The sequence below is a fragment of the Streptomyces lothianensis genome (assembly GCF_047779955.1).
Taxonomy (GTDB): Bacteria; Actinomycetota; Actinomycetes; order Streptomycetales; family Streptomycetaceae; genus Streptomyces.
Map to the genome: position 1 here is coordinate 1 of NZ_JBLMKT010000022.1, position 57,671 is coordinate 57,671.

43 protein-coding genes (1 of these 43 running past the window's edge) are annotated in these 57,671 nt (G+C 72.1%); 18 read left to right on the forward strand and 25 right to left on the reverse strand.

All coding sequences use genetic code 11. From position 1 onward, the window contains the following. Nucleotides 1-367: 367 nt before the first annotated feature. Both ACLF6P_RS05175 and ptsP read left to right on the forward strand, forming a co-directional pair. A complete protein-coding gene (locus ACLF6P_RS05175; RefSeq protein WP_415948425.1) occupies nt 368-817 on the forward strand; it encodes a PTS sugar transporter subunit IIA in 450 nt (149 codons plus the stop codon). A 77-nt stretch (nt 818-894) separates the two neighbouring features. After that, nucleotides 895-2,565 carry a phosphoenolpyruvate--protein phosphotransferase gene (ptsP, locus tag ACLF6P_RS05180; RefSeq protein ID WP_415948427.1) on the forward strand — a complete coding sequence of 557 codons (1,671 nt, stop codon included), beginning with the start codon at nt 895-897 and terminating at the stop codon, nt 2,563-2,565. Nucleotides 2,566-2,648: 83 nt separating this feature from the next. On the opposite strand, the gene ACLF6P_RS05185 is transcribed toward ptsP, so the two are convergent. Together ACLF6P_RS05185 and ACLF6P_RS05190 are read right to left on the reverse strand one after the other, a co-directional pair. Further along, a complete protein-coding gene (locus ACLF6P_RS05185) occupies nt 2,649-3,509 on the reverse strand; it encodes a hypothetical protein (protein WP_415948625.1) in 861 nt (286 codons plus the stop codon). Nucleotides 3,510-3,678: 169 nt separating this feature from the next. Further along, a complete protein-coding gene (locus ACLF6P_RS05190; RefSeq protein ID WP_415948429.1) occupies nt 3,679-5,646 on the reverse strand; it encodes an acetoacetate--CoA ligase in 1,968 nt (655 codons plus the stop codon). A gap of 286 nt (nt 5,647-5,932) precedes the next feature. Here ACLF6P_RS05190 and ACLF6P_RS05195 point away from each other — a divergent pair, with 286 nt between their 5' ends. Further along, nucleotides 5,933-8,290 carry a glycoside hydrolase family 31 protein gene (locus ACLF6P_RS05195; RefSeq protein ID WP_415948430.1) on the forward strand — a complete coding sequence of 786 codons (2,358 nt, stop codon included), beginning with the start codon at nt 5,933-5,935 and terminating at the stop codon, nt 8,288-8,290. A 27-nt stretch (nt 8,291-8,317) separates the two neighbouring features. On the opposite strand, the gene ACLF6P_RS05200 is transcribed toward ACLF6P_RS05195, so the two are convergent. Continuing rightward, the gene (locus ACLF6P_RS05200; RefSeq protein WP_415948432.1) at nt 8,318-8,851 is read right to left on the reverse strand and encodes an NUDIX domain-containing protein; all 534 of its coding nucleotides are present in this window, start codon (nt 8,849-8,851) and stop codon (nt 8,318-8,320) included. A gap of 107 nt (nt 8,852-8,958) precedes the next feature. Between ACLF6P_RS05200 and ACLF6P_RS05205 the strand changes: the two genes are divergently transcribed. From ACLF6P_RS05205 to glpK, 5 genes are all read left to right on the forward strand, one after another. Further along, nucleotides 8,959-9,861 (forward strand): M15 family metallopeptidase, encoded by a 903-nt coding sequence (locus tag ACLF6P_RS05205; RefSeq protein WP_415948434.1) that lies wholly within the window; start codon nt 8,959-8,961, stop codon nt 9,859-9,861. A 184-nt stretch (nt 9,862-10,045) separates the two neighbouring features. Continuing rightward, nucleotides 10,046-10,468: a Zn-ribbon domain-containing OB-fold protein gene (locus tag ACLF6P_RS05210; RefSeq protein ID WP_415948626.1), complete on the forward strand. Its 423-nt coding sequence runs from the start codon at nt 10,046-10,048 to the stop codon at nt 10,466-10,468. Further along, nucleotides 10,465-11,655, forward strand: a complete 1,191-nt coding sequence (locus ACLF6P_RS05215; RefSeq protein WP_415948436.1) for a lipid-transfer protein — start codon at nt 10,465-10,467, stop codon at nt 11,653-11,655. The genes ACLF6P_RS05210 and ACLF6P_RS05215 overlap by 4 nt, the downstream gene beginning before the upstream one ends. Nucleotides 11,656-12,050: 395 nt before the next feature. Further along, the gene (locus ACLF6P_RS05220) at nt 12,051-12,815 is read left to right on the forward strand and encodes an MIP/aquaporin family protein (RefSeq protein WP_415948437.1); all 765 of its coding nucleotides are present in this window, start codon (nt 12,051-12,053) and stop codon (nt 12,813-12,815) included. Nucleotides 12,816-12,908: 93 nt separating this feature from the next. After that, nucleotides 12,909-14,423, forward strand: coding sequence for a glycerol kinase GlpK (gene glpK, locus ACLF6P_RS05225; protein WP_415948438.1), 1,515 nt, complete (start codon nt 12,909-12,911; stop codon nt 14,421-14,423). A 159-nt stretch (nt 14,424-14,582) separates the two neighbouring features. On the opposite strand, the gene ACLF6P_RS05230 is transcribed toward glpK, so the two are convergent. From ACLF6P_RS05230 to ACLF6P_RS05250, 5 genes are all read right to left on the reverse strand, one after another. Continuing rightward, on the reverse strand, nt 14,583-15,188 hold the full coding sequence (locus ACLF6P_RS05230) for a GTP-binding protein (RefSeq protein WP_415948440.1): 606 nt from the start codon (nt 15,186-15,188) through the stop codon (nt 14,583-14,585). Nucleotides 15,189-15,315: 127 nt separating this feature from the next. After that, the gene (locus ACLF6P_RS05235) at nt 15,316-18,975 is read right to left on the reverse strand and encodes a hydantoinase B/oxoprolinase family protein (RefSeq protein WP_415948441.1); all 3,660 of its coding nucleotides are present in this window, start codon (nt 18,973-18,975) and stop codon (nt 15,316-15,318) included. Nucleotides 18,976-19,027: 52 nt separating this feature from the next. Further along, a complete protein-coding gene (locus tag ACLF6P_RS05240; protein ID WP_415948443.1) occupies nt 19,028-19,423 on the reverse strand; it encodes a DUF742 domain-containing protein in 396 nt (131 codons plus the stop codon). A 9-nt stretch (nt 19,424-19,432) separates the two neighbouring features. After that, complete coding sequence (locus ACLF6P_RS05245) at nt 19,433-19,873, reverse strand: roadblock/LC7 domain-containing protein (protein ID WP_415948444.1); 441 nt, start codon at nt 19,871-19,873, stop codon at nt 19,433-19,435. Further along, the gene (locus ACLF6P_RS05250; RefSeq protein WP_415948445.1) at nt 19,870-22,755 is read right to left on the reverse strand and encodes a sensor histidine kinase; all 2,886 of its coding nucleotides are present in this window, start codon (nt 22,753-22,755) and stop codon (nt 19,870-19,872) included. Before ACLF6P_RS05250 ends, ACLF6P_RS05245 begins: the two co-directional genes overlap by 4 nt. Before the next feature lie 407 nt (nt 22,756-23,162). Between ACLF6P_RS05250 and ACLF6P_RS05255 the strand changes: the two genes are divergently transcribed. Continuing rightward, nucleotides 23,163-23,648 carry a hypothetical protein gene (locus ACLF6P_RS05255; RefSeq protein WP_415948628.1) on the forward strand — a complete coding sequence of 162 codons (486 nt, stop codon included), beginning with the start codon at nt 23,163-23,165 and terminating at the stop codon, nt 23,646-23,648. Between the two features lie 123 nt (nt 23,649-23,771). Here ACLF6P_RS05255 and ACLF6P_RS05260 read toward each other — a convergent pair whose 3' ends face one another. The 5 genes from ACLF6P_RS05260 to ACLF6P_RS05280 form a co-directional block, all read right to left on the reverse strand. Next, complete coding sequence (locus tag ACLF6P_RS05260; protein WP_415948447.1) at nt 23,772-28,448, reverse strand: coiled-coil domain-containing protein; 4,677 nt, start codon at nt 28,446-28,448, stop codon at nt 23,772-23,774. Nucleotides 28,449-28,592: 144 nt separating this feature from the next. Next, entirely contained in the window at nt 28,593-29,477 is an 885-nt protein-coding gene (locus tag ACLF6P_RS05265; protein WP_415948629.1) for a hypothetical protein, read from the reverse strand. 220 nt (nt 29,478-29,697) lie between these two features. Beyond that, nucleotides 29,698-31,203: a hypothetical protein gene (locus ACLF6P_RS05270; protein ID WP_415948448.1), complete on the reverse strand. Its 1,506-nt coding sequence runs from the start codon at nt 31,201-31,203 to the stop codon at nt 29,698-29,700. A 139-nt stretch (nt 31,204-31,342) separates the two neighbouring features. Next, entirely contained in the window at nt 31,343-32,755 is a 1,413-nt protein-coding gene (locus ACLF6P_RS05275) for a HEAT repeat domain-containing protein (protein WP_415948450.1), read from the reverse strand. Between the two features lie 325 nt (nt 32,756-33,080). After that, nucleotides 33,081-33,470, reverse strand: coding sequence for an ankyrin repeat domain-containing protein (locus ACLF6P_RS05280; RefSeq protein WP_415948451.1), 390 nt, complete (start codon nt 33,468-33,470; stop codon nt 33,081-33,083). A 276-nt stretch (nt 33,471-33,746) separates the two neighbouring features. Here ACLF6P_RS05280 and ACLF6P_RS05285 point away from each other — a divergent pair, with 276 nt between their 5' ends. Then, nucleotides 33,747-33,941, forward strand: a complete 195-nt coding sequence (locus ACLF6P_RS05285) for a hypothetical protein (protein ID WP_415948453.1) — start codon at nt 33,747-33,749, stop codon at nt 33,939-33,941. A 67-nt stretch (nt 33,942-34,008) separates the two neighbouring features. Further along, a complete protein-coding gene (locus ACLF6P_RS05290; RefSeq protein WP_415948454.1) occupies nt 34,009-35,553 on the forward strand; it encodes a hypothetical protein in 1,545 nt (514 codons plus the stop codon). Nucleotides 35,554-35,693: 140 nt separating this feature from the next. Here the strand turns inward: ACLF6P_RS05290 and ACLF6P_RS05295 are convergent, their stop codons facing one another. After that, the gene (locus ACLF6P_RS05295) at nt 35,694-37,193 is read right to left on the reverse strand and encodes an SCO1417 family PLP biosynthesis transcription factor (protein ID WP_415948456.1); all 1,500 of its coding nucleotides are present in this window, start codon (nt 37,191-37,193) and stop codon (nt 35,694-35,696) included. Between the two features lie 107 nt (nt 37,194-37,300). Between ACLF6P_RS05295 and yczE the strand changes: the two genes are divergently transcribed. The 4 genes from yczE (at nt 37,301) to ACLF6P_RS05315 (ending at nt 40,843) form a co-directional block, all read left to right on the forward strand. Then, a complete protein-coding gene (gene yczE, locus ACLF6P_RS05300; RefSeq protein WP_415948457.1) occupies nt 37,301-38,005 on the forward strand; it encodes a membrane protein YczE in 705 nt (234 codons plus the stop codon). Further along, nucleotides 38,002-38,769 (forward strand): glycerophosphodiester phosphodiesterase, encoded by a 768-nt coding sequence (locus tag ACLF6P_RS05305; protein ID WP_415948458.1) that lies wholly within the window; start codon nt 38,002-38,004, stop codon nt 38,767-38,769. Before yczE ends, ACLF6P_RS05305 begins: the two co-directional genes overlap by 4 nt. 43 nt (nt 38,770-38,812) lie before the next feature. Then, complete coding sequence (locus ACLF6P_RS05310; protein WP_415948459.1) at nt 38,813-40,177, forward strand: MFS transporter; 1,365 nt, start codon at nt 38,813-38,815, stop codon at nt 40,175-40,177. Between the two features lie 291 nt (nt 40,178-40,468). Beyond that, the gene (locus tag ACLF6P_RS05315) at nt 40,469-40,843 is read left to right on the forward strand and encodes an RNA polymerase-binding protein RbpA (RefSeq protein ID WP_415948461.1); all 375 of its coding nucleotides are present in this window, start codon (nt 40,469-40,471) and stop codon (nt 40,841-40,843) included. A gap of 203 nt (nt 40,844-41,046) precedes the next feature. On the opposite strand, the gene fxsA is transcribed toward ACLF6P_RS05315, so the two are convergent. From fxsA to ACLF6P_RS05335, 4 genes are all read right to left on the reverse strand, one after another. Next, complete coding sequence (fxsA, locus tag ACLF6P_RS05320) at nt 41,047-41,640, reverse strand: FxsA family membrane protein (RefSeq protein WP_415948462.1); 594 nt, start codon at nt 41,638-41,640, stop codon at nt 41,047-41,049. A gap of 125 nt (nt 41,641-41,765) precedes the next feature. After that, nucleotides 41,766-42,533: a polyprenol monophosphomannose synthase gene (locus tag ACLF6P_RS05325; protein ID WP_415948464.1), complete on the reverse strand. Its 768-nt coding sequence runs from the start codon at nt 42,531-42,533 to the stop codon at nt 41,766-41,768. Between the two features lie 522 nt (nt 42,534-43,055). Beyond that, entirely contained in the window at nt 43,056-44,696 is a 1,641-nt protein-coding gene (locus ACLF6P_RS05330; protein WP_415948466.1) for an amidohydrolase, read from the reverse strand. A gap of 87 nt (nt 44,697-44,783) precedes the next feature. Next, nucleotides 44,784-45,224: an Lrp/AsnC family transcriptional regulator gene (locus ACLF6P_RS05335; protein ID WP_415948467.1), complete on the reverse strand. Its 441-nt coding sequence runs from the start codon at nt 45,222-45,224 to the stop codon at nt 44,784-44,786. A gap of 255 nt (nt 45,225-45,479) precedes the next feature. Here ACLF6P_RS05335 and ACLF6P_RS05340 point away from each other — a divergent pair, with 255 nt between their 5' ends. Beyond that, nucleotides 45,480-45,836: a hypothetical protein gene (locus ACLF6P_RS05340; protein ID WP_415948468.1), complete on the forward strand. Its 357-nt coding sequence runs from the start codon at nt 45,480-45,482 to the stop codon at nt 45,834-45,836. A gap of 30 nt (nt 45,837-45,866) precedes the next feature. On the opposite strand, the gene ACLF6P_RS05345 is transcribed toward ACLF6P_RS05340, so the two are convergent. The 5 genes from ACLF6P_RS05345 to ACLF6P_RS05365 form a co-directional block, all read right to left on the reverse strand. After that, nucleotides 45,867-46,976, reverse strand: coding sequence for a phosphotransferase family protein (locus ACLF6P_RS05345; protein WP_415948470.1), 1,110 nt, complete (start codon nt 46,974-46,976; stop codon nt 45,867-45,869). A 53-nt stretch (nt 46,977-47,029) separates the two neighbouring features. Beyond that, the gene (locus ACLF6P_RS05350) at nt 47,030-48,148 is read right to left on the reverse strand and encodes an Rv3169 family protein (RefSeq protein ID WP_415948471.1); all 1,119 of its coding nucleotides are present in this window, start codon (nt 48,146-48,148) and stop codon (nt 47,030-47,032) included. Nucleotides 48,149-48,912: 764 nt separating this feature from the next. Continuing rightward, nucleotides 48,913-50,085, reverse strand: coding sequence for an acyl-CoA dehydrogenase family protein (locus ACLF6P_RS05355; RefSeq protein WP_415948473.1), 1,173 nt, complete (start codon nt 50,083-50,085; stop codon nt 48,913-48,915). A gap of 322 nt (nt 50,086-50,407) precedes the next feature. Then, nucleotides 50,408-50,596 (reverse strand): SCO1431 family membrane protein, encoded by a 189-nt coding sequence (locus ACLF6P_RS05360; protein WP_415948475.1) that lies wholly within the window; start codon nt 50,594-50,596, stop codon nt 50,408-50,410. Nucleotides 50,597-50,758: 162 nt separating this feature from the next. Further along, nucleotides 50,759-52,180 (reverse strand): peptidase C39 family protein, encoded by a 1,422-nt coding sequence (locus tag ACLF6P_RS05365; RefSeq protein ID WP_415948476.1) that lies wholly within the window; start codon nt 52,178-52,180, stop codon nt 50,759-50,761. 184 nt (nt 52,181-52,364) lie between these two features. Here ACLF6P_RS05365 and ACLF6P_RS05370 point away from each other — a divergent pair, with 184 nt between their 5' ends. Both ACLF6P_RS05370 and ACLF6P_RS05375 read left to right on the forward strand, forming a co-directional pair. Then, nucleotides 52,365-52,994, forward strand: coding sequence for a uridine kinase family protein (locus ACLF6P_RS05370; protein ID WP_415948477.1), 630 nt, complete (start codon nt 52,365-52,367; stop codon nt 52,992-52,994). Nucleotides 52,995-53,490: 496 nt separating this feature from the next. Beyond that, a complete protein-coding gene (locus tag ACLF6P_RS05375) occupies nt 53,491-55,362 on the forward strand; it encodes an AAA family ATPase (RefSeq protein WP_415948478.1) in 1,872 nt (623 codons plus the stop codon). Nucleotides 55,363-55,424: 62 nt separating this feature from the next. On the opposite strand, the gene ACLF6P_RS05380 is transcribed toward ACLF6P_RS05375, so the two are convergent. Further along, nucleotides 55,425-56,522, reverse strand: a complete 1,098-nt coding sequence (locus ACLF6P_RS05380) for a hemolysin family protein (protein ID WP_415948480.1) — start codon at nt 56,520-56,522, stop codon at nt 55,425-55,427. Further along, nucleotides 56,519-57,671 carry the 3' portion of a hemolysin family protein gene (locus tag ACLF6P_RS05385; RefSeq protein ID WP_415948482.1) on the reverse strand. It continues 176 nt past the right edge of the window, so only the last 1,153 of its 1,329 coding nucleotides appear in the window; its start codon lies off the right edge, out of view — the gene reads right to left on this strand; it ends in the stop codon at nt 56,519-56,521. Before ACLF6P_RS05385 ends, ACLF6P_RS05380 begins: the two co-directional genes overlap by 4 nt.

The window sequence follows — 57,671 nt, forward strand, 5'->3', positions numbered from 1 at the left end:
CCTTTGTACTCACCCAGTCTCCTGGGCTTTCCTCCGGGCTTCCCTTCGGTGTTTCAAACTCTATCAGGCGTTTTCCTTCTCTCTGACCACCTGCCCTGCGGGCATGCGGAACCAGAGGAGATAGGGTCCGGCTTGATTGAGTCCGCCCGGGCCGGGCGCTTGCAGCGCTCCGTGTCCCCGGCAGGAGTACGACAGTACATCTCGCGTTCATCCGCGCGCAAATCGGCGCCGGAGCGTCGTAGGCCCGTTGAACCGGAAGCAGTTGCGCGGAAGCGTGACTTCATATGACTTACGCTTCTGAACAGTGCGCCGTCCCAGGACAGGCAGTGGCGGCGTGTACAGACTCTCCACCCCTGGGAGGCTCCCCATGACGTCTGTGACGTCCCCCGTCGCCGGCCAGGCCATCGGACTCGCGAATGTGCCCGACCCGGTCTTCTCCGGTGCGATGGTCGGCCCCGGTACCGCTATCGACCCCGCGCGTGAGGCAGGCGCGGCCGTCTCGCCGGTCGACGGCGTTGTCGTATCGCTTCACCCGCACGCGTTCGTCGTCGTCGACAGCGAGGGTCATGGCGTACTGACGCACCTCGGCATCGACACCGTTCAGCTGAACGGCGAAGGCTTCGAGGTGCTCGTGAACAAGGGCGACACCGTGCAGCGCGGCCAGGCCGTGGTGCGCTGGGACCCGTCGGCCGTCGAGGCCGCGGGCAAGTCACCCGTATGTCCGATCGTGGCACTCGAGGCCACGGCCGAATCCCTTTCCGACGTCATCGAGGATGCTGACGTGAAGGCCGGCGACGTTCTCTTCAGCTGGAAGTGACGTCATCGCCGCCGAGAGCGGCAGGTACGACATCCACCGCGGCGGCTCGGTCCGCCGCAACTATCGGAGACGGTGAAATGGAGACAACGCTGCGAGGCGTCGGCGTGAGCCACGGTGTGGCGATCGGCGAGGTTCGGCACATGGGCACGGCGGTACTCGAGCCGCCGGCCAAGCAGATTCCCGCGGAGGATGCCGAGCGCGAACAGGGGCGCGCCCGGCAGGCGGTCGAGGCGGTGGCCGCCGATCTGAACGCGCGGGGCAATCTGGCCGGCGGCGAGGCGCAGGCGGTGCTCGAGGCGCAGGCCATGATCGCTCAGGATCCGGAGCTGATGGCCGACGTCGACCGTCGTATCGCCGTCGGTTCCACTGCCGAGCGCGGTGTGTACGACGCGTTCTCGCACTACCGCGAGCTGCTCGCGGGTGCGGGTGAGTACATGGCCGGCCGGGTGGCCGACCTCGACGACGTACGGAACCGCATCGTGGCGCGGCTCCTCGGGGTGCCGATGCCGGGTGTGCCGGACAGCGACCGGCCTTATGTGCTGATCGCCCGGGATCTCGCTCCGGCCGACACCGCGCTGCTCGATCCGGCGCTCGTGCTCGGTTTCGTGACCGAGGAGGGCGGGCCGACCAGCCACAGCGCGATCCTCGCGCGGGCGCTCGGCGTGCCGGCCGTGGTGGCGCTGCCTGGTGCGGGTGAGCTGCCCGAGGGCAAGGTGATCGCGGTCGACGGCAGCAGTGGTGAGATCTTCGTCGAGCCGAGCGCCGACAAGCGTGCCGAGCTGGAGAAGCTGGCGGAGGAGCGCAAGGCCGCGCTCGCCGCTTCCTCCGGCCCTGGTGCGACCTCGGACGGGCACAAGATGCCGCTGCTCGCCAATGTCGGCGGTCCGGCGGATGTGCCTGCCGCGGTCGAGGCGGGCGCCGAGGGTGTGGGGCTGTTCCGCACCGAGTTCCTGTTCCTCGACGACAGCAAGAAGGCTCCTTCCGAGGAGAAGCAGGTCGAGGCCTACCGCACGGTTCTCGAGGCCTTCCCCGAGGGCCGTGTGGTCGTGCGTGTGCTCGACGCCGGTGCCGATAAGCCGCTGGACTTCCTGACGCCGGCCGACGAACCGAACCCGGCGCTCGGTGTGCGGGGGCTGCGTACGCTGCTGGACAACCCGGAGGTGCTGCGGACGCAGTTGACCGCTCTGGCCAAGGCCGCCGAGGGGCTGCCCGTCTACCTCGAGGTCATGGCTCCGATGGTGGCCGACCGTGCGGACGCCAGGGCCTTCGCCGATGCCTGCCGCAAGGCGGGGCTGCAGGCGAAGTTCGGCGCCATGGTGGAGATCCCGTCCGCCGCGCTGCGGGCCCGCTCTGTGCTGCAGGAGGTCGAGTTCCTGTCGATCGGCACGAACGACCTGGCGCAGTACACCTTCGCCGCCGACCGTCAGGTCGGTGCCGTCTCGCGTCTGCAGGACCCGTGGCAACCCGCGCTGCTCGACCTGGTGGCGCTGTCGGCCGAGACCGCGAAGGCCGAGGGCAAGAGCTGTGGTGTCTGTGGCGAGGCGGCTTCCGATCCGCTGCTCGCCTGTGTGCTGACCGGTCTGGGTGTGACCTCCCTGTCCATGGGTGCCGCGTCGATTCCTTATGTACGGGCGACGCTTGCCAAGTACACGCTGGCCCAGTGCGAGCGTGCCGCGGCTGCCGCGCGTGCCGCGGAGTCGGCGGACGAGGCCCGCGCTGCGGCGCAGGCAGTGCTTTCGGGCGAGTGAGTCCGCGCTGATCGCCAGCCGGAGGGCGTCCCACCACTGGGCGGGGCGCCCTCCGGCCTTTTCGGTTCCGTTCTGCGTCCGTATCAGTGCGGGTGTCCCTCGAATGGCCCCAGGTCCGGTGCCGCGCAGTAGTCGACGCCGGACTCCGGGGGCAGTGGTTCGCCGGAGAGGACGTCGGTGCAGTACGCGTCGAAGACCTCGGCCGCGGTGAGTGGGACGAGTGCCTCGCCGCGCAGTCGCCAGCCCTGGACGCGGTCCGGTCGGCCGGTGGTGCTGCTGCGCAGGACCAGGCCGCCGGCGCTGCGGGTGGCCACGGCGACGGCGAGGACCGAGACGAACTCCAGGGCCTCCTGTTCATCGGCCTCGATGCGGCCGTCCGGGTCTCTGCCGGCGTGCAGGGCGGCGGTCAGGTCGTGGACCGGCAGCGGGGTGCTGCACACCAGGTGGTGGCTGCCCGGTGTGGTGGTGTCGAGGACACGGTCGAGGAGCAGGGCGGCGTGGGCGAACGCGGCTCGGCCGATGTCCTCGCCGCAGTCGGCGCACCTGCCGATGCCGGCCAGGAGGGAGTCGGCGTACTCCCACGTGGACCGGCGCACCGCCTCTTCGACGAGGGTGGGGATGACGGTGTCGAGCGGGCTGCCGTCATAGGGGACCGTGGCGCCGGTGGCCGCGAGCTCGGCCGTGTACTGACTGCGGCTTGTGGTGCGGTCCGGGTCGAGGGCGAGGTCGGTGCAGAAGTCCTCGTAGTCCGCCGGGTCGAAGAGCGCGAGGGTGGTGTGCTGGCCCTGGGCGGCTCTTGCTCTGAGCAGGCCCTCGACCTGCCGCAGATACGCGTCATGCTCGGTGAAGGCGAAGCTGCGGTAGTGCAGCATCGCTTCGAAGTCCCTCGCGTCGGCGAGCACGCCGACCGTGCCGGCGACCTCGCGGCGCAGTGCGCGCCGCATCGTGTCCCGCTTGGTGTGCCGTTTGGTCTGCTGCTTGGTCTGGTGTTCGGTGTGATGTTCGGTGTGATGTTCGGTGTGCTGCATGCTTCCCCCTGAGCACATTCGGTCATTGCTCGTTCACCGTATGTGACGGGTCTGACAATCGGGGCCGAGGGGGAAGCCGTGCAGGTCAGCGGCGTGCGCGGGCGAGGTCGGCGTAGAACTGGAGCAGTTCGAGGCTGTCCACGGAGCCCGGGTTCACGGCCTTGTCGAGCGGGGTGCCCTGCAGGAGCCGCTTCACGGGGACTTCGAGGCGCTTGCCCGTGAGGGTGTGCGGGACGCCGGGGGCCTCGATGATCTCGTCGGGGACGTGGCGCGGGGAGAGCTGTTCGCGGATGGTCTGCTTGATCCTCGTACGCAGGTCGTCGTCGAGGACCGCGCCCGGCGCGAGGTGGACGAAGAGGGGCATCCAGTAGCCGCCGTCGGGCTGTTCGCTGCCGATGACGAGGGATTCGCGGATCTCCGGGAGCCGTTCGACGGTCTCGTAGATGTCGGCGGAACCCATGCGGACGCCGCCGCGGTTGAGGGTGGAGTCGGAGCGGCCGTGGATGATCACCGAGCCTCGGTCGGTGATCGTGATCCAGTCGCCGTGGCGCCAGACTCCGGGGTAGGTGTCGAAGTAGCTGTCGTGGTAGCGGCTGCCGTCGGGGTCGTTCCAGAAGCGGATCGGCATGGACGGCATGGGGTTGGTGACGACGAGTTCGCCGACTTCGCCGGTCAGGGGCTTGCCCTGCGGGTCCCAGGACTGGAGGTCGGTGCCGAGGCCGGGGGCCTGGAGTTCGCCGATGTGGACCGGGAGGGTGGGGACGGCTCCGGCGAAGCAGGAGCAGACGTCGGTGCCGCCGCTGACGGAGGCGATCCACAGGTCCTCGCGGACCTCGTCGTGCAGCCAGCGGAAGCCGTCCGGCGGCAGCGGGGAGCCGGTGGTGGCGACGCACTGGATGCGGGAGAGGTCATGGTCGCGGCCGGGGTGCACACCGGCCTTGCGGCAGGCCATGACGTACGCGGCTGAGGTGCCGAAGAGGGTGGCGCCGGTCTGTTCGGCGATGGACCACTGGGCGCCGGTGTCGGGATAGCCCGGGCTGCCGTCGTAGAGGATCACGGTGGTGCCCGTGAGGAGGCCGGAGACGAGGAAGTTCCACATCATCCAGCCGGTGGAGGTGAACCAGAAGAAGCGGTCGCCGGGGCCGAGGTCGCAATGCAGGCCGAGCTGTTTGAAGTGCTCGACGAGGATGCCGCCCTGGGACTGGACGATGGCCTTGGGCAGCCCGGTGGTGCCGGAGGAGTAGAGGACCCACAGCGGGTGGTCGAACGGGAGCTGTTCGAAGACCGGCTCGGTGTCGGCCGCGGTGAGGGCGGACCAGTCGAGGGCGCCTTCGGGGGCCTCGGTGCCGAGCAGCGGGATGTGGACGACCGCGCGCAGGGAAGGCAGCTCGCTGCGGAGTTCGGCGACGGTGTCGCGGCGGTCGTGTTCCTTGCCGCCGTAGCGGTAGCCGTCGACGGTGAACAGGACGACGGGCTCGACCTGCTGGAAGCGGTCGAGGACGCTGCGGGCGCCGAAGTCCGGGGCGCAGGAGGTCCACACCGCGCCGACGGCGGCGCTCGCGAGGAAGGCGACGACGGCCTGCGGGATGTTCGGCAGGTAGCCGCTGACGCGGTCGCCGGGCTGGACGCCGAGTGCACGCAGTTCCGCGGCGAGGGAGCCGACCTGGCGGCGCAGCTCGGACCAGGAGACGGGGCGCTGTTCGTGGGTCTCGTCGACGTAGATGAGCGCTGGTTCGTCCGGGCGTTCGCCAGCGTGTTGCAGGGCGTGCGCGGCGTAATTGAGGGTCGCGCCCGGGAACCACTCAGCGCCCGGCATGGAACGGTCGCCGAGCACACATTCATACGGCGTGGCAAAGCAGATGTCGAACCACTCGACGACGGCCTGCCAGAAGGACTCGAGCTCCGCGACCGACCAGCGGTGCAGGGCCTCGTATCCGCCCTCCGCGGGGGCGCCGTGGTGGGCGGCGGCCCAGCTCTGGAATCGGGTGATCCGTGCGGCGGCGATCCGGGCCTCGTCGGGCTCCCACAGAGGCTGCGGTGCGGCGGTGGACATGGTGCGGCTCCCAAGCGGTACGCGGTGTTGACGCGGAGGGCGTGGACCGCGTCCGTACCGGGTCTCGGTGCGGCGTGCGGCGTCCTCGCCGACACGGACGATGCCACGTGATCGACTTCAGCACCATAGTGGCCTCCCACACGTCCGGGAGTCGGGTGTGGTGGACGGGTGATGCTACGGCGCGGGGCGGGCGTCCGTGGCGAGGCGTGAAGAAGTGCTCGCGTTCCGGGTGAACGGCAGTTGAACGCCGCTCGTGCCGGGTATCGGCGATGACAGGCTGAGCGGTATGGACGGTCTTGATCTGGTGCGATCCGTACGAACTCTGGGCACGGTGGGCGCCGCGCAGGGGGTGCGTGCGGTGCGGGCGGCCTGGCGCAGGCAGCGGGCGGACGCGGTGGGACTGCCGCGGCGCGGGGCGGAGCGGGCTCGGGTGCCGGGTGCGGTGACGGGGGTCGAGCCCGGTCCCGGGGGCGGGCTCGTGCGGTTCACGCGTTCGCAGCTGCGGGTGTGTGTGACCGGGGGCGGCGCGGTGTTCTGGGGCTGGGACGGGGCGCGGCAGGAGCCGTCGTACGCGCTGTCGGGGCTGCGGCCCGAGCCGGATGAGCGGGCGTTTCTGGAGCCGGACAAGGACGGCGGCTGGCGGGTGGTGTCCGAGCGGGTCACCGTCGCGGTCTCGCGGCACGGCACGGTCGAGGTGCGGACGCCGGGCGGTGTGGTGCTGCGCCGGGAGCTGCCGCCGCGCTGGTGGGAGCCTGCGGGCGGTGGGCCTGCGCGGTGGGTGCAGCGCTCCGAAGTGCCGGCCGACGCGCGGTTCTTCGGGCTCGGCGGGCGGGCGGCGGGGCCACGGCTGCCGGACGGCACCTACCGGCTGTGGAACACGGACCCTGGTGGCTCCTTCGTGCCCGGGGACGATCCGCTGTATCTGACGATGCCGGTGCAGCTGGTGGTGGCGGATGCGGGGACGCATCTGGTCTTCCATGACAACCCGTGGGACGGCACGGTGACGCTGCGCGCGGGTGAGGAGGGTGCGGGTTCGGGGCATGACCGCCCGGGGGCGGCGGAACTCCGGATGGACGGCGGTCCGTTGAGGTGCTGGGTGATGGCCGGTACGCCCGCGCGGGTGCTGCAGGCGTGGTCCGGGCTGACCGGGGCGGCGGCGGTGCCTCCCGCCTGGGCGCTCGGGTATCAGCACGCGCGCTGGGGGTTCGGGTCCTCGGCTGAGGTGCGGCGGGTGGTGGCCGGGTACCGGGATCGGGGGCTGGGGCTTGATGCGGTGCATCTGGACATCGATCATTTCGACGCGCATCAGGTGTTCACGGTCGATCAGGAGCGATTTCCGGAACTTCCGAAGCTTGCCGAGGAGTTGAAGGAGCAGGGGACGCGGCTCGTCTCGATCGTGGATCCGGCGGTGAAGGCGGGGCCCGGGAGCGCGGTGTTCGAGTCGGGGGTGGCGGAGGACGCTTTCGTACGGGACGGGAAGGGCCGGCTGGTACGCGGGGTGGTGTGGCCGGGCGAGTCGGTGTACCCGGACTTCACCGCGCCCGGGGTGCGGGCCTGGTGGGGGCGGCAGTACGCGGAGCGGCTCGGGCAGGGGTTCGCGGGGTTCTGGCATGACATGAACGAGCCGGTGTCGTTCGCCGCGTTCGGTGATCCCTCGCTGCCGCGCTCGGCCCGGCATGCGCTCGACGGCCGTGGAGGTGATCATCGCGAGGCGCACAACGTGTACGGGCTGTGCATGGCGCGGGCCGCGTACGAGGGGTTGTGCGAGCTGCGGCCCCAGGAGCGGCCGTTTCTGTTCTCCCGCTCGGGCTGGGCGGGGCTGCAGCGCTACGGGGGTACGTGGTCGGGGGATGTGGAGTCGAGCTGGGCGGGGCTTCGGGCTTCGCTTGCGCTGGTGGTCGGGCTCGGTCTGTGCGGGGTGCCGTACTCCGGGCCCGACGTGGGCGGCTTCGACGGGACGCCCTCGGCGGAGCTGTATCTGCGCTGGTTCCAGCTGGGTTCGCTGCTGCCGCTGTTCCGTACGCACTCGGCGCTGCGGGCGGGGCGGCGGGAGCCGTGGGTGTACGGGGAGGAGGTCCTGGAGCATGCGCGTGCTGCTCTCGCGCAGCGGCGGCGGCTGCATCCGTACTTCGTGAGTCTCGCCGAGCTCGCCCACCGCACCGGCGCGCCGTATGTGCGGCCGCTGTGGTGGTCCGCGCCGGAGGACCGGGCGCTCAGGGACTGCGATGACGCGTTCCTGCTCGGCGATGCCTTCGTGGTGGCACCGGTCTTCGAGCCGGGAGCGGACCGGCGTGCGGTGCGGCTGCCGCGCGGGCGCTGGTACGACACGGCGGACGGACGCCCGTACGAAGGACCCGGTCAGGTGCTGCTCGACGCTCCCCGGTCCCGTATCCCCGTCCTTGCACGGGCCGGGGCCGTCATCCCGGTGCGCGGGGACGACGGTCGGCTCGAACTCGAGGTGTGGGCTCCGGCCCGGGGACGCACCGGCGGCGGCCTGATCGTCCGCGACCTCGGCGACGGCTGGGAGCGGGCCGAGGTCGAACAGTATGTGACGCGCTGGGAGGACGACCGGGTGACCGTGGTTCGGGAGACGGCCGACGGGCCGGTGGAGGTCACCGACCGGGTGCGGATGCGGGGTGTGTAGCGCGGTGCGTAGCGGGTTGTGTGACGCTCAGGCGTAGCGGCCGGAGAACCAGGCCTCTGCCGCGAGTGTGTGCAGGGGGAAGCCCAGCGTGGCGGGGGTCCGCAGGATCGAACGGTCCGTGGTTTCCGGGTTCGGTGTGAACGGGGGAAGGGCGGCGGCCGGGCGCGGGGGCAGGATGCCGAACAGAAGGAGGTGCCCGTCCGGGGAGCTCAAGGCGTCGGCGAGGCGGACATCGCGCTCCTCGGCCTCGATGCCGGTCTCCTCGGACAGTTCCCGTACAAGCGCGTGCCGCCAGTCCTCGTCGTGGTCGACGAAGCCGCCGGGCAGGGCGAGTTCACCTCGGGCGGGTTCGATGGCGCGGGTGATCACCAGGAGGCCCATGCCCTGCGTGTCGTGCACGGGCTGGAGGGCGACCGCGACGGGGATCGGATTGCGGTAGGCCGTTTCGCCGCAGGCGGTGCAGGTGCGGGGCCATCCGGAGACGTCGGCGTACGGGGCTCCGCAGCTCGAACAGTGGGAGTTCCTGGTGGACTTGGCGGGGGAGAGCGCAGTGTCTGACACGGGCGGGACTGTAGCGGACGGGCCGGACGGGCCCGCACGCTCCCCCGGCTCGCCGACCTGCGACTCACCCTTCACAGGCGCCCCACGCGCCTGGTAGAGGGAAGGCCATGACCCGTCTTCCGCAGATCCGCGCCCTCCAGGTCATCCACGGCACCCGGCGCACTCTCGCCGTCGCCGCCGCCGCGCTGCTCGCCGTGACCGCAGCGCCCGCCACCGCCGGGGCCTCGCCGGAGCCCAAGGCTCCCGAGGAGTTCGTGGCGCTCGATCGGGTGGATCCGACGATCCTGCGCGAGATGCGCTACACGACAGCGCACAACTTCGTCGGCGAACCGGTCGACGGCTACCACCGGCCGCTCTGTCTGCTCACGAAACCCGCCGCCCGCGCGCTGCACCGGGCGCAGCGCGCACTGCTCAGGAAGGGCTATGCGCTCAAGGTGTACGACTGTTACCGGCCGCAGCGGGCCGTGGACGATTTCGTGCGCTGGGCGAAGGACCTCGACGACGAGCGGATGAAGGCGGAGTTCTATCCGCATGTCGACAAGTCGAGGCTGTTCGACGACGGCTATATCGCGGCGAAGTCGGGGCACAGCCGGGGATCCACGGTGGATCTCACGCTCGTGAGGCTGCCGGCGTCGACCACACGTCCGTACGTCTCCGGCGAGGGGCTCGTGCCGTGCTTCGCGCCGCAGAACGAACGATTCCCGGACAACTCGGTGGACATGGGCACGGGTTACGACTGCTTCGACGCCCTCTCGCACACGGACGATCCGCGGATCACCGGGGAGCAGCGGAAGAACCGCGATCTGCTGCGAGGAACGCTGAGCGAGACGGGCTTCGTCAATCTGCCCGAGGAGTGGTGGCACTTCACATACCGGCCTGAACCGTTCCCCGAGACCTACTTCGACTTCCCGGTCGGCCGAAGGTCGGCCGAAGGTCGGTCGGCGGACAGTGAGGGCAGGCAGCGGCGCGGCGGCCAGGACCACCCCCGTGGGTTCTGGCCGCCGCAGTGATGAGGCTCAAGCGCCTCACCCTCATCCAGACGCAGGCACACCGGTTTCGGTTCTCGCACGGGCGCGTCGGCAGGTACGGCCGTGCGTGCCCCAACGGCTGACGTGAGCCCGTCTCCCGTGGCAGACTTCTGACGTTCCGTCAGATCCAGGCCGGGGAGGGACCTTGTCTCGTACGCGAACACCTGTGGTGGCCGACTGGTTCACAGGCGAAGGGCATGACTTCCGGCTGCTCGGCACGCGGTGTGCCGGATGCGGTTCGGTCTTCTTCCCGCGCGAGGACCGCTTCTGCCGCAACCCGGGCTGCGGCGGCGGCGAACTCGCCGAGGTGCCGCTGTCCAGGCGCGGACGCATCTGGTCCTATACCGACGGGCGCTACCGCCCACCGCTCCCCTATGTCTCGGATCCGCAGACCGAGTGGGAGCCCTACACACTGATGGCGGTGGAGCTTGCAGCCGAACGCATGATCGTGCTCGGTCAGGCACCGCCCGGGGTGACGGCGGCCGAGCTCGAGGTCGGCATGGAGGTCGAGGCCGTACCCGGAGTCCTCAACGAGGACGCGGAGACGACCTGGACCACCTGGCACTTCAGGCCGGTGAGCGAGCGATGAGCCGGGATGTGGCGGTGCTCGGCGCCGGAATGCACGCCTGGGGCAAATGGGGCCGGAGTTTCATCGAGTACGGGACGATCGCGGCGCGTGCCGCGCTGCGGGACGCGGGCATCGACTGGCGTGACGTGGGTTCGGTGGTCGGTGCCGATACGGTCCGGGGCGGTTATCCCGGGTATGTCGCCGGCGCCACCTTCGCGAAGGCCCTCGGCTGGCAGGGCGCGCGCGTGACCAGTGTGTACGCGGCCTGCGCGTCGGGTGCGCAGGCCATCGCCACCGCCCGTACGCAGATCCTGGCGGGGATCGCCGACGTGGTGCTCGTGGTGGGTGCGGATGCCGCGCCCAAGGGGTTCTTCCGGCCCGCCGGAGGCGAGCGCCGGGACGATCCGGACTGGCTGCGCTTCCGGGTGCTCGGCGCCACCAACCCCGCGTACTTCGCGCTGTACGCGCGACGGCGGATGGCGGTGCACGGCGATACGCCGGAGGACTTCGCGCAGGTCAAGGTGAAGAACGCGGCCGCGGGCGTACTCAATCCGTATGCCCGCTACCGCAAGGCGGTGACGGCCGAGGAGGTGGCGGCCTCCGCTGTGGTGGCCGATCCGCTGCGGCTGCTCGACATCTGCGCGACCTCCGACGGTGCGGCGGCGCTGGTGCTGTCCAGCATGGACTTCGCGCGGCGGCACGGGCAGGCCGATCCGGTCAGAATCCGGGCGGTCTCGACGGTGACGCCGACGTATCCGCAGACCGTGCTCGATCTGCCGGACATCGCCACGGATTCGGCTGCGGGCGTGGAACCGCCCGGGCGCAGCTTCCGGGCCTCGATCGCGCACGCCGCCTACGAGGAGGCGGGGATCGGGCCTGCCGACCTCTCGCTGGCCGAGGTGTACGACCTGTCCACGGCACTCGAACTGCAGTGGTACGAGGATCTCGGGCTGTGCGCCGAGGGCGAGGGTGCGAAGCTGCTGCGCTCCGGCGCGACCTCACCGGGCGGGCGGGTGCCCGTGAATTCCAGCGGCGGCCTGGCCTCGTTCGGGGAGGCCGTGCCGGCGCAGGCGATAGCCCAGGTGTGTGAACTTGTCGGCCAGCTTCGCGGGCTGGCGGGTCAGCGCCAGGTGCCAGGGGCGCGGGTCGGGATCAGTGCGAATCAGGGGCTGTTCGGGCACGGGTCCGCGGTGGTCGCGGTGCGGTGAGGCGGGCTCGCCACGGGGTGAGGCGGTGGCTGGTCGTGGCGGGGCTTGGCCGGGGAGACTCGGCCGGGTGACTTGGCCCGGGGCGGGTCGGAGCCGTCGTTGAAAGCGCTCACCCGGCCCGCCGCCGATTGCTGCCCGCGACCTTGACGCTCCCCCGGGTGCGGTGAACACTTCCGGGTGTCAGTCGGCATCGCCGCTCCAGGATGTCACACCGCTTTCGGGGCTTCTGCCTGGTAGAAAGGCTCTCCCCCACAGGCGATTTCGGCTGCGACGGCACGCTCGTCACGGACGCCGGGCGGGGCGGGTTTCCCCTGCCTTCGGCGCAGTTGTGGGAACCACCCCCTGCACGGAGGACCCGGGCGCCAGGCCCCGGGCCAGGCCCCAAGGGAGCCGCCATGTATGCGAACGCGGATGTATTCGTCGGAGAGGTCATCGGCACCGCGATCCTGATTCTGTTCGGCGCCGGTGTGGTCGCCGGCGTCACGCTCAACCACTCCAAGTCGAAGGCCTCCGGATGGATCGTCATCACCTTCGGCTGGGGTTTCGGCGTCCTCGCGGGCGCCTACACCTCCGCGCCGCTGTCCGGCGGCCATATCAACCCCGCGGTGACCTTCGGCGTGGCCGTCGACACGGGTGACTGGGATCAGGTGCCGCTGTACATCCTGGGCCAGATGGTGGGCGCCTTCCTGGGCGCCGTCCTGGCCTGGCTCGTCTACTACTCCCAGTTCCAGGCCAACAAGGACACCGAGACTGCTCAGCCCACGCTGGGGATCTTCGCCACGGGTCCGGAGATCCGCAGTCCGGTCGCCAACATGACGACGGAGGTCATCGCCACCATCGGGCTCGTGCTGCCGCTTCTCGCCTTCGGCAGGAACGCCGGCATCGGGATCGGCCCGATCCCCGGCGAGGGTGCGGGCATCTACGGATCCGGCATTTCGATCCTGCTCGTCTCGCTCCTCGTCGTCGGCATCGGCCTGTCGCTCGGCGGCCCGACCGGGTACGCCATCAACCCGGCCCGTGACCTCGGGCCGCGGATCGCCCACGCCGTACTGCCGATCCCCAACAAGGGGACGTCCGACTGGGGTTACGCGTGGGTGCCCGTGGCCGGGCCGTTGCTCGGCGGTGTGCTGGCCGGACTCATCTTCAACGTGGCCTTCTGAGCCGCCGCCGGCGGGGCGGAGGGGCCGCGCTCCGCCGGCGAACCCACCGGCCCCTGCCCAGCCTTCGCAAGGACTTGCCGAGAAGAGGTAGCCATGCCGGAGCGGAAGCACGTCGCGGCGATCGACCAGGGCACCACGTCGAGCCGCTGCATCATCTTCGACCAGGACGGCGCGATCGTCGCCGTCGACCAGCGAGAGCACCGCCAGATCTTCCCGAAGCCGGGCTGGGTGGAGCACGATGCGACGGAGATCTGGTCCAAGGTGCAGGCCGTCGTGGCCGGCGCCCTCGCCAAGGCCGGGCTGCGCGCGAACGAGCTGAGCGCGCTCGGCATCACCAACCAGCGCGAGACCACCGTCCTGTGGGACCGCGCCACCGGAAAGCCCGTGCACAACGCGATCGTCTGGCAGGACACCCGTACCTCCGCACTCTGCACCGAGCTCGGCGGCACCGACGGCCAGGACCGCTTCCGGGAGACCACCGGGCTGCCGCTCGCCAGCTACTTCTCCGGGCCCAAGGCCGCCTGGCTGCTGGACCACGTGCCCGGCCTCAGGGCACGCGCCGAACGCGGCGAGATAGCCTTCGGCACGATCGACTCCTGGCTGATATGGAACCTGACCGGCGGCACCGACGGCGGAGTGCACGTCACCGACGTCACCAACGCCGGGCGCACCATGCTGATGGACCTCGAGACCCTGCAGTGGGACACCTCGATCCTGTCGGCCATGAACCTGCCGCAGGACCTGCTCCCCGAGATCAGGTCATCGGCCGAGGTGTACGGCACCGCGGTCGGCCAGCTCGCCGGGGTGCCGGTGGCCTCGGCGCTCGGCGACCAGCAGGCGGCCGTCTTCGGCCAGGCCTGCTACGACACGGGCACGGCCAAGAACACCTACGGCACGGGCAGTTTCCTGCTGCTCAACACCGGCAGCCGGCCCGTGCCCTCGAAGAACGGGCTGCTCACCACGATGGGCTACCGGATCGGCGGCGAGGCGCCGGTCTACTGCCTGGAGGGCTCGATCGCGATCACCGGCGCGCTGGTGCAGTGGCTGCGCGACCAGCTCGGCATCATCCGCAGCGCGGACGAGATCGAGGCACTCGCGGGCAGTGTGGAGGACAACGGCGGCGCCTACATCGTGCCTGCGTTCTCCGGCCTGTTCGCGCCGTACTGGCGCTCCGACGCCCGCGGAGTGATCACCGGCCTGACCCGGTACGTCACGAAGGCGCACCTGGCGCGTGCGGTCCTCGAGGCGACCAGCTGGCAGACCCGTGAGGTCGTGGACGCGATGTACCAGGACTCCGGGGTGCAGATCACCACGCTCAAGGTGGACGGCGGCATGACCGGGAACAACCTCCTGATGCAGCACCAGGCGGATGTGCTCGGGGTGCCCGTCGTCCGCCCGAAGGTCTCCGAGACGACGTGTCTGGGCGCGGCCTACGCGGCCGGGCTCGCCACGGGGGTGTGGAACGACCTGGACGAACTCAAGGCGCACTGGCAGAAGGACGCGGAGTGGACTCCGCGGATGACCGACGAGGTGCGCGACAGGGAGTACCACAACTGGCGCAAGGCGGTGGAGCGCAGCTTCGGCTGGCAGGAGGACCGGGAAGGCTGAGCGGGACGGCGGCGTAACCGCTCCGGGACCGGCAGGTCTCGATCAGCGGCGGCTCGCACCCCTGTCGGCGGGGGTGCGGGCCGTCTGTTGCTCCGCGGTGTGTGCCACGCCGGCCGGGCTCAGGGATCAGGCGAAGGGATCAGGTCGTGGCCGCCGGGCTCAGGTGGTGGCCGGCTCGCGGGACTGGGCGGCCTTCGTCATGGCGTGCTCGACGAGGCTGATCAGTACGGTCTTCGCCGACTCGCGTTTGCGGGCGTCGCACAGCACGACGGGGACCTCTTCGTCCAGGTCGAGTGCCTGGCGGACCATGTCGGCGGGATAACGGGTGGCGCCCTCGAAGCAGTTGACCGCCATCATGAACGGTATACCGCGCCGCTCGAAGTAGTCGACAGCCGCGAAACAGTCCTCAAGGCGCCGGGTGTCGGCCAGGACGACGGCGCCGAGCGCGCCCTGGGCCAGCTCGTCCCAGAGGAACCAGAAGCGGTCCTGGCCGGGGGTGCCGAAGAGGTAGAGCACGAGGTCCTCGCGGACGGTGATGCGTCCGAAGTCCATCGCCACGGTGGTGGTCATCTTGCGCTCCACGCCCTGCAGATCGTCGACCGGGCGCCCCGCCTCGCTGAGCAGTTCCTCGGTGCGCAGCGGCCGGATCTCGCTGACCGCTCCGACGAGGGTCGTCTTGCCCACGCCGAATCCGCCGGCCACGAGGATCTTGAGGGTGACCGGTTCGACCGGGGCCTGTCGGTGCTCCGTACGCCCGAGGACCATGTTCTCCACTCCTGATCGACCGGTGAGGCGGAACTTGCCTGTCCGGTGCGGCAGTTCCGTCCATCCTGACTCTATCGGCGCGCGCTGCCCGGTTCACCGCGGGTGGGTGATCCTGTGCGCAACGGTTTCACAGCCGACCGCTTCCGGATCGGTTACCGGCGGTTCCGGTCGGTGCGTTCTCCCCGGTCGATCCGCTCGGTCCGCCCGGTCCGGGCGTTCCGTACCCACCACCGCCCGGTGTCTCGATGATGAGCACGTCGCCCGCCGCGAGTTCGACCGAATCGCTGCCCGCGAGTGTCTCGACGGTGCCGTCGGTCCGCTCGACGAGGTTGGCGCCGAGTGCGCCGGGCGCGCCGCCGGCCATCCCGTACGGGGGTACGCGCCGGTGGCCGGAGAGCGTGGAGACGGTCATCGCCTCGCGGAAGCGGATACGCCGCACGGCTCCGTCACCGCCGCGCCAGCGCCCCTGGCCCCCGCTCCCCCGCCGTACGGAGAACTCCTCCAGGAGCACCGGGAGGCGCCACTCCAGGACCTCGGGATCGGTGAGGCGCGAGTTGGTCATATGGGTCTGGACGACGGGGGCGCCGTCGAAGCCGTCGCCCGCACCGGACCCGGAGGCCACGGTCTCGTAGTACTGGAAGCGTTCGTTGCCGAACGTCACGTTGTTCATCGTGCCCGAACCCTCGGCCTGCACGCCGAGCGCCGCGTAGAGCGCGCCGGTGATGGCCTGGGAGGTCTCGACGTTGCCGGCGACGACCGCGGCGGGCGGCCGCGGGGAGAGCATGGAGCCCTCCGGCACGATGATCCTGAGCGGCCGCAGGCAGCCGTCGTTGAGCGGGATGTCGTCGGCGACCAGGGTGCGGAAAACGTAGAGGACGGCGGCGTTCACGACGGCGTACGGGGCGTTGAAGTTGCCCGGGAGCTGGGCGGAGGTGCCGGTGAAGTCGAGGGTGGCGGTGCGCTGTTCGCGGTCCACGCGTACGGCGACGCGGATGGTGGCGCCCAGGTCGGTCTCGTAGGCGTACTCGCCGTCTTCGAGGGCGTCGATGACGCGGCGTACGGCGTCCTCGGCGTTGTCCTGGACGTGGCGCATATAGGCCTGGACGACGTCGAGGCCGAAGTCCTCGATCATGCGGGTGACTTCCTCGACGCCCTTGGCGTTGGCGGCGATCTGGGCGCGGAAGTCGGCGAGGTTGGTCGCGGGGTTGCGGGAGGGGTACGGGGCCCTGGTGAGCAGGTCGAGGGTCTCCTGCTCACGGAAGCGGCCGTCCTGGGCGAGCAGCCAGTTGTCGAAGAGGATGCCCTCCTCGTCGATGCGGCGGCTGTGCGCGGGCATCGAGCCGGGGGCGATGCCGCCGATCTCCGCGTGGTGGCCGCGGGAGGCCACGTAGAAGAGCAGTTCCTCGCCTTCGCGGTCGAAGACGGGAGTGATGACGGTGACGTCCGGGAGGTGGGTGCCGCCGTGGTACGGGTCGTTGACGGCGTAGGCGTCGCCCGGGCGCATCGCGTCCCCGCGGCGGCGGATCACCTCCTTGACGGAGGTGCCCATGGAGCCCAGGTGCACGGGGATGTGCGGGGCGTTGGCGACGAGGTTGCCGTCCGGGTCGAAGAGGGCGCAGGAGAAGTCGAGGCGCTCCTTGATGTTGACGGACTGCGCGGTGGATTCGAGGCGGGCGCCCATCTGTTCGGCGATGGACATGAACAGGTTGTTGAAGACTTCCAGCAGGACGGGATCGGCCTCGGTGCCTGCCGTGGGGCCTTCGGTGGCGGTGGTGCGGTGCATGACGAGATGCCCGTCGGCGCCGAGTTCCGCGGTCCAGCCCTCGTCGACGACGGTGGTGGAGTTGGCCTCCGTGATGACCGCGGGGCCCGCCACCCGCCGCCCGCCGCCGAGTTCCTCGCGCCGGTGCAGCGGGACCTCGCGCCAGTCGCCCGCGGTGTGCAGGCGGACCTGCCGCGGTTCGCCCTCGCCCGTGGGCGCAAGGCCGGCGAGGCCGGGTGCGTCGGTGAGGCCGGTGGCCTCGACGGAGAGTGCCTCGACGACGAGGGGGCGCTCCAGGGTGAAGGAGTAAGTGGCGCGGTGCCGCCGCTCGAACTCCTCGCGCATCGCGGCCGCTTCGGCGAGCGGGACGGTGAGCGCGGTGTCGGTGCCGTCGTAGCGGAGCTGTGCGCGGCGGGTGACGCGGACGCGGTCCTCGGGCACCCCTTCCGCGTGCAGTTCGCCGCGGGCCGCCTGCTCCAGCTGCCCGGCCGTCTCCCGTACGCGCTTCATTGCGGCCTCGTCGAGGGGCGCCTCCAGGGACTGCTCGCGCATCGCCGTCGTGTCCGCGAGTCCGATGCCGAGCGCCGAGAGGACACCGGCCAGGGGCGGTACGAGGACGGTACGGATGCCGAGCGAGTCGGCGACGGCGCAGGCGTGCTGGCCGCCCGCGCCGCCGAAGGTGGTGAGGGCGTAGCGGGTGACGTCGTGGCCCTGTTGGACGGAGATCCGCTTGACGGCGCCCGCGATGTTGTTCACGGCGATCCGCAGATAGCCCTCGGCGACCTGTTCGGGCGTGCGCCGGTCGCCGGTCTCCTTCTGGATGCGTGCGGCGAGTTCGGTGAAGCGTTCGCGTACGAGGGCGGCGTCGAGCGGCTGGTCGGCGCCCGGGCCGAAGACCCGGGGGAAGTGGTCGGGCTGGATGCGGCCGAGCATGACGTTGGCGTCGGTGACGGTGAGCGGTCCGCCGCGCCGGTAGCAGGCCGGGCCCGGATCGGCACCTGCCGAGTCGGGGCCGACGCGGTAGCGGCTGCCGTCGAAATGCAGCACCGAGCCGCCGCCCGCGGCGACGGTGTGGATGTCCAGCATGGGGGCGCGCAGTCTGACCCCGGCGATCTGGGTGGTGAAGACCCGTTCGTAGGCGCCCGCGTAGTGCGAGACGTCGGTGGAGGTGCCGCCCATGTCGAAGCCGATCACGCGCTCGAAACCGGCGAGTTCGGACATCCGCGCCATGCCGACGATGCCGCCGGCCGGTCCGGAGAGGACGGCGTCCTTGCCGCGGAAGTGGCCCGCCTCGGTGAGTCCGCCGTTGGACTGCATGAACATCAGGCGTACGCCGGGGAGCTGGTCGGCTACCTGCTGGACGTAGCGGCGCAGGACGGGTGAGAGGTAGGCGTCGACGACGGCGGTGTCGCCGCGCGGCACCAGCTTCATCAGCGGGCTGACCTCGCTGGAGAGCGAGATCTGCGGGAAGCCGATACGGCGGGCGAGCTCGCCCACGGCCTGTTCGTGGCCGGGGTGGAGGTGGCTGTGCATCGTGACGACGGCGACCGCGTGGATGCCGTCCTCGTACGCCTGGCGCAGCGGGGCTTCGAGGGCGGTGAGGTCGGGCGGGGTGAGGACGGTGCCGTCGGCGGTGCGGCGTTCGTCGACCTCGATGACGCGCTCGTGGAGGAGCTCGGGAAGGAGGATTTCCCGGGCGAAGATGCGCGGGCGGTTCTGGTAGGCGATGCGGAGTGCGTCGCGGAAGCCCTTGGTGATGACGAGGAGGGTGCGGGCGCCCTTGCGTTCCAGGAGCGCGTTGGTGGCGACCGTGGTGCCCATGCGGACGGCGTCGATGCGTGCCGTGTCGGGGGCTCCGCCCAGGATGTCGCGGATACCGGCGACCGCGGGGTCGTCGTAGCGTTCCGGGTTCTGGGAGAGGAGTTTGTGGCTGAGCAGGCTGCCGTCCGGCCGGCGGGCGACGATGTCGGTGAACGTGCCGCCTCGGTCGATCCAGAACTGCCAGCCGGGTGCCTCGCCTGTCACGTGGGTCTCCTCCGCGGGGTCGCGCGGCTGTGGTTGCGGCCGTCGGCCGGTTTCAGAGCGCGCGCAGGCCGGTGATCACGTCACGGAGGATACTCTCGTCCGGGAGTTCCGCCGGGGGTACGGGCCGGGTGACATGGACGAGTTCGCCCTCCACCAGATCACCTATCAGGACCCGTACGACACCGATCGGCAGATCCACCGAGGAGGCAAGCTCCGCCACCGACTGCGGGGCTTCGAGGCAGAGCCCGATGATGTCGACGTGCTCGGGCGACAGGGTCTGGTCCGATTCGGCGTCCTCGGCGCGCGGCTCGGGGACCACGAGCGCGATCAGGTCGAGCCGGTGGCGTGCCGCGCCGGCGGTGCGGCCCCGCGTCATCGCGTAGGGGCGCACCACCGGTCCTGCGTCGTCGTCGTACCAGTGCGGGGTCGCGCTGCCGTCGTCGCTCATGCCCTCGTACTACCCTCCCGTGGGCAGGTCGGTGCGCGGCGCGGTGCCCAGATGTACGCCCACGCGCTTGACCAGGAGCGTCATCTCGTAGGCCACCTGGCCGACATCGGAGTCCGCGTCGGAGAGCACCGCGAGCGCGCTGCCGTCGCCCGCTGCGGTGACGAACAGGAACGCGTCGTCGAGCTCCACGACCGTCTGGCGGACCCGGCCCGCCTCGAAGTGCCGGCCGACGCCCTTGGCCAGGCTGTGGAAGCCGGAGGCGACGGCGGCCAGGTGTTCGCTGTCCTCGCGGGTGAGCTGTTGCGAGACGCCGGTCGGCAGACCGTCGCCGGAGAGCACGAGCGCCTTGCGGATGCTGGCGACCCGGTCGACCAGATCGTCAAGGAGCCAGTTCAGCTCCCCTGACAAGCCGCTGCCTGCCTGCTGTGCTCCGGTCCTCGGTGTGGTCATCGGCCGTTCCCCTCGGGTGTGGTGCTTGGCGCGGCGTCTTCGGCCGCTGCCGGTTCGCCCGCCGAGGCTTCGGCGGTGGGCTGCTCGGCCGGATCCGCCGTGGCGGGCTGCGGACGGCCGGGGTCCTCGGCGGGTTCGTGTACGCCGGTCTCCACCCGGCCGCGCTGCCAGCCGCGCTGGAGCGAGGCCATCCGGCTGCGGACCTCGTCGGCATCGCGGTCGGCGGCGGGCGCCGTGCGCTCCGCCGCGGACCGCCTGGTGTCCGAGGTCTTCAACTGCGGCGCCAGGCTGGCCTGGCGGACGCGGCGGGGGAGGTTCTGGGTGGGACTGTCGAGGCCTCCGGTCGGAGGGTCGGCCACGGGGGCGGCCGTGGGGACCTGGACATCGGCCGTCCGGGAGGCCGCGGGTGACGGGCTGTCGGCCGCACCCGAGGGGGCGGAGCCCGGGCCGTCGGCTGCGCGGGAGGCGGCCGGGGGCGTTTCGCCGGTCCGGGTCGGGCTGTCGGCCGCGCGGGCGGTCTCGGGCGAGGAGTCGTCGCCGCGCGCGCCTCGCTCCGCCAGGGTGCGACCGTGCGAGCTGACCAGCTTGGGGGTACGGCGCCGGGGCAGCGGCACCAGGCTGTCGGCCGTACGGCGGGGGCCGCCATCGGGCCGTACCGCCTCGCCGCCCGACTCGCGTGCGTCGCGGGCCTGCTGGTGCTGCTCCCCCGTCGCCTCGGTCAGATGCCGGCGCGGCCGGAACAGGTCGCCGCGCTCGCTGTCCTCGTCGCCGATGTCCTGTGCCCCGCCGAGCGGACCGAGCACACCGCGGCCCGGTCCGGAGCCCCGCGCGCCGCGCAGGTCCTCCGGGCTCATCGGAGCCTCCAGTTCCACCGGTCCGTCGAGTACGTCGCCGTCCACGGGCAGCGGCAGCTGGGCGAGCCGCGCCTTGCGGTCGGCATCGCGCTCCATGGCTTCGAGATCGATCCGCAGCCCGGTCCCGTCGGTGTCCGAGTGGTCGGTCAGGAGCGTCTGGGGGATGAGGACGACCGCGGTGATCCCGCCGTACGGCGAGGGGGTGAGCGAGACCCGTACGCCTTGGCGCCGGGCGAGGCGGCTGACCACGAAGAGGCCGAGCCGGTCGGTGTCGGAGAGTTCGAACTCGGGGGTCTCGGCGAGCCGCTGGTTGGCCTCCAGGAGCGCTTCGGAGGTCATGCCGAGTCCGCGGTCGTGGATCTCCAGGGCGAAGCCGCTGCCGACGCGCTGTCCGACCACCTGGACGGCGGTGTGCGGCGGCGAGTAGACGGTGGCGTTCTCCAGGAGTTCCGCGACCAGGTGCGTGAGGTCGGAGACGGCCGGGCCCTGCGCGGCGATCCGCGGCAGGCGGCGCACCTCGATGCGCTCGTAGTCCTCGACCTCTGCGACGGCGGCACGGACCACGTCCATCAGCTGGACCGGCTTGCGCCACTGCCGGGAGGGCGCGGCGCCGGAGAGGATGACGAGGCCTTCGGCGTGGCGGCGCATGCGGGTGGTGAGGTGGTCGAGGCGGAAGAGGTCCTCGAGTTCGGCGGTGTCCTCGGTCCTGCGTTCCATGGTGTCGAGCAGGGTGAGCTGCTTGTGCAGCAGGACCTGGCTGCGGCGGGCCAGGTTCACGAACACGTCGGAGACGCCGCGCCGCATGTCGGCCTGTTTCACGGCCGCGTCGACGGCGGCGCGCTGCAGGGTGTTGAGGGCCTTGGCGACCTGGCCCATCTCGTCCTTGTCGTGTTCGAGGAGCGGGGCCTCGGTCTCGACGTCGACCGCCTCGCCCGCGGCGAGTCGGCGCATCACACCGGGCAGCCGGACGCCGGCCGCCTCGTGGGCGTCATCGCGCAGATGGACGAGGTCGCGGACCAGGCCGCGGCCGATGCGGATGGACATGACGACGGCGAAGACCAGGGCCAGCAGGCCGAAGAAGCCGACGAGGACGGCCTTGACGAGCACGCCGATCGCGACCGGCTCGACGCGTTCCTTGTAGCGGTCGCCCGCGGCCTTGGTCAGGGCGCCCACGTCGTCGAGAGCCCGGCCCGCGGCCGCGTCCCAGGCACGTGGCGTCAGGCCCTTCGGCTGGGTGTCACCGGCTCTGACCACGGACTTCTCCGCGTCGAGCAGCGGGGTGGCCGAGGCGCTGTCCCAGAAGCGTTCGAAGCGGTCCTGCTCGTCCTCGGGCAGCGATTCGAGGCCGCTCGCGTAGTACACCTCGCGTTGGGCGAGCAGCGCGGCGGCCTGGTGCCAGTCGTCCTTGCTGTAGTTCTCGGCGCGCAGCGCCCCGGCCATCACCGCGTCCTCGCGGGAGAGGGCCTCGCGGCCGCGGGCCAGGACAATCAGGGAGCGGGCCTGCCGGTCCATCTCCAGGTTGTCCATGGCGTGGGTGGCCATCAGGAAGCTGAAACAGGGGTCGATCAGGCGGGTGTACTGGCCGAGTGCCTCCTTGCGGCTGGCCTGGCCGCCGTCGACGGAGCGGCGCAGGGAGTCGAGGGAGTCGAAGGCCTCGATGATCGCGTCGAGCCGGCGGGCCGAGCCGTCGTCGAGGATGTCGCGGACATCCTCGTCGTTCGCCGCCGAACGGATCCGCTCGACCATCAGGTCGGTGGCCGCCCGCTTGCCGTCCAGCGTGCGGCGCTCCCGGCCGTTCTCCCGGTCCGCGAGATGGACCAGGGTCTGCCGGCGTTCCTCCTGGATGACCCGGATCGTGTCGTCCAGTGGGAAACCGATCTCGTCCACGATCGTTGCGACGTCGAGGAGTTGTACCGCTTCCCGGCCCGTGACGTACGTGCCGTACCCCCAGACGACGGTCAGCGACAGCAGCGGCACCAGGAGCAGCGCCACGATCTTCCGGCGGATGGACTTCCCGCGAAAGCGCATGGCCTCCCCCATAACGGCCCCCGGTTGAGGAGGCGCGACGTCAGAAACGGCGTGAGCCTACTACTGCCGCTCGAACAACTCGAAGGGGTGTCCGACCTCAACTCGCCCCCGTCCGGGCCCGGTCGGCGGCACCGCATACCGAGTTGTCCCTACTTACGGGCACATCACCACCCGGCATCAGGCGATCAGGGGCATCTGTTTCACGCCATTCAAGATCCGGTGTTGGCCGAATCTGCACGCTCACCGGGAATCTTTCGGGCCGCCCGTTCGTCCTTAGGATCGGGGACACAGGGGGCAGGTGACGTGCGAGACTGTGGAGTGAACCGGGTCAAATCCGGGCAGTCACAGAAGAGTCGGGCCCGGCAAGGAACGGATGCGCCCGGCCGCGGGGAGTGGGAGACGTGACCATGGGGACGGCGGGGACCCGGCGGCCGGGCCGGGAGCTGTGGGTGGAGGATCCGGTGGGGCGGCGCCGCATGCCCGATCCGGTGCGCACGGCCGCGGTGCGGGCGGTGCTTCTCGTTTCGCTGACGATGATCTCGACGATGGTGGCGTACTTCTGCAGCGTCACCGGATCGTCACTGGCCTTCCCGATGATGCTCGCCAGCGTCGGCGGCACCGTCGTGTCGACCTGGGGTGTGCTGGACGTGTGGGTCACGCGCCAGGTGTGGAACCAGCGCAATGGCGTGGTGTCGACCCCGCGCAGCACGGCGCGCAGACTCCGCCGGGAGCGGCGCCGGGCGCGTCGGCAGGCGCGGCGCGAGGGCCGGTCGTCTGCGCGGTCCCGACCTGCCACGCCGACGCAGACGCGGACACCGACGCCGACACGGGCGTCGGCGTCGGGGACTCAGCAGGCCGGGACGCACGGAGAGGTGGCCGGCGCGCGGGCGTGAGAGGCCGCGCGCCCGCGCGCCGCGTCGGGAGGACTGCCGCGCACTCATGCCGGAGCCGTGCGCGGCGGATGCCGTGCCGAGCGGGTCCGGTCAAACCTCGCTCCGGGCCCGGACCTGTGGAGTTCAGCCCGTCGTCTCCGCGGGGCGCTTGTACATCCGCGTGGCCGTGATCTCGCCGTGCACCGTCTCGCCTTCGGGGTCCTGCTGTGGCAGACCGGGGCGCAGATGCTCCTCGACACTGATGTACTTCAGGCCCGCCCGGAGATCGGCGTCGTTGCGCAGCCGGATCACCAGCGGGAACTCGGCGAGCGCGGTCGTGTCGAACAGGCCGGTGGTGTACAGGAGCTGCACGCCGAGCGCGTCGGAGACGGCGCGCTGCAGTTCCAGCAGGTACGTGGCGTTGGCGCGGCCGATCGGATTGTCGAGGAAGAGCGTGCCGGCGTGCCGGTGCCTGTCACGGCCGCGGTCGTTGCTGCGCAGGGCCGCCATCGTGCAGTACAGGGCGATCGCCGCGGTGAGCAGCTGGCCGCCGGAGAAGACATCGCCCATCTGTCCGACGGGCACCCGTTCGGCGCGCAGGACGGCGTCCGGCTTGAGGATCTCCACGGAGACGCCGCGCGGCTGCAGCGCCGCCTGGACTCCCCTGAGCAGCAGGGACATGCCGTCCCTGCTGAGGTCCGAGTTCTTCTTCACGGCGGCCCGGGTCGCGTCGTCGACGACCTCGCCGAGACGCTCGGTCAGGGTGGCCTGGTCGGGTTCCTCGAAGCGGATCCGCAGGAATTCCTGGCCCGACCACTCGCCGAGGCCTTCGGGCAGCCGGGAGAGCCGCTGGGCGGAGCGCAGCGTGGCGAGCGCGGTCTCGACGAGGCCGCGCAGCCGGTCGACGATGCTGTCGCGGTTGCGTTCGAGCTGCGCCAGTTCGTCGGTCAGGACGCGCAGCCGCGGCGCGAAGGCCTCGGCCCACTTCGCGGCGTGCTCGGGGAGCACGGCCGCGGGCAGTTCGCGGATCTGCTGGCGTGCGGGAGTGCGCACCTGCTCGTAGCGGGTGGCGTTGGCATGCCGTACGAGGACATCGCTCGCCTCGCGTACGGCGGCTTCGGCGGCGGACAGGTCGGTGGCGCAACCGCGCAGGGAACGCCGCGTCTCGGCGGCCGACTGCCGGGCCTCCTCGAGCGGTCCGGGGAACGGCTCCGGCTCGCCCTCCGCCTCGTCCGCAAAGTGGTGGTCACGCAGGAGGTCACGGAGCAGCGCGGCGGTCTCGTCGAAACCGCCCGCTCCGTCCTCGGCGGCCCGGTGGGCGGTGAGCAGGGCGGTATGCCGGTCCCGTGCGGCGCTCAACGCCTCGGTGCAGGAGGCGAGTTCGCCGGTCGCCGTGCGCAGGAGGCTCTGTGCCTGCTCGGCGTCCTTCGGGGTGCGGTCCTCGGGCAGTTCGGTGTGCGCCTCGCCGTCCTCGGGTGCGTGCCGTTCGGCCTCGCCGCGGAGCCGGCCGAGTTGCTCGCTCGCGGTGGAAGCGCGGATCTCCAGCATCTGCACGAGGGACTCGGCCCGGGCGGCCGCGGCCTGCCGGGAGGGTCCGTCGGCGCCGTCGGGGCCTTCGAGGAGGGCGGCGGCGCGGGTGCGGACCTTGTTGCTGAGCCGGTCGAGCTCGGCGAGCGCCGCCGATTCGTCGGACTCGGCGCGGGCCTGCTCGGCCCGCAGATCGGCGCCTACGCCGACCTTCTCGTACAGCTGGGAGGCCGCGCGGTAGGACTCGCGCAGCGCGGCGAGCGGCGCCTGGGGCGCCTCGGCGTCCAGAGGTACGTCCTCGGGAGCACCGGCGATCTCGGAGCGCTCGGCACGCAGGGCGCGCGCGGTACGGCGGGCGTCGTCGGCGGCGCGCTGGGCGGCGCGGCGGTCCTCGTCGGCGGCGCGGGCACGCTCCAGGCAGGCCTCGGCCTTCGCCTCCGACTCGGCCGCCTCATCGGCGAGTTCCCGCAGTCCGGCCTGCCAGCCGGCCCGCTCCCGCAGCCGGAAGGCGAGGCCCGCGAGGGCGTCGGCCACGCGGCGGGCGCGCTGGGCAGCGTCCTGCTTCTCGTCCCGTACGCGGGCGGCGTCGGCGGCTGCCTCGTCGGCCTCGGCGCGTGCGGTGCGTGCCTCGGTCAGCTCGGCCTCGGCCTCCGCGGCGAAGCTGCGGGCGGCGGTCGCGGCCTCGGCCAGCTCGGTGAGCCGGCCGGCCGGGCAGCCGGTGCGCCAGGAGGCGAGGCGTGCGGCGAGTTCTCGGTCCTTGCCGAGGCGGGCGGCCAGCGCCCGGATCTCCTCGTCCCGCTCGGTGGCGCGGGCGCGCAGGGCCTGCCGCTCCTGGTCGGCGGCCAGTTCGTCGTGCATGGCCGGGTTCGGCGGTACAAGGAAGACCTCGGATCCGCCCGCCGTTCCGTCCTGTTCGGCCGCAGTGGGCGCGAGCAGGGCGTTCGCGGTGCCGACGGCCACGGCGGAGCGCGGCAGCAGGGCGGCCGCGGCCAGGGCTTCGCGGGCGCGGGCGTGGGTGTCCGGGTCGGTGATCAGCACGCCGTCGACCAGTTCGGGGCGGGCGGCGAGCACCCGGGCATGGTCGGCGGGGTCGACGGCCTGGGCGAGGTAGCGCCAGCCGGGCAGTGCGGGGATGCCGTGCTCGCCGAGGTACTCGACGGTGGCGAGGACGTCGGGGCCGGGCGGCAGCAGCCCGCCGTCGCCGAGCGCGCCGAGGATGCGGGATTCGTCGGCGGCGGCGGTGCGCAGCTCGAAGAGCTGCCGCTCGGCCGCGGCCACAGTGGTGTCGAGCAGTTCCCTGAGGTCGTCGGCGCTCCGGTCGAGCTCGGCCGCGGTGAGAGGCCGGGATGCGGACGGGTGCGGTGCGCTCCCGGTGTCGGTGCCGTCCGTGCGCGGGTGCCCGCCGGCTCGGGTGTCCTCCTCGGCCCGGTCCACCGACGACGACACTCCGTCCGGCAGGCCGAGCAGTTCGGCCAGCCGCTCCTCGGCGGCGAGCGCGTCGACGGTGCGCAGTTCGGCCTCGTACGTCCGGTCCGCCGCCTCGGCGGCGTCGGCGGCCCGGGCGGCCGTCAGTTCGGCGCGGGTCTCGGCGGAGGCGGCCTCGCGTGCCCGGTCCGCCGTGACGCGGGCCGCCTCGCGGGCGGTGTCCCAGGCGGCGACGGTGCTCTTCTCGGCATCACTCGCGGCGAGCGCGGCCCGCGCCGGATCGGCATCGGGTGCGGTGTCGTCGAGCCAGCCGGCCCGTACCGCTTCGGCGGTCTCCTGTTCGACCTCGCTGAGCCGCTGCCGCAGATGCCCGATCTCGCTGCGGGCGCGCTGGGCGTCGGTGGCGGCGACGGTGGCATCGCGGTGCGCCGCCTCGCCGGCCTCCTGGAGGGCGGCGGAGCGCTCCTCCTGTTCGTTGGCGAGCTGCTCGGCGCTTTCCGCGGCGGTGTGCAGCGCCCGTACGAGATCGGCGGCGGCCTTCGCGCGGGCGGCGAGCGCGGGCGCGGCGTCCCGCTCGGCCTCACGGATCGCCGCGGCGACGCGGGCGGAGCGGTCGGCGGCCGCGCGGGAGCGCAGGACCGCCTCGGCGGCCTGCCAGGCGGCGTGCAGGGTGCGGGCGTCGGCGAGTTCGCGCTTCTGCGCGGCGGCGGCCTTCTCGGCCGCGGCAAGCGCGAGGGAGGCGTGCCGGTAGGCGAGCTCGGCGGCGATCAGGGCGCTCGTACCGCGGGCCTGTTCGGCCTCGGTGACCGCGTGCGCCGCGGCGGTGACCTCCTGGGCGAGCCCGGCGGCGCGGGCCCGCTCCTGTGCGGCGCGGGCGGAGAGCCGGCGGGCGAGCGTGCGGGTGCGGCGTTCGGCGGCCGTGTGCACTTCGCGCGCCCGGGTACGGGTGTCGGTGGCCTCGACGATGCGGCCGAGCAGCTCCACGGAGCCCGCCGTGAACTCCCGTTCGGCCATCAGCTCGGCGCGCCGCCCCAGCTTGTTGCCGAAGCCGCTGACCAGGTCGGCGAGGCCGTCCGTGTCTCGGGTGTCGGTGACCGCGCGGAGCAGCAGATCGGTGAAGTCGGAGTCCTTCTTGACCGCGAAGAGACCGGCGGCCTCGCCCTCGTCGGCGTTCATCTCGCGCTGGTAGCGGAAGAGTTCGGGGTCGAGGCCGAGCTCGCCGAGGTGCTCGTTCCAGCGGTCGTGGATCTCCTCCCAGTGCACTTCGAGGTGCGGATACGCCTTGCCCGCCTCGGTCAGCGCGTCGCGGAAGCCCTTCATGGTGCGCCGGCGGCCCCGGGCAGCGGAGGCGCCCTCGGCGACCGGGCGGACCGCAGTGGACTCGGCGACGGGCAGGTTGTCCAGGGAGAGACCGGGGCCGGGACGGAAGGAGTACCAGGCCTCGGCGAACTTCCGCGGGTCGTTGGAGACCTGACGGCCGCGCCATTCGCTCACCTTGCCGACGACCACGCACTCGCCGGTCAAGGTGTGCTGCCATTCCAGGGCCACATGACCGCAGTCGTCGGCGAGCAGGAACTTGCGCAGGACGCCGGAGCTGGCGCCGCCGAGGGTGTTGCGGTGGCCCGGGAGCATCACCGAGAAGATCAGCTTCAGCAGGACGGACTTGCCGCCGCCGTTCTCCAGGAAGAGCACACCGGCCGGTGCCGGGCGGCGCTGCGGCCCGGTCGGTTCCTCTGCGAAGAACTCCGCCTGCTGCGGCGCGGGATCGGGCACGGCCTCGCCCACCCCGCGCAGGTCAAGGACCGTGTCGGCATAGCGCGCACCGGCGGGGCCGATGGAGTAGAGGCGGACCCGGGACAGCTCGTACATGGCGGACTCTCGTAAGCGCGGTGGGCGGGATGGGTGGTCGGTGACGGAGGTGGCCGGGTGGCCACGTCCGTGGCTGAGGTGGCCGGGTTGGTGGCTGAGGTGGCCGGGTGGCCGGGTGGCCGCCTTGTGGCGGGCCGCGGGGGCTCAGGGGCCGTCGGCGTGGAAGGGGAGGCCCGCCCCCGCCACCAGCTCCAGGTCCTCGTCCGGCGTGGGCGCGGTCAGGCTCGCGGAGCCGTCGCTCACCGGGACGACACCCAGGTCGAGCAGCTCGGCCATCGCCGCGGATCCCGCCATGTCGCGCACCTGCAGCTGATAGCGCGGGGTGGTGCGGTACGTGCCTCCGGAGTCGTCCCCGGTGCGCTGCAGGAAACCGGAGTCGGTGAGGAACGCGGCGGCCTTGGAGACGATGCCGGTGGTCGAACCCGCGAGCCGCCGCGCGTCCTTGGTCGCGCCGGTGGAGCTGCGCCGCGCCCAGATCCGCCAGGCGGACTCCAGCCCGGGGGCCTCGGACGCGGGGTCGGTGTTCTCACCCGCCTCCTCGGCGCGCTCTTCGAGGCGCTGACAGGCCTGCCGTACGAAGGCGTCCACGCCGTTGACGGTGATCCGCCCGATGTACCCGTCGTCGGCCAGGTCCTCCGGGCGGGGGAAGGCAAGGGCGGCGAGCGCGAGATGGGCGAGTCCGTGCAGGAAGCGGTCGCCCGCGTCGGAGTTCGCACGCCGGGCGTAGTCACCCATCCGTACGGCGAACAGCGAGTCCTCGGCGGCGGTCACGGCCATGCCCGCGCGCGGGGAGACCTCCAGGACGACCAGGCCGAGCCCGCTGGCCACCGCGTCGGCGAGCCGGGCGAAGGGCGGGTCCTCGCGGTAGCGGCGCAGCAGTTCGGCGTATTCGGCGTCCCTGGCGGGCAGCAGCTTGGGTTGCAGCCCGAAGGAGACGAGGCGGGCGGCATCGGCCGCGTCGGCGGGGGTGACGGGCGCGGTCGCGGGGCGTGCTTCGGGCTCGCCCCAGGCGCCGGTCCCGCCGTCCATGTCGGTCACGGGCGGGGCTCCTTTGCGCGGGGGGTGCTGAGGTACGTAGCGAAGGCTCGGGGCGGGCCGTATGCGGGCGGCGCTCCGAAAGCGGCCGGCTGGTCGGATGCGCGGGGCGCGGCGGAAATGCGGGGCGCGCCAGATGCGCGGGGCGGGCCGGATACTCGGGTCAGGCCGTATGCGCGGGGCGCGGCGGCCCGTGGCGGGCCGGGTGCTCGTCTCACGCCGCCTCCGTCCGGTCCGCCGCCATGCCGGCGGCGTCAAGGAGTGCGGTGCCCACGATGAGGTCGGCGCCGCCGAACTCCGGGTCGTCGAGCCGGGTGCCGTCGTCCACGGCGAAGAGCAGCTTCGGCTCGCCCTGACGGTAGGCCGTGCCCACCGGCGGGCTCGCCGCGTGCACCGCGAGCAGGGCCACGAGGTAGGGCAGTTCGGGATCGATGCGGCGGGCGTCGTCGAGCAGCCCGGAGAGCCGGCGCGGCGCCTCGTGCTCCAGGTCGAGCAGTTCCATGGCGCGCGCGAGCTGCTCCTCGCTGAACCTGCTGTCGTCCGGCGTGGCGATCAACTCGGGCTCGGGCATCTCGGCGCCGAGGTGCTCCCGCTCCTGCGGCGGCGTGAGGAGTATGCCGACGAGGTCCCCGACCCGTACGGAGGTGGGGGTGCGCAGACCGGTGCCGCGCGTGAAGAACGCGTCCGTCACCCGGATCGCCTGCTCGACCGGGAGCGGCAGGACCGGCGCCACCAGCTGCCCGTACAGATCGAGCCCGACGCGCCCGGAGGGCGGTGCGAAGGCCTGGCGGTCCTGCTCGGCCCGGAACAGCGGCCCGGCTTCGAGCAGCCGGGACTGCAGCTGGGTGTGGCGGCGGATGCAGTCCTTGACGATGTCGACCAGCTCGGCGGCCCGCTGCTTGTGGTCCTGGTCCTCGGTCTCGTCCCGCGCTCTGCGGATGTTCGTCAGAATCGCGTTCTCGTGCCGGTAGCGGTCGGCGACATGGTCGAGCGCCTCGGCGATCATGTCCGGGACGGCTTCCAGCCAGTCGACGGCCCGCACATTGCGCCGGGTGGCGTCCAGGGAGCGGCGCAGGGTCTCCGAGTACTGCACGGTGCGGTAGCGGGCCTGCTCCGCGGCGAGCTGCGCGTCGGCGAGACGGCCCCGGCTGATGAGGACCTCCAGCTTCACCTCGGCGGCGATCTGCGCGCTGGTGACATCCGTGTCGAGGGCGCCGACGAGGACGTTGACCGCCTCGTCGGTCGTACGGAGATAGACCCCGCCGCCGTACCCCGGCACCTCTTCGACCAGCTTGAAGTCGTAGTCGCGGCGGACATAGCTGCCGTCGGGCGCGAACGTGCCGTAGACGGCGCGGAAGCCGCGGTCGACGCTGCCGACGTTGATCAGGTTCTCCAGGACCCAGCGGGCCACCCGCTCGTGCTCGGCGGCCGGCCGCTGCGGGGCCTGGGCGGCGATGCGCGGCAGGAGCCGGGCCACGATCTGCTCGTGGTCGGCGCCGGTGTCGAAGTCCATGTTCAGCGTGACCAGGTCGATCGCTGCGAGCGCCACCTCGGCCATGGCATAGACCGTGTACTCCCCGGCCAGGTTTGCCTTGCGCACGTCCAGGTCATGGAGCGGAGCGGTGCAGGCGAGCGCGCGCAGGCGCCGCGCCAGGCCCTCGTCGGCGGCCGGGCCCGGTGCCGGGGACGGATGGGTCTTCGCCGGGGCAGGAGCAGTCACGACGTAGAGATTAGGCGCTCGCACTGACAACGACCGAAACGGACCGCTTGCGGGTGCTTGTCCCCGAGGGCCACGAGGGGCCGAGGTGTGCCGCACCTCACAACGCGCGCCGCCCGGGGCCTCGCTCCGCCGCGTGTCCTCAGGTGTCCGGATGCCCGATCCGGCTCCGTACAACCGTCTGCATCTCGGTCTCCTCCGCCGGATCGGCGGCGAGCCGGCGCAGTTGCTCCACGACGCGGCTGTCGGCGGTCTCGGCGTGCCGCGCGGCGAGTTCGCGCGTCGTCTCCTCGCAGTCCCACAGGCATTCGACGGCGAAGCCGGCCGCGAAGGAGGGGTCGGTGGCGGCGAGGGCGACGGCCGCCCGTCCGCGCAGGTGGGAGGAGGCCGTCTCGCGGTAGACGTGGCGCAGAACGGGCGCGGCGCACCCGATGCCGAGCCGTCCCGTGCCGTCCACGAGCGTCCACAGGGTCGGCCCGTCGGGCCCCTCGGCCCGGACGGCCTCGCGCAGCGCGCCGAGCACCAGCGGCGCGTCCTGGGCGCCGCCGCGGCAGGCGAGCACCCGCCCGGCCGCGGCCCCGAGGGCGTCGGGCCGTCCGGCCCAGCGGCGGGCGCGTTCCAGCGCCTCGGGCCCGGCCATCCGCTCGAAGGCGTCGACGGCGGCCTCCGCCACGACCCTTGAGCCGTCGGCCAGGGCGGCCTCCACCAGATCGGGCACGGAGGGATCCCGTACGTCGGCGAGGTAGCGCAAGGCGGTGCAGCGCGCCCCGTCGGAGCCCGAGCGGGCCGCGGAGAGGATCTCCGGCAGGTCCTCGGGTCCGGCCACGGCGGCCAGACATCGGGCGGCGGGCACATGGCGGCCGCCGCCGCGCTCCATCGCCTCCTCGGCCCAGGCGAACACGGCATCGACGCTCCAGCCGGGGCGCGGGCCGGTGGGCCTGAGCTGCCGTTGCCACTGGTCGAAGGAACCGCGTTCGCCGGCCGCGCGCACCCGCGCGCCGACGGATTCACGCGGGTCCTCGGCCCACAGCCGCCACGGCCGCGGTTCGAAGGCGTCCCGTACGGCCGCCGACAGTTCGGCATCGCCCTCGGGGGTCTGCGGGAAGCGGGCGAGGACCGGCTCGGCCAGCGCGCGCAGGGCGCCGTCCTCGTCGCGCAGGGCGAGTTCGTCGAGCGCCCAGGCCCAGTTGGTGCCCTCGGCGGCATAGCGGCGCAGCAGCATCAGCGCGTCGTCGCGTCCGTACGAGGCGAGGTGGCCGAGCACGGCGAGCGCGAGCCCCGTACGGCACTCCTCGCCGTCGAGGACGTCCTCGGCGCAGAACAGGTGCCGGGCGATCTCGTCCAGCGGGCCGCGCAGGTCGAGGTAGAGCCGTGCGTAGTAGAGCGAGCGGTTCTCCACCTGCCAGTCGTGGCGGGGGTCGCCCAGGACACACCGGTCGAGGGCCGCGAGCGCTTCCTCGCGTGGGGCGGTGAGTGCGTGCAGCGTGCCGTCGCCGCGGCCTCGCTGGAGCAGGCCGAGCAGCGTGCCGCTGGGCGCTATGACCGTGTCGAACATGGGAAAAGCCTCACATCGAGCGTCGACGCAACAGGGGGGTGGACTGCTACCTGCCGGCGCGACAACACGTGTGGCTGCCCGTCGTCCGCTGCTTGCTGTAAGCCATCTTCCTCTGCCTCTCGGTCGGCGGCCCAAGGTATGGGCCGGTCACGGTCCGCGTGCTGCGGCATCTGCCCAGCAGTCGTGTCCGTGAATCACGACGTCATGATGGCCCAGCCGCTTCGGCCTGGTCGACCAGATTTCCGCTGATCGCCCGCCTGCCCCCGTAAACCCCGGATCCTCCGGGCTCCGGCCCCCGGAGCCATCGGCTCCGCCCCCGGGCCGTCTACGCGCCGAAGAGCTCCAGCAGATCGGCCTTGCCGAACATCCGGGCCGTGTCGACCGCCGAAGGGGTGCCCGCGGCCGGATCGGCGCCGCCGTCGAGCAGGGCCCTGATCACCTCGGTCTCGCCCTTGAAGACCGCGCCTGCCAGCGGCGTCTGTCCGCGGTCGTTGGCCCGGTCGGCGTCCGCGCCGCGTTCCAGGAGCACGCGCACCGCGGCGGGGTGGCCGTGGTAGGCGGCGAGCATCACCAGGGAGTCGCCCCGGTCGTTGGCGAGGTTCACCGGAACGCCGGCGTCCACGTAGGCGGCAAGGGTCTCGGTCTCGCCCTGGCGCGCCAGATCGAAGATCTTCGTGGCGAGCTCCACGACCTCCGGATCGGGTACTTGCGTCATGCGGCTCGACCTTTCGCTTCGGCGGCCAAGTGACTCGGCCGTAAGAGTGAATCGCCAGCGTACTGCCCGTCGCAGCACATGCGTGCCCCCGCCCGAGGCAAAGATCACCCCGGGCCCCGCAGTGGCCCGGCAACCGACCCCCGCCTCCGCAAGCAGCATGCATCCATATGAGGGAAATCAGCCAAATTTCACCCAGTTGCACCTTTTATCGTATGGATACATCCTGTGAGCCTGGAACAACTCATGGTGACTGTCCCCTCTACCAGGAGAAATCTCATGATCTTGTCCATCTCGGGTGTCGTACTGCTCGGAATCATCGTGTTCCTGTTCTTCCGCAAGGACGGACTCAAGGCCTCCCATGCGCTGGTCTGCGCACTCTTCGGCTTCTATCTCGCCGGCACCCAGATCGCACCGAGCATCACGGCCGGCGGCGAGAGCCTCGCCAGCCTCCTCGGCGGCATCAGCTTCTGAGTCCGCACCCGGTACACCCACCCGGTTCACAACGGATCACTACGGATCACAACTTCAGGAGTACGACGTGGCCAGGCGACCACTTCCGCGGATTCTGACCACCGGTTCCGCCTCTCTCACGCGAAGCCGGGAACTGGCCAGGACGGCAGCCGACAACGCCACGGACGTGCTCCATCCGTTGATCACCATCACCCGGGGACTGCGCCGCCTCGCCTCCGCAGGGCGGCGCAAGTGGACGGAGACACCCAAGGACCGCCGGGGTCCTCTCCTGTTCCTCGTCGCCTCGTGCCTCCTGGTCGTGGTCCTCGTCCCGTACGGCCCGCTGCTCGCCCTGGTCTCGCTCATGGCGGCGGCGGCCTGGACCGGCCGCGACCGCACGCCGGCGCAGCCCGACCAGGAGGACGAGGGCAGGATCCAGCGCCTGCAGACGCTCTACGAGGCGCTGGTCCCGTATCTCTCCGTCCCCGACGACCCGAGTCCGCTCTATGCGCACGGCGGCGAATGGGACAAGGCCTTCACCTCGCACGAGTTCGACGACAGCGGCCGTCTCAGCCGCCTCGTGCTGCGCTATCCCGCGTACTTCACCGACGGCGAGGCCCCGTCCCGGGCCCGCATCGAACAGGTGCTGCACGCGAAGGCGGGGCGCGGCCGCGAGTACCACTTCACATGGGACGAGGAGGGCAACGAGCTGACCGTGCGGGTGCTGCCTCCGCTGCCCACGGACATCGCCGCGCAGCGCTTCGTGACCACGCCCGGAGAGACGGTGCTCGGCTTCACGGACGAGAGCTCCGTCCAGCGCACCCTGCCCGTCACGGACGGCGAGGAGCAGCGGGACGTGCCGCCCGTGATCTGGCGCACCGGGCCCCGCTCGACCGAACCGCACCTCCTCGTCGTCGGCCAGCCGGGCAGCGGCACCACGAGCCTGATGCGCTCGATCGCCCTGCAGGCCCTGCGGCACGGCGACATCCTGATCGTCGAGGGCAGCGGCACCGGTGAGTACGCGTGCCTGACGGGACGCCACGGTGTGCTCGGCGTCGAGTGCGGGCTCGCCGGGGCGGCGGCCTGCCTGGAGTGGGCCGCGCACGAGACGGAGCGGCGACTGATCGCGGCGAACCGTGCCCGGCAGGCCGGGCAGCCCGCGCCCGAGGACACCCGGCGGCCGCTGTGGATCCTGCTCGACCGGCCGAGTGTGCTCGGGCATCTGGCCGCGGCGGACGGGCGCGACGATCCGCAGGCGCTGCTGCAGGTCCCGCTGAGGCACGGGCGGGCGGCGAGCGTCACGGTGGTCGTGGCCGACCAGTTCGACACGATGGACGCGCTGAGCGAGCCGGTGCGGCAGCACACCCGGGCGCGGGTGGTGCTCGGGGTGGCGTCCCCCGCGCAGATCGAGGCCGTGCTGGGGACGGCGCCGCACACCACGCCCACGCCCGATGTGCCGCCCGGGCGTGGGTATGCGCGCATGGGCCAGGGTCCTGTGCATCGGCTGCAGGTTCCGGCTACGCCGGATCCGTATGACGATGCGACAGGTGAGGCGCTGCGGCGCGCCGTGCTCGAGTTGTTGCCTGAGCGGGTGGCAGCTCAGGACGACTCGCTGAGTCCCAGCAACGTTTGAGTTCCGGCGTTTGAGTTCCGACGTTTGCGTTCCGACGTTTGCGTTCCGGGGGCACCTGCCCCCATGAAGCTTCGCCCCCAGCCCCCGTCTCGCGCGTGAACGCGCCCGTTCCCGAACGCCGGACGGGCTGACAGCACCCCCTACGCGACGAACGTCTGCGGCTGCAGCGCCCCGCCCCCGGCGCCGCCCTCCACCAGGCGGGCCGCCGCCGCGAGGCGGACGGCCGCCTCGTCCGCGACGGCGCCGCTCACGGTGAACGGCAGGCGTACGAAACCCTCGAAGGCGCCGTCCACGCCGAAGCGCGGCCCGGACGGTACGCGTACGCCGACCCGCTCCCCCACTTCCGCGAGCCGTGAGCCGGAGAGCCCGCCGGCCCGTACCCACAGGGTCAGCCCGCCCGCGGGGACCTCGAAGTCCCAGCCGGGCAGTTCGCGCCGGACCGCGGCGGCCAGGGCATCGCGGTTCTCCAGCGCCTGGGTCCGCCTGATCGCCACGGCCTCCTCCCAGCCGCCGGTGCTCATCAGCCAGTTGACGGCCAACTGCTCCACCACGGGCGTGCCGAGATCGGCGTACGCGCGGGCCGCGACCAGGGAGCGGATGACGTCCGGTGCCGCGCGTACCCATCCGATCCGCATGCCCGCCCAGAAGGCCTTGCTCGCCGAGCCGACCGTGATCACCGAGGATCCGGCCGGGTCGAAGGCGCACACCGGCCGAGGCATCTCGAAGCCGGGCTCCAGCCACAGCTCGGTCATCGTCTCGTCGACGACGAGGACGGTACCCGCGGAGCGTGCCGCGTCGACCAGCGCCCGCCGCTGGGCGTCGTCGGGCAGCGCGCCGGTCGGATTGTGGAAGTCGGCCACGACGTAGGCGAGCCGGGGCGCGGACTCGCGCAGCACCTGCCGCCAGCGCTCCAGGTCCCAGCCGCTCAGACCCTCCGCCATGGCGACGGGCACCAGGCGCGCGCCCGCCTCACGCATCAGCTGCAGGATGTTCGCGTACGAGGGTGACTCGACGGCGATGCGCTCGCCCCGGCCGGCGAACAGATGGCAGATGGCGTCGATCGCCCCCATCGCGCCGGTGGTCACCATGATCTGCTCGGGCATCGTGGGGATGCCGCGCTCGGTGTAGCGGTCGGCGATCATCTGGCGCAGGGCGGGCAGCCCGGCCGGGTAGTCGCCGTGCGTATGGGCGTACGGCGGCAGCTCCTCGAGAGCGCCCTGGACCGCACGGGTCAGCCACGGCTCGGGCGCGGGCAGGGCCGCGCAGCCGAGGTCGATCATCGAGCCGAGCGCCTCGGGCGGCAGGGGTTCGAGGCCGCGCGCGGGCAGCGGATTGCCCGCCGGTACGGCGGTCCAGCTCCCGGCGCCGCGGCGGGATTCGAGGAAGCCCTCGCCGCGCAGGGCCTCGTAGGCGGCGGCGACGGTGGTCCGGCTGACGTTGAGCGCCTGGGCCAGTTCCCGCTCGGCGGGCAGCCGCGCGGCGACCGGGACGCGGCCTTCGAGCACAAAGGTGCGGATGCCGTCCGCGAGCGCGCGGTAGGCGGGCGGGCGGCGGGAGCCGGGGCCCGCGGGGCGCACCTGCTGCGAGCTGATGAGCCGGGCGAGCTGTGTGGCTCCCACCGCCGAGGTCCACTGCGCCATGGAAACCAGTCCACCTTCCCCAAATTGGCCCTATCGACCTTCTTCCAGCAAGCCACAGAGTGTCACGTGCAGGCCTGTCCAGGCCACTCCCGCAGGGGACGAAGGCCATGGGGGAAGCTGTGGCCGGGGCATCCGATGCGACAACCGAGGGGGACACCTTGCAGCGCGGCATCCATCTGACCCGCCGCCTCATCCAGCTCTACGTGGGCCTCACCCTGTTCGGCGCGAGCTCCGCACTGCTGCTGCGCTCCGGTCTCGGCCTCGAACCGTGGAACGTCCTGCACCAAGGGCTGGCCGAGCGCACCGGCCTCACCATCGGTGTCGTCTCGATCATCGTCGGCGCGATCGTGCTGCTCCTGTGGATCCCGCTGAAGCAGCGGCCCGGGCTCGGCACGGTCTCGAACGTGTTCGTGGTGGGCCTCGCCATGGACGGCACCCTCGCCCTCGTACCCGATGCGCAGGGCTGGGTGCTCAGGACGCTCACGATGATCACCGGCATCGTGCTCAACGGGGTGGCCACCGGCCTGTACATCTCGGCCCGCTTCGGTCCGGGCCCGCGCGACGGCCTGATGACCGGGCTCAACGGGACGACCGGCTGGTCCATCCGGCTCGCCCGTACCTGCGTCGAGATCGCGGTGGTCGCCTCGGGCTTCCTGCTCGGCGGCACGGTCGGCATCGGCACCGTCGCGTACGCGCTGGCGATCGGGCCGCTCGCCCAGTTCTTCCTGCGCTTCTTCGCCATCCCGGATCCGGACCACGGCAGCAGGGTGGTCACCGCCGCGCCACGCGGACGGGCGATACTGCGGAGGTGACCGACGCGAGACGCCATCCGTACCTGGACGCCGCCGCCCCGCTCGCCTTCGCCCACCGGGGCGGGGCGGCGGACGGCCTGGAGAACACCGAGGCAGCCTTCCGCAGCGCCGTCGACTCCGGCTACCGCTACCTGGAGACGGATGTGCACGCCACGGCCGACGGGCGGCTCGTCGCCTTCCACGACGCCACGCTCGACCGGGTCACCGACACCCGCGGGGCGATCGCCGATCTGCGCTGGTCCGAGGTGCGCACGGCGCGGGTCGCCGGACACCAGCCGGTACCGCTCTTCGAGGACCTGCTCGAAGCCTTCCCCGAGGCGCGCTGGAACGTCGATGTGAAGGCGGAGCCCGCGCTGCGCCCGCTGCTCGACCTGATCCGCCGCACCGGCACCTGGGACCGGATCTGTGTCGGCTCCTTCTCGGAGGCGCGGGTCGCGCGCGCCCAGCGGCTCGCCGGACCGCGCCTCGCCACCTCGCTCGGCACCGCGGGGGTGCTGGCGCTGCGGCTGCGCTCGCTCGGGCTGCCGGTCCGCCCACGCCGTTCGGCCGTCGCCGCCCAGGTGCCCGAGACGCAGTCCGGGGTCCCGGTGGTCGACCGCCGCTTCGTCCGCACCGCCCACGCGCTGGGGCTGCAGGTGCACGTGTGGACGGTGAACGAGCGGGCGCGGATGGAACGGCTCCTCGACCTGGGAGTCGATGGCATCATGACCGATCACACGGGGACACTGATCGAGGTGCTCAAGGAGCGCGGGGCCTGGGCCTGAGCGCACCGAGGCGCCGCCTCGACCGGAACAGCGAGGGGGCGCGGTGGGGACCGACACCGTCACGGAGCGGGACGAGGGCGAAGGCGGAGGCGAGGGCGAGCGGCGCAGGCACGAACAGCGCGGCTGGTACTTCTACGACTGGGCCTGCTCGGTCTACTCGACCAGCGTGCTCACGGTGTTCCTCGGCCCGTATCTGACCGAGGTCGCCAAATCGGCGGCCGGTGCGGACGGGTTCGTGCACCCACTCGGGATCCCGGTGCGGGCCGGTTCCTTCTTCCCGTACGCGGTCTCGGCCTCGCTCGTCGTCGCACTGATCGCGATGCCGCTGGTCGGCGCGGCCGCCGACCGGACGGGCCGCAGGAAGCCGCTGCTCGCTGCCGCCGCCTACCTCGGCGCGGGGGCGACGGCGGCCATGTTCCTGCTCGACGGCGACCGCTATCTGCTCGGCGGGCTCCTCCTGGTGATCGCGAACGCCTCGTTCGCCGTGGCGATGGCGCTCTACAACGCGTACCTGCCGCAGATCGCCGCGCCCGAGGAACGCGATGCGGTCTCGGCGCGCGGCTGGGCCTTCGGCTATGCGGCCGGTGCGCTGGTCCTCGTCCTCAATCTGATCCTCTTCACCGCCCACGAGTCCTTCGGCGTCTCGGAGGGCACGGCGGTACGGATCTGCCTTGCCTCCGCGGGTGTGTGGTGGGGCGTGTTCACGCTCGTACCGCTCGCCCGCCTGCGGGACCGGCCCCGGGAACCGGCCGGACAGGCGCCCGCCGTGGGCGGCTGGCGCCAGTTGCGCGCCACCCTGAAGGACATGCGCGGGCGGCCGCTCACGCTGGCCTTCCTACTGGCGTATCTCGCCTACAACGACGGCGTGCAGACGGTCATCTCCCAGGCCTCGGTCTACGGTTCCGAGGAGCTCGGCCTCGGCCAGTCCACGCTCATCGTGGCGGTCCTGCTCGTCCAGCTCCTCGCGGTCGCCGGGGCACTGGCCATGGGGCGGCTCGCCCGGGTGCACGGTGCCAAGCGGACGATTCTCGGCTCGCTGGTCGTGTGGACGCTGATCCTCGGCGCGGGCTACTTCCTGCCCGCCGGTGCTCCCGTCTGGTTCTTCGTCCTCGCCTCCGGCATCGGTCTCGTCCTCGGCGGAACGCAGGCGCTCTCGCGCTCGCTGTTCTCGCACCTGGTGCCGCGGGGCAAGGAGGCCGAGTACTTCGCGGCATACGAGATGAGCGACCGGGGCATCAGCTGGCTGGGGCCGCTCATCTTCGGCCTGACGTACCAGGCCACGGGAAGTTACCGGGACGCGATCCTCTCGCTGGTCGCCTTCTTCGTGATCGGCTTCGTGCTCCTCGCACGCGTTCCGGTGCGGCGGGCCGTCGAGGAGGCCGGGAATCGGGTGCCGGAGAAGGTCTGAGCAAAGAAAGTCGGTGCGGACCTGGGGCGGATTTAGCGCCGGGCGGCAAAGGCCGGTAGTGTACGCCTTTGGCCTGCCGGGCGTACCGTTCCTTCACGCTAAAGAAACTGAAGCGTTGGGTGACATCTTCTGCCAGATGTGACAAACCGGACGATGGTGGGTAGAACAAGGGGCGGCTAAGACGGCGACGCGTGACCCGGAACGGGAATCTTTACCGCCGACCGGACGTTGACCGGATGACGACGACAGCGACACCTGTCCTGTGGGCGACTAGCCCGGGAGGCACGATTCATGAGTGAGCGAGCTCTTCGCGGCACGCGCCTCGTGGTGACCAGCTACGAGACCGACCGCGGCATCGACCTGGCCCCGCGCCAGGCGGTGGAGTACGCATGCGACAACGGACATCGCTTTGAGATGCCGTTCTCGGTGGAGGCGGAGATCCCGCCGGAGTGGGAGTGCAAGGTCTGTGGGGCCCAGGCACTCCTGGTGGACGGCGACGGCCCTGAGGAGAAGAAGGGCAAGCCCGCACGTACGCATTGGGACATGCTCATGGAGCGGCGTACGCGTGAGGAGCTGGAGGAGGTCCTGGCCGAGCGCCTGGCCGTTCTTCGCTCCGGGACCATGAATATTGCTGTGCATCCGCGGGACAGCCGTAAGTCGGCGTAGCGCGCGAGGCACGGTTGGTAAGACTGGGCCGGGGCCCGGACACTTGGTGTCCGGGCCCCGGCCCAGTTCTGCGCTCTTCGCTGCGGGTGGGTGGGCGCCGCCTATCGCGCTTCCCCGCACCGGGGTGCCCCTGTGCCCACCCTCCCCAAGCTCTCGGCTTCGCTCGAGCAGGGGAGACCCCACTGAGCAGGGGAGACCCACAGCTAGGTGGGGGGAATCTCGTCGCGTCCCGCACGCTCATCGCGCGGAGCTTCGTCGCGGATCACCTCGCCCTGGACGATCTTGCCGTCCGGGCGGTGGATGCGGGACTGCTGGAAGGCGTTCTCGAAGCTGCCGGGGCTCGCCCCGGCCATCCGCTTCTCGAAGGACTTCCCCGCCCGCTTCGCCACCGTCTTGCGCACCGGCGGCAGCAGACAGACCAGCCCGGCCACGTCCGAGAGCAGCCCGGGCATGATCAGCAGCAGCCCGCCGAGCATCGTCAGGCCGTTGCCCCGGCCGGACTGCGCCGGCGGCGCCTTGGGCGCCTCACCCGCTGCCGCGGCTGCCTGCGCCTGTTGCAGGGTCTCGCTCAGGCTGCGGAACGCACGGCGACCGGCCCGCTTGATCACCACAGCGCCGAGCATGACACCGGCCAAGAGCAGCAGGAGGACCACGAAGCCGCTGGTGGCCTGCGCCACCTGCATCAGCAGCCAGATCTCCAGGACCAGCCAGGCGGCGATCCCGAGCGGCAGATACCGGCGCAGCTTCGAGCGACCGGCAGGGCGGGCGCCCGGGCGTTGGGTCGGAGGCGTCGTCATGTCTCCAGTGTGCCGTGTGCCGCATCCGTACGGCGTAAGCGGGACATCAGCGATCCCGGCGGGGAGGCCGGCGCCCCTCGGCCGGGAGGCGAGGAGGAGCCGGCCGGGGTCAGGGGGCCGGCCGTTCAGCGTCGCCTGCGGCCCAGGATCTTGCCGGACCGTTCGGCCACACCCCAGGCCGTGACCCGCCAGAGCGCCTCGACCAGGATGTCGCGGCTCATCTTGGAGTCGCCCAGCTCGCGCTCGACGAAGGTGATCGGCACCTCGACCACATGGAAGCCGGCCCGCACCGCGCGCCGGGCGAGGTCGACCTGGAAGCAGTAGCCCTGGGAGGCCACGTCGGCCAGGCCCAGGCCCTGCAGCGTCTCCTTGCGGAAGGCGCGGAAGCCGCCCGTGACGTCGCGGATCGGCACGTCCAGCATGAGCCGCGAGTACATGGAGCCGCCCCGGGAGATGAACTCGCGGGACTTGGGCCAGTTGACCACCCGGCCGCCCGGCACCCAGCGCGAGCCGAGCACGAGGTCCGCGCCCTTGAGCGCCGTGAGCAGCCGGGGCAGCTCCTCGGGCTTGTGCGAGCCGTCGGCGTCCATCTCCACAAGCACGCCGTAGCCGTTCTCGACGCCCCAGTCGAAGCCCGCCAGGTACGCGGCGCCGAGGCCCTCCTTGCCGGTGCGGTGCAGCACGTGGACGTGATCGTCCTCGGCGGCCAGCTCGTCGGCGAGCTTGCCGGTGCCGTCGGGGCTGTTGTCGTCCGCGACCAGGATGTGCGCCTCGGGCACGGCGGCGCGTACGCGGGCCGCGATCGGCTTGATGTTCTCGGCCTCGTTGTACGTCGGGATGATCACCAACGTGGTGCCGAGCGGGCCGTACTCCCGCTGACCGCCGTCCTTCACTGCGTGCCCCTTAATTCCACAAACGGATGCTCCACCATAGTGCGGCCCACGCCGGAAGCCGCAGGCACGGGGCGCAGGAGTCCTGCCGAAAGGCCGTGGAGAAGGGTGGAACCGGTGCGGGACCGGGACCCGGTGCCCTTCGGGCCGACCTGGGACCCGCTGGCTGCGAGCCGACGACAGGCCGTTGTCTACTGAGCATCCGGGCCCCACCCGGGTCGCACCTGTCCGGCCGGGCGGTACCTGCGTCCGCCCCCGAGGCGCGGTCGCTGGGCCTGGCTCCCAGTGGCGGGGTGCCGGTGCGGCACTCCGCCCCCATGACCCAGCCGCGCTCGACGACTGCGTGGAGGTGGCCCCGCCGGACGTCCTGTGGTGGACCCGGCCGAAACTACCCGCCCCACGCGGCCGTCTGTCAACACAGCTGCCACCTGCGGCGATTCGCCATGCGGGCAGCTCAGGGCCGTGATCACGGGCCCGAGCGGCGCCTTGCTCCGCCACCGGAACACCCCGCGCCACACCGGACCGTCACCCATTGGGCCGCACGAACACCGTCCTGCCGCCGACCACGGTCTCCAGACAGACCGGCAGTTCGACGGACGGGGTGAGATCGGGCAGGCCCGGGGTGCCGGAGCGGGGGTCGGTGGACCAGCGGGCGACGCGGTCGTCGGGTGCCTGGACGATGAGTTCGCCGGTGTGCCAGATCGCGAAGTCGGCGGGGGCGCCGGGCACCAGCGTCCCGGCGTCGTCGCGGCCGATCGCGCGCCAGCCGCCGCGGGTGTGCGCGGTGAACGCGGCGCGTACGGAGACGCGGTGCTCGGGTGTGCGGTGGAAGGCGGCGGCACGGACCGTGCCCCAGGGGTCGAGCGGGGTGACGGGGCTGTCGGAGCCGAAGGCGAGCGGGACGCCCGAACGCAGCAGCGCCGCGTAGGGGTTGAGGGTGCGGGCCCGCTCGGCGCCGAGCCGCTCGGCGTACATGCCGTCCTCGCCGCCCCACAGGGCGTCGAAGGCGGGCTGCACGGAGGCGGTGAGGCCGAGTTCGGCGAAGGCGGCGACGGTCTCGGGGCTGAGCATCTCGGCGTGCTCGACGCGGTGCCGGCCGGCGCGTACCCGGGCGAGGCCCAGCTTGTCGGCGGCGGTGCGCATCCCGGCGACGACGGTGGCCACGGCTGCGTCGCCGATGGCGTGGAAGCCGGCCTGGATGCCCGCCTCGGTACAGGCCACGACGTGCAGGGCGACGGCGGCCTCGTCGAGGTAGCCGGTGCCGGTGTGGGCGGCGTCCGCGTATGGCTCGTGCAGGCAGGCGGTGTGCGAACCGAGCGCTCCGTCGACGAACAGGTCGCCCGCGGCGCCCAGCGCGCCCAGATCGCGGATGCGGTCGGCGTCGGCGGCGGATTCCAGGGCCTCGGCCCAGTAGCCGGTGACGCGCGGGCCCGGTTCTTCGGCGGCGAGGGCGAGCAGGCCGGTGAGGTCGTCCTCGCCGGAGATGTCCGGGCCCGCGCACTCGTGCACCGAGCCGATACCGAGCGAGGCGGCCTGCCGCAGGGCCGCCCGCTGGGCCTCCTTGCGCTGCACGGGGGTGATCGCGCCGTGGGCCGCGCGGCGTACCGCGTGGTGGGCGTCCTTGGTGAGCGGGGCGTCGGCGGCGAAGCCGGGCAGCTCGCGGATGCCGGGCACGAGGTCGAGGAGGGCGGTGGTGGCGACGGCCGAGTGGACGTCGATCCGGCTCAGGTAGAGCGGCCGGCCGCCGGTCGCCTCGTCGAGTTCGGCGCGGCGCGGGGCGCGGCGCTCGGGCCAGCGGGCGGCGTCCCAGCCGTGGCCGAGCAGGACCCGGTCGTCCGGGTGCCGGGCGCTGTGCTCCCGTACCCGGTCGAGCGCCTCGGGCAGGCTGCGGGCGCCGCTCAGGTCGAGTCCGGTGAGGGCGAGGCCGGTCGAGGTGGTGTGCACGTGCGCATCGGTGAACGCCGGTGTGACCAGTGCTCCGTGTAGGTCCCGTACCTCTTCGACGCCCTCCGCGAAGGCGTCGGCCGCACCTTCGGAACCGACCCAGGCGACCTGACCGCGCTCCACGACCATGGCGGTCGCGAAGGGGTCGGCGGGACTGTGGACCTCACCGCCGCGCAGCAGTACGGTGCGGTGGCCCGGGGCGCTGGGATTGCTCTCGCTCATGGGAACAGTCTCCCGCCCCGCACCGGGTGGCCCGGACACGGGGTGCCGTTGCGGTCCCCGCACCCGGCCCGGCGGGCCGCCGGGGGTTCACAGACGGGGCGGGCGGGACTCGTACGGGGTGGAGAGGCAGACCGTCGTACGGGTGGAGACGCCCGCGAGGGCGCGGACGCGGCCGAGGAGGTCCTCCAGGCCCAGCGGCGTGGCGACGCGCACCTTGAGGATGTAGTTCTCGTCACCGGCCACACTGTGGCAGGCCTCGATCTCGGGGATGCCGGCCAGCCGTTCCGCGATGTCGTCGGGGGCGCTGGGGTCGAAGGGTTTGACGGAGATGAACGCCGTCAGGGGCAGCCCCACGGCCTCCGGATCGACCACGGCCGCGTACCCGCGGATCACGCCGCGCTGCTCGAGCCGACGCACCCGCTGGTGCACGGCGGACGTGGACAGGCCGGTGGCCTTGCCCAGGTCGGTGTAGCTCATCCGCCCGTCCTTGACGAGCAGCTGCACGATCTGGCGGTCGAGGTCCTCCATGGCGCAAGAACCTACAGGGCCGTGATCCATGGGGACACCTGGGTTACCCACGTGATACCCGCGCACTCGACGGGCGGCGGTCCCCCCGAGCTCCTGCCGTGCCGGAACGACTCCCCCGTAACCCTTCTGTGATGAACGCCACACGACTACGGCCGCGTCCGGGGCGGTGACGTGGTTACGGCGACGAACAGGCGGGAAGTGCTTGCTGTGGTCGAGGCCGCAGCGCCTTGTCGGCCCACCCGAGGGGGAGATCCCATGCAGCAACAGCAGGGCAGCACCGAGCCCGACGCGTACGACACCTTCGAGATGTTCCGGGTGATCTGCCCGGACTGCGAGCAGCCCATCGCGCTCCTCTCCGGCGAGGACGTCCTTCCACAGCACGCCAAGTGCCCCACTCCGTGGAACCCGTTCGGGCTCACCACCTGCTCGGGCACCGGCCGCCCGGCCGCGGACACCCGTCCGGCCGACGAGGGCCTCGAGGCCCAGGAGCAGGACACCGCACTGCTTCTGACGCTTCCTCAGGGCCTGGACTGGCGGACGCAGCCCTTCTCGCACGTGGGCGGGCCGGGCTCGCGCCCCATGAAGCGGTCCTCACTGCGCAGCGCCGCCTAGAGCGCGTTCAGGAGCAGCTCGGAAGCGGGCTCAGGACCGGTCCCAGTAGTCGCCCTGCACCATGGCCGCCAGGCTGGCGTGGTGCAGGATCAGTTTGTCGACGTCCGCCGGGTCTTCGGGCAGGCTCGCCTCGCCGAAGTGGACCTGCCGATAGGCGACGCGCAGCATCACGACCGCGTGCCGCAGCGCCGCGTACAGCGTGTAGAAGTCCATGTGCCGCGGCGTGTGTCCGGTGAGCCGGGCGTAGCGTTCCTCGATCCGGTCGCGGCGCAGGAATTCCGGCAGGCCCGCCTGTCCGAAGCTCACGGTGAGGTCCTGGAAGAAGCGGTGCAGGTACACCGTCCAGCCCAGGTCGACCTCGCGCGGGGCGAGGCAGGCCATCTCCCAGTCCAGGACGGCGGCAGGTGTGAAGCCGTCGTAGATGATGTTCCCGATGCGTGCGTCGCCCCAGTTGAGGACCGCTTCGCCCTCGTCGGCGGGCCACAGGTCCGCCAGCCGTTCGAAGGCCGCCTCGATGAGCGGTGAGCGTGCGGTGTCGCGCACCACCCACTCGTAGTAGGTGCGCTGAGACTCGACGTGCCGGCGCAGGGCGCTGCCCTCGCCGGGCAGTGCGAGGAAGGCGGCCTCGGCGGCCGGGAACTGGTCGTGCAGCTTGGCGATCAGGGTGATCGAGGCCGCCTCCAGTTCCTCGCGCTCGGTATCGCTCGCCTCGTACAGCCAGTTGCCTTCGTACGTGTAGGGCATGACGTCGGGCGGCACCCGGCCGTGCATGCGTTCCATCACGAAGAACGGCGCGCCGAGCGGGCCGGGATCGCGTTCCAGCCACTGCACGCGCGGTACGGGCAGTTCGGTGTGCTCGCCGACGAGGTGCATGACGCGGTGTTGCCGCTCCATGTCGTACACCGGGAAGATCGTGTACGCGGAGGGATCCGCCGCGAGACGCAACGCGCAGGCGGTGAGCGGGGTTTCGGGGTGTTCGATGTCGAAGAGCAGGGTCTCGCTGGACATGCCGTTGGACTCGGGGACGTTGACGTCGGCCGCCTTGGCGCCGGGCAGGCGTGCGTCGAGCCAGGTGGTGAGCCTGCGGCCGAGTTCCTCGGGGTCGCGGGTGCTGGTACGGGGGCGTGGTGCCGTGGCCATGGGTCGGCTCCTCTCGTGGACGGATGCGTGCGGAAACCGCTGTCGGACCCCGCTCAGGGGGCGACCGAGTCGAAGCCGGTGAACCCGGAGGGGTCGTGGCGGCCGAAGCTGCCGTGTTCGAAGATCCCGTAGCCGGTGCGTCCGTCGAGGGTGAAGCGGGCCGCGTGGTCGATCACTCCGTAGGCGGCGAGCGGATGCGCGCCGGGGTCGGAGAGGTCGTAGGTGCGGCGGTCGGTCCAGTCGTGACCGCGCCAGGTGCCGTGCTGCCAGTCGTCGGCGGGCGGGTAGCCGGCGCCGATGGCCAGGGGGATGTCCGTGAGGCAGTCGACGGTCAGTTCGGCCGGTTTGCGGGAGGCGTCCGTGAGGTGGATGACGGCGCGCTCGGGGTGGCGGCTGCCCGGGCGGTAGGCGATGTCGGCGTGCGGCCAGCCCAGTTGGACATCACGTGCGCCTTCGCGGACCAGGACGGCCTCGTTGAGGCTGCGGTAGCCGTCCGCGTCCTCCTGGGCGATGACCATGACGAAACGGTCCTCGAAGCACACCGGCACCCAGAGCCAGTGGAAGCCTTCGGTGCGCTCCTCGGCGCCGATCCGCCCGCCCTCCTCGCCGGGTATCGGCCTGACCCCCCAGCTGCGGTCGCGGGTGCCGGTCCAGCCATCGGCGGAGACCGTGATCTCCTCTCCACCGAGCCGGATGACCCCTTCGGGCCGTCCGCCCTGCACGAAGCGCCGCCCTTCCAGGGTGAGCCGGTCCCCCTTGCGCTGGGTGTGGTGCGGCTCCCAGACGGCGGGGAAGGCGGCGGTCCAGGTGAGGTCGTACGAGAGGGAGTCCGGGCCGTCGGGCGCGCACTCCAGGCGTATGCGCTTCAGCGGTTCCTCGACCGTGATCCGCAAAGGGCCCACTTCGAGCCGCATCCGGTCGTCCCCGAGTGCGTCGGAGGCGCGTACGGCATGGAGGGTGTCGCCCGTACGCAAGGTGGCGTACGCGTCGATCACCCCCATGTTGGGATAGACCCCCAGACCGAGGATGAGCAGGAACCTGCCCTCGTGGTCGAAGAGTTGGAAGATGCAGCGGTCGTAGGCGTTCCGGTCGCCGGTGGCGACCTGCTTCATCGAGAGCGGGACCTGGTGCACGGGGTACTCGTCGAGCGGAACCGGACGGTCGTCGGCCACGGCAATCCTCCCTGGACATGCGAGGGGTGCAGGGTGCTCCCCTGCGGCAGATTTGACGGTACGTCAGATCCCTTGCGGGGGGCCATAGCCGTGCCACCGCCGTCGAGGTCCCCCGGGAACGCCCGCGCGGTCACCGCGCACCACGCCAGGGCCACTCTCCGAACCGATCATCGAATCCGCACGGGGGTGTCCATGTGCCGCGAGCCGCGTTGGCCCGGGCATGACCCCCTTGCAAGAAGCCACCGGTCGGCGGCGCCGCACGCTCTACGTACCCGCGGCGGGAGAATCGGTTCAGCAGTCCGGTGACCGTGGTGCCGTGCGCGCGTCCGATCCGCCCATCTACCGGGAGCTGCTGCGGCACTGGGCGGGCAAGGGCAGGACGCTGCCGGGGCACCGCGATCCGGAGTGGGCACGGCTGACCGCCCCGACGGTGCGTCCGGGGCAGTTCGGTTCGGCGGATCCGTTCACCACGCCGACCGGGCCGGGCACGGGGCCGCGCCCGCCGCGCCAGTTCGCTCCCGGGGCGGGACGGTCCGGCGAGCCGCCGCAGCCACGGGAGCCACGGGAGCCACGGCAGGCAACGCGGGCGCCCCAGGAGGCGCGGCAGGCGCACGAGGCAACGCAGGGGGCGCGAGAGACAACGCAGGAGGCGTGGGAGGCGAGGGCACCCCAGGAGCCGCGGCAGGTGCGAGAGGCGACGCGGGAGGCGCGGGGCCTCCGGGACTCACGGCAGACGCAGGAGTCCCGGGAGCCGCACGAACAGCTCAGCGGGACTCGGGGCCCGCGAGGTGACGGGCGATGACCATCCGCTGGATCTGGTTGGTGCCCTCGACGATCTGCAGCACCTTGGCCTCACGCATCAGCCGCTCGGCCGGGAAGTCCTGCGTGTAGCCGTAGCCGCCGAGCACCTGTACGGCGTCCGTGGTGACCTTCATCGCCGCGTCCGTGCAGAAGAGCTTGGCCATCGCGGCCTGCCGCGAGAACGGCCGCCCCGCATCGCGCAGCCGGGCCGCGGCCAGGTACATGGCACGTCCGGCCTCGACCTGGGTGGCCATGTCGGCGAGCATGAAGCGCAGACCCTGGAAGTCGGCGATCGGACGCCCGAACTGCTTGCGCTCCAGCGCATAGCCGAGTGCCTCGTCGAGTGCCGCCTGGGCGACGCCGATCGCGCAGGCCGCAATGCCGAGGCGGCCGCCGTCCAGGGCGGACAGGGCGATCGCGAAGCCCTGGCCCTCCTCGCCGATCCGCCGGGCATCGCTCACCCGCACGCCGTCGAAGTGGAGCTGGGCGGTGGGCGAGCCCTTCATGCCCATCTTCTTCTCCGGCACGGCGGCCGTGAGGCCCTCTGCGTCGCCGGGCACGAGGAAGGCGGTGATCCCGCGGGAGCCCTCCGCGCCGGTGCGGGCGAGGACGGTGTAGAAGTCGGCGATCCCGCCGTGGGTGATCCAGGCCTTGGTGCCGTCGAGCACCCAGTCGTCGCCATCGCGTACGGCCTTGGTCCGCAGCGAGGCGGCGTCCGAGCCGGAGGCGGGCTCGGAGAGGCAGTACGCGCCGAGCAGTCCGCCGCCGAGCATGGCGGGCAGGTGTTCGGTGCGCTGCTCCTTGCTGCCGTAGTTGGCGAGCGCGTGGCAGGCGAGGGAGTGGACGCTGACGCCCAGGCCGACGGTGAGGCGGGCCGCGGCGAGCTCTTCGAGCACCTGGAGATAGACCTCGTAGGGCTGTGCGCCGCCGCCGAACTCCTCCCCGTACACCAGGCCGAGCAGGCCGGATTCGGAGAGCAGCGTGAACAGCTCGCGCGGGAAGTGACCCGCTTCCTCCTGTTCTGCGGCACCGGGCGCGACCTCGCCCTTGATCAGCTCGCGGACGAGCGCGAGCAGGTCCTCGGCCTCCTCGGTGGGCAGCTGTCGGTCCACCGGCTGTGGGGCTCGGACGTTCATGGGCGAGGCTCCTCCCTGTCGGGCGCGCAGCGGTCGCGCGCGCAGGGTGTGGCGGCGCCGCCGGGGTCTGACGTGCTCAGTCATATCCCTCGGGTACGGGTCGCGAAACCGGGGCGTACGACTGGCGCGGGATGAGTATGCCCGATGAAACGCTGCACGTCACCGGGTTCACGGCCGTTAACCACGAGTAGCTTCGGCAGGGCCGCGTGTCGCCTGGCTGGCGGCAGGGGAAGGCGCCGGGCCGGGCGGGCGGCGGTGCCGAGACCTGGGAAGCGGGAAAGACCCTCGGATGCGGGAAGGGCCTGGGAAGCGGGAGTGCCGCTCAGAGCAGCCCGGTCTGCGTGACGAACATGGCGAGGACCACGACGAGCGTCCAGCCCGCGAGGTGTTCGAGGATCTTGGGCCCGTGGTCGCGGGGCCCACCGGTACGGCTGCGGACGTACTCGGCGACCTCTGCGGTGTTCGCGGCGGCGTGCGCGCCGGAGCTGGAGTTCATGACGGTCTCGCTCACGGTGTACTGCGGTGGCTGTCCCCGGTTCCCCCCATGGACGCCTCCACGGTGCCACCGCGAAGGCGTCCTGGGGTAGAGGCGGACGTCATGTGTGGGCTAATCCACTTGGTCCCGAATGATCGGGATCATGCCCTGTTCGCCTCGCCCGGGAACATCAGCCGTTCAGCGGATCCCCACCGAGGCGAGCGCCGCGCACTGGGCGGCGCTCGGGCGGGCCGGGAAGTACAGGTAGCAGACGCCGCCGGTGCCGCTTCTGACCCTGCCCTCGGCGTCGTGGCGCTTGGTGCGCAGCCAGATGTTCTCCCATTCGCGGCGCCGGTAGACGCGGCGTACGGCCTCGTTGCCCGGCGAGGCGGGATCGTTGGCGATCACGTCGCCGTCCTCGGTGAAGCCGATCACGGTCATGAGGTGGCCTGCGGTGCCGTAGCCCGCGCCGGTCAGTTCCTCCTCACGGAAGGACTGGGACGTGATGGCCGGGATGCCGGCCGCGATCAGCCGCTCGAGCTCGGTGAGCGAGCCGAGCCGGGTGACGACGCCCTGCAGACCCTCGTACGAGGCCGCGTAGGCGGCGTTGAACGGCCAGTTGCCGCAGCCCTCGTACTGGTGGTCGTAGGTGTACCGGGCCGCGTGGCAGACCTGTGGATCGGCGAAGTCGGGGTTCACCCAGGCGAGGTCCTCGGGGCTCGGGCCGCGCCCCCAGTACTCGATGATCATCGTCGAGGAGGTGGGGCTGCACCAGGCCTCGCCGCCGTTGTCATACTCCGGGTACTGGCCGATGTGGGTGTTCTGCGAGTAGCACGGGACGCTCAGCTCGTGTGCCGGTCCGGGCGCCGAGGCGGGCACCTCGAAGCGGTCGGGCACATCGGAGCCCATCACCCCCGCGCGCCGAACGGTGGGCGTGGCCCGCGAGCCGGGCCTGCGCAGGAGGGCGAGGCGCAGTCGGCAGGCGGCCAGACGCAGGCCGCTCGACGCGTCGTCGAGCGCGAGCGTGTCGGTCCAGACGGAGCTCCTGCCGTCGCCCTGGCCGTCGACGGAGGTGCGCCGGATGTCCTGGTCACCGGCGGCCCAGCGGCCCATCACATACCAGGGGGTGGTGGTGCCGTCGGAGTAGGTGCCGCGCAGCTCGATCGCGATCCAGGTGCCCGCGGGGGTGTCCGCGTTCCAGGAGGCGATGACCTCGGTGGCGGGGACGGCGAGCTCCTGCTCGGGGCCGGTCCATGTGGCGTACTCCCAGTTCGCCGTGGTGCCGGTGTGCGGGTCGGTGTACTCGCGCAGGCCCTCGGGGGCGGCGATGGCGAGGCCGGGACGGGGGCCCGGAACCGCGCGGGTGCCGTGGGCGGTGCCGCGGCGCCAGTCTCCGTACGCGGTCCAGAAGTGATTGTCCACGAGACGGCCCGCCGCCGGTCCGCCCGGAGCGGCCGGTGCGCGCGAGACTGCGGAAGCGGCCGAGGCGGAGGCGGCCGAGGCGGAGGCGGAGGCGGCCGAGGCGGGGGTGGCCGAGGCGGGGGTGGCAGCAGAGGCAGCGGCGGCGGCGACCGCGGCGGTGAGGACGGTTCTGCGGGAGGTCCTGTGCGGGGAGGTCATGGGGGGCTCCTGGTCCGAAGCGAGCGGCGCCGTGGCAGGCCCGACAGCCGCCCACTATGACCGTTCGCGGGCTGCTTCGGCCAGGGTTTCGGCTCCCCGGCGCGCCACCGATATCGGTCTGGACCACTGGCATGACCTGCGGCGCCGTCCGGCCGTCGCACCGCCGCCCGTACGCTGGGCCACGATGAACCACTCCCCCGCCCAGCCTCCGGAGGCGCCCGCCTGGCCGCCCGCCGGGCTGTCCGCGCTCGCCCGCGAGCTGCGCGCTCTCGCGCCCTCCTGCGGCCCGGTGCGGCTCGTCGGGATCGACGGTCACGCCGGCTCCGGGAAGTCGACCTTCGCCCGCGCGCTCGCCGCGGAGCTCGGGGGCGCGCCGGCGCTCGGGCTCGACGACATCCGCAGCCATGCCGAGCTCTTCGACTGGACGGAGCGGTTCGCGCGCGAGGTGCTCGACCCGCTCGCGGCCGGACGGACGGCCCGCCCCGCCGCGTACGACTGGAACGCGCGCCGCTTCGGACCGGGGCCGCCCGTGGATCCCGCCCCCGTCGTCCTGGTGGAGGGCGTGGGCGCCGGGCGGCGGGCGCTGCGGCCCTGGCTGGCGCGGCTGCTGTGGATGGAGCTGCCGCCCGACCGGTCCTGGCGGCGTGGGCGCGAACGCGACGGTGTGGTGCAGCACGACTTCTGGGCCCGGTGGGAACCGGCCGAGGAAAGTCATTTCGCCGATGACCCTTCCCGGCCGTTCGCGGAGGCTCTGGTACGGCAGGTACCCGAGGGGTACGAGGTGCTGCCGGGACCGGAGTTGCGTGCAGGCTGACCCTTTGCCGTCACGCAGAGCGACCGTGCGCCGGAGCGGGCCGGGCGGCCCGGAAAAGGGCCCGATCGAGAGACTCAACTTGGCTTGACCGGGGGGTCGTACAGGACTTACGTTCTCAATGTGCGGCCGTGAGCGGTCGCCCGCAGACGCGAAGCCCCCGGTTGTTCCCCCGTGATCGGGGGCTTCGTTCTGCCCTTTGTCCCCTTTCGCGCCTTCTCCGCGCCGCCGCACCTTTACCCTCGGTAACCACGCCGGGCCCCGCCCGCGCTCCCCCTCTGCTCCCCCTGCGCCTCCCCGTGTGCACCGGCCGACTCGCGCGACGCCCTACGGCGGATGCCCGGTGCGCAGGTACGATGCCTCACGGTGCGATCGACGGGCCCCGCCCGGAGATCGCCACCACGTCAACTCCCGGCACCAGCAGTGTGGTTCGACGAACGCCGCCGACGGGCAGACGCCCGCTCGGCGCACCGACGGGGGCAGGTTTGTGGGGGACGTGATGGACTTCGGCACGCAGGGCGCAGCGGCCCCGGCCGAGCTCGCCTGGCTGCGAGGCGTCGATGCCTACACCATGGGCGCCTATCCGCAGGCCGAGGAGGAGTTCCGAACGGCCGTCCGCATCGATCCCGGGATGGCCGACGGCTGGCTGGGACTGCATGCGCTGCGGGTCGACACGACGACCGCGTTATTGCGGATGTACCGGCACCGCGACCGCTTCGGCGAGCAGCGCACCCGCCACCGCCGCACTCTCAACTCCTGGTACTGGCTGGGCTGGTGGGTCCAGCCGGTGCTGGAGAGCACCCGCGATCTGCTGCTCGCACACGCCTCCCACTGGCTCGACGGGCGCCATGTCCCCGAGCTCGACCGCGCCCTCGCGGGCCTGCCCCCGGTGGACGCCGACGCCCAGGTGCGCTTCCTGCACGCCTGCCGCTCGTACCTCGTCAAGGACTGGGACCAGCTCGTACGGCATACCGATCCGCTGATCGACGACCATGCCCTCGGGATCGAGGCGGGCCTCTTCGGCGGGATGGCGCGGGTGCGTCTGGAGATGTTCGGGCAGGCCGAGCCGCTGCTCTCGGCGGCCCTGATGCGCTGCCGCAGCGAGCAGCCGCAGCGCAAGGAGCTGCGCTACTGGCTGGCGCGCGCCCACGAGGGCACCGGGCGCAGCGCGGCCGCGCTGCCGCTGTACCGGGCGGTGCACCGGGTCGATCCGGCGTTCATGGACACCTCGGCGCGCCTTGCCGCGATCGCCGACTACGACGGGATCGACGGCGTCGAGGACGGCGGGGACTTCGCGGCCCTGACACTGTCGGGCGCCGAGCCGGGCGACTACCCGGACGGCTTCGACACCGCGTACGGGACCGAGGGCGGTGACCTCAAGGTGGACACCGATCCCCCGGGTGGCGGGCAGTCGACCGAGGCCGATGCCGTACGGGAGAAGGCGCTGATCCCCGGGCAGGCCGGGCCGCCGAGTCTGCCGACGGGTCCGGCGGATCCCGCGCTCCTTGCCGAGGCGCTCACCGAGCTTGAGCGCATGGTCGGTCTGGAGCCGGTGAAGCGGCAGGTCAAGGCGCTGTCCGCACAGCTGCGGATGGCACGCCTTCGGGCCGACAAGGGGCTGCCCGTGCAGCCGCCGAAGCGGCATTTCGTCTTCTCCGGCCCGTCCGGGACCGGCAAGACCACGGTCGCCCGCATCCTGGGCCGGGTCTTCTACGCGTTGGGGCTGCTCGGCGGCGACCATCTCGTGGAGGCCCAGCGGGCCGATCTCGTGGGCGAGTTCCTCGGGCAGACCGCGGTCAAGGCGAACGAGCTGATCGACTCGGCGCTCGGCGGGGTGCTCTTCGTCGACGAGGCGTACGCGCTGTCCAACTCCGGCTACAGCAAGGGCGATGCGTACGGGGACGAGGCGCTGCAGGTGCTGTTGAAGCGGGCCGAGGACAACCGCGACCACCTCGTGGTGATCCTCGCCGGCTATCCGGAGGGCATGGACCGGCTGCTGGCCGCGAACCCCGGGCTGTCCTCACGGTTCACGACGCGGGTGGACTTCCCCACGTACCGGCCGCTGGAGCTGACCGCCATCGGCGAGGTGCTCGCGGCGGAGAACGGGGACCGGTGGGACGAGGAGTCCCTCGACGAGCTGCGCTCGATCGCCGGGCATGTCGTCGACCAGGGGTGGATCGACGAGCTCGGCAACGGGCGCTTCCTGCGGACCCTGTACGAGAAGAGCTGCGCGTACCGGGACCTGCGGCTGTCCGCGTATCCCGAGGAGCCGTCGGTGGAGGAGCTGGCGACGCTGCGGCTCGCGGATCTGATGCAGGCGTACGGCGAGGTGCTGTCGGGGCGGGGGCCGGGGGATGCGCCGACGGTGTGAGGGGGCGGTGTCCGGGGTTGGCGGGGTAGATGTGGCTGCGGGTGGGCGGGCGCCTTGCGGGCTCAGACACCCGCATAGTCGTCGGTGACCGGCTCCACGGGGTGTCCGTGCGCCCTCGGGGCGGGCTGTGGCAGGACGCGGTGCGCCGGGTCCCGTACCTCGCCCACCAGGAGTTCCAGTACGTCCTCCAGCGCGACCAGGCCGAGCACTCGGCCCGAGGGGTCCGCGACCTTCGCGAGGTGGGTCGCCGCGCGCTGCATGACGGCCAGGGCGTCGTCCAGGGGCAGTTCCGCGCGCAGCGTGGCCATGGGGCGCCAGACCGCCTGCGGGACGGCGCGTTCCGTTTCCTCGACGTCGAGGACGTCCTTGACGTGCAGGTAGCCCATGAAGGCGCCGCCGTCCGCGCAGACCGGGAAGCGTGAGTAGCCGGTGCGGACCGTCAGTTCCTCGATCTGCCGCGGGGTGACGGTGGGCGCCACCGTCACCAGTTCGGCCGGGTCGAGCAGGACTTCGGTGACCGGGCGGCTGCCCAGCTCCAGGGCGTCGCCGAGGATCTCCTGCTCCTCGGGTTCGAGCAGCCCCGCCTGCCCTGCGTCCTCGACGAGCCGCCCCAACTGCACGCTGGTGAAGACGGCCTCGACCTCGTCCTTCGGCTCGACCCGGAACAGCAGCAGCACCGCGCGCGAGCAGGCACCGAACGCGGCGGTGACCGGGCGGCACAGCCGCGCGAAGGCGACGAGCGCCGGGCTCAGCCACATGGCGGTCTTCTCGGGTGCGGCCATCGCGAGGTTCTTCGGCAGCATCTCGCCGACCACGAGGTGCAGGAAGACGACCACGGCGAGCGCGATGACGTAACCGAGCGGATGGATCAGTCCCCCGGGCACGTGCAGTGCGTGGAAGACGGGTTCGAGCAGATGCGCCACGGTCGGTTCGGCGACCGCGCCGAGCGTCAGGGAGCAGATGGTGATGCCGAACTGGGCGGCGGCCATCATCTGCGGCAGGTGTTCGAGCCCGTACAGGACCCGACGGGCGCGCGCCGAGCTCTCGGCGTACGGCTCGATCTGGCTGCGGCGCACCGAGACGAGAGCGAACTCGGCGCCGACGAAGAAACCGTTGCCGAGCACAAGAAGCAGGGCAAAAAGGAGATACAGGACGCTCATCGCACCGCCGCCAGGGGGCGCGACGAGGTACGGACGAGACGCACGCGCTCCGCCCGGTTGTGGCCGACCTCGCGCACGGAGAGCCGCCAGCCAGGGAGTTCGGCGTGGTCGCCCGGGGCCGGAATACGGCCGAGCAGATCGGCGACCAGGCCGGCGACCGTCTCGTAGGGGCCTTCGGGGACCTGGAGCCCTATCCGCTGCAGGGTGTCGACGCGGCAACTGCCGTCTGCGTCCCAGGCGGGCCTGCCGTCCTCGGCGGGCGCGGTGGCGAGGTCCGGTGCGGCGTCCCTGTCGTGCTCGTCGCGGACCTCGCCGACAAGTTCCTCGACGATGTCCTCCAGGGTCACCACACCCGCCGTGCCTCCGTACTCGTCCACCACGACGGCGATCGGCTGCTCGCGGCGCAGCTGCTGGAGCAGGGACCGCACGGGCAGCGTCTCGGGGACGAGGAGCGGCCGCAGGGCGATCCGGCCGACCGGGGTGCGGCCGCGTTCCTGGGCGCGTACGGCCAGGGCGTCCTTGAGGTGGACCATGCCGATGATTTCGTCGATGCGCTTCCGGTAGACAGGGAAGCGCGAGAGGCCGGTCGCGCGGGTCAGGTTGACGACGTCGGCGGCGGTCGCGGAGGACTGCAGCGCGTTCACCTTCACGCGGGGCGTCATCACGTCCTTGGCGGTCAGCTCGCCGAGCGACAGGGTCCGTACGAACAGGTCCGCGGTGTCCGCTTCGAGCGCTCCGGCCTGTGCGGAGTGCTGCGCGAGGGACATCAGCTCCTCGGGAGTACGGGCCGAGGCGAGCTCGTCGGCGGGCTCGACGCCGAAGGAGCGGACGATTCGGTTGGCGACGGAGTTCAGGGCGGCGATCACCGGGCGCAGCAGCCGGGCGAAGGCGCCCTGCGGTCCGGCCACGAAACGGGCGACCTGGAGGGGCCGGGAGACGGCCCAGTTCTTGGGCACCAGTTCGCCGATCACCATCTGCACCGCGGAGGCGAGCAGCATGCCGACGGCGACGGAGACACCGGGCACCGCTCCCTCGGGGATCCCGGTCGCGGTGAACGGGCCGGCGAGCAGCCGCGCAAGCGCGGGCTCGGCCAGCATGCCGACCACGAGGGAGGTGATGGTGATGCCGAGCTGGGTGCCGGAGAGCTGG

Bases quoted from the DNA above. Each gene is read 5' to 3' on its own strand.
- ACLF6P_RS05175 (WP_415948425.1), top strand. From the start codon at position 368: ATGACGTCTGTGACGTCCCCCGTCGCCGGCCAGGCCATCGGACTCGCG.
- ptsP (WP_415948427.1), top strand. From the start codon at position 895: ATGGAGACAACGCTGCGAGGCGTCGGCGTGAGCCACGGTGTGGCGATC.
- ACLF6P_RS05185 (WP_415948625.1), bottom strand. From the start codon at position 3,509: ATGCGGCGCGCACTGCGCCGCGAGGTCGCCGGCACGGTCGGCGTGCTC.
- ACLF6P_RS05190 (WP_415948429.1), bottom strand. From the start codon at position 5,646: ATGTCCACCGCCGCACCGCAGCCTCTGTGGGAGCCCGACGAGGCCCGG.
- ACLF6P_RS05195 (WP_415948430.1), top strand. From the start codon at position 5,933: ATGGACGGTCTTGATCTGGTGCGATCCGTACGAACTCTGGGCACGGTG.
- ACLF6P_RS05205 (WP_415948434.1), top strand. From the start codon at position 8,959: ATGACCCGTCTTCCGCAGATCCGCGCCCTCCAGGTCATCCACGGCACC.
- ACLF6P_RS05215 (WP_415948436.1), top strand. From the start codon at position 10,465: ATGAGCCGGGATGTGGCGGTGCTCGGCGCCGGAATGCACGCCTGGGGC.
- ACLF6P_RS05220 (WP_415948437.1), top strand. From the start codon at position 12,051: ATGTATGCGAACGCGGATGTATTCGTCGGAGAGGTCATCGGCACCGCG.
- glpK (WP_415948438.1), top strand. From the start codon at position 12,909: ATGCCGGAGCGGAAGCACGTCGCGGCGATCGACCAGGGCACCACGTCG.
- ACLF6P_RS05230 (WP_415948440.1), bottom strand. From the start codon at position 15,188: ATGGTCCTCGGGCGTACGGAGCACCGACAGGCCCCGGTCGAACCGGTC.
- ACLF6P_RS05240 (WP_415948443.1), bottom strand. From the start codon at position 19,423: ATGAGCGACGACGGCAGCGCGACCCCGCACTGGTACGACGACGACGCA.
- ACLF6P_RS05245 (WP_415948444.1), bottom strand. From the start codon at position 19,873: ATGACCACACCGAGGACCGGAGCACAGCAGGCAGGCAGCGGCTTGTCA.
- ACLF6P_RS05250 (WP_415948445.1), bottom strand. From the start codon at position 22,755: ATGCGCTTTCGCGGGAAGTCCATCCGCCGGAAGATCGTGGCGCTGCTC.
- ACLF6P_RS05255 (WP_415948628.1), top strand. From the start codon at position 23,163: ATGGGGACGGCGGGGACCCGGCGGCCGGGCCGGGAGCTGTGGGTGGAG.
- ACLF6P_RS05260 (WP_415948447.1), bottom strand. From the start codon at position 28,448: ATGTACGAGCTGTCCCGGGTCCGCCTCTACTCCATCGGCCCCGCCGGT.
- ACLF6P_RS05265 (WP_415948629.1), bottom strand. From the start codon at position 29,477: ATGGACGGCGGGACCGGCGCCTGGGGCGAGCCCGAAGCACGCCCCGCG.
- ACLF6P_RS05275 (WP_415948450.1), bottom strand. From the start codon at position 32,755: ATGTTCGACACGGTCATAGCGCCCAGCGGCACGCTGCTCGGCCTGCTC.
- ACLF6P_RS05280 (WP_415948451.1), bottom strand. From the start codon at position 33,470: ATGACGCAAGTACCCGATCCGGAGGTCGTGGAGCTCGCCACGAAGATC.
- ACLF6P_RS05285 (WP_415948453.1), top strand. From the start codon at position 33,747: ATGATCTTGTCCATCTCGGGTGTCGTACTGCTCGGAATCATCGTGTTC.
- ACLF6P_RS05295 (WP_415948456.1), bottom strand. From the start codon at position 37,193: ATGGCGCAGTGGACCTCGGCGGTGGGAGCCACACAGCTCGCCCGGCTC.
- yczE (WP_415948457.1), top strand. From the start codon at position 37,301: ATGGGGGAAGCTGTGGCCGGGGCATCCGATGCGACAACCGAGGGGGAC.
- ACLF6P_RS05315 (WP_415948461.1), top strand. From the start codon at position 40,469: ATGAGTGAGCGAGCTCTTCGCGGCACGCGCCTCGTGGTGACCAGCTAC.
- fxsA (WP_415948462.1), bottom strand. From the start codon at position 41,640: ATGACGACGCCTCCGACCCAACGCCCGGGCGCCCGCCCTGCCGGTCGC.
- ACLF6P_RS05330 (WP_415948466.1), bottom strand. From the start codon at position 44,696: ATGAGCGAGAGCAATCCCAGCGCCCCGGGCCACCGCACCGTACTGCTG.
- ACLF6P_RS05335 (WP_415948467.1), bottom strand. From the start codon at position 45,224: ATGGAGGACCTCGACCGCCAGATCGTGCAGCTGCTCGTCAAGGACGGG.
- ACLF6P_RS05340 (WP_415948468.1), top strand. From the start codon at position 45,480: ATGCAGCAACAGCAGGGCAGCACCGAGCCCGACGCGTACGACACCTTC.
- ACLF6P_RS05345 (WP_415948470.1), bottom strand. From the start codon at position 46,976: ATGGCCACGGCACCACGCCCCCGTACCAGCACCCGCGACCCCGAGGAA.
- ACLF6P_RS05355 (WP_415948473.1), bottom strand. From the start codon at position 50,085: ATGAACGTCCGAGCCCCACAGCCGGTGGACCGACAGCTGCCCACCGAG.
- ACLF6P_RS05365 (WP_415948476.1), bottom strand. From the start codon at position 52,180: ATGACCTCCCCGCACAGGACCTCCCGCAGAACCGTCCTCACCGCCGCG.
- ACLF6P_RS05370 (WP_415948477.1), top strand. From the start codon at position 52,365: ATGAACCACTCCCCCGCCCAGCCTCCGGAGGCGCCCGCCTGGCCGCCC.
- ACLF6P_RS05375 (WP_415948478.1), top strand. From the start codon at position 53,491: ATGGACTTCGGCACGCAGGGCGCAGCGGCCCCGGCCGAGCTCGCCTGG.
- ACLF6P_RS05380 (WP_415948480.1), bottom strand. From the start codon at position 56,522: ATGAGCGTCCTGTATCTCCTTTTTGCCCTGCTTCTTGTGCTCGGCAAC.